The sequence below is a fragment of the uncultured Microbulbifer sp. genome (assembly GCF_947498635.1).
In the GTDB taxonomy this organism is placed as follows: Bacteria; Pseudomonadota; Gammaproteobacteria; order Pseudomonadales; family Cellvibrionaceae; genus Microbulbifer; species Microbulbifer echini.
Genome location: NZ_CANMKV010000002.1, coordinates 57,672 through 115,056 on the forward strand (window position 1 = coordinate 57,672; position 57,385 = coordinate 115,056).

Consider the following 57,385-nt stretch of genomic DNA (forward strand, 5'->3'; position numbering starts at 1 on the left):
TGCGGAAATCCAGCATTCTCTGCAGTGGGATCATCGCCTTGCGGCCCAATTCCGCGTCCACAAAGATTTCATTGTCGCCGCGCTCCAGCACAGCACAGAGATTCTCCAGGGAGTTCATCGCCATCCAGGGGCAGTTGGCGCAACTGCGACAGGTAGCGCCGGCTCCAGCGGTTGGGGCGACCATCAACTCTTTGTCCGGGCACTCCTGCTGCATCTTGTAGAAGATGCCCTGGTCGGTCGCCACGATAAAGCGTTTCTCGGGGCGGGTCTTGGCCGCATTGATAATCTGTGAGGTAGAACCCACCACATCGGCCAGAGCCACAACGGCAGCGGGAGACTCCGGATGCACCAGCACCACGGCATCCGGGTAGAGGGCCTTCAGATCCTCAACCCCTTTTGCCTTGAACTCCTCATGTACGATACAGGAGCCATCCCACAGCAGGACGTCCGCACCGGTTTCACGCTGCACATAGCCCCCCAGGTGTTTATCCGGAGCCCAAAGGATTTTCTCACCCTGGGCATCCAGGTGATCCACCACGTCCAGAGCGATACTCGAAGTTACCACCCAATCGGCACGGGCCTTCACCGCCGCCGAGGTGTTTGCATAGACAACCACCGTGCGATCGGAATGCTGGTCGCAAAACTCGGAAAATTCATCCGGAGGGCACCCCAGGTCCAGAGAGCAAGTCGCCTCCAGGGTTGGCATCAAAACACGCTTGTTTGGCGTTAGAATCTTGGCGGTTTCGCCCATAAATTTCACTCCGGCCACCACCAGAGTATCGGCGCTGTGCTCGGCGCCGAAGCGGGCCATTTCCAGCGAGTCAGAAACACAGCCACCAGTCTCTTCGGCCAGCGCCTGAATCAATGGATCAGTGTAATAGTGAGCCACTAGCACGGCATTCTGCTCGTTTAGCAGGCGCTTGATTCGATCGCGCCAGGCCTGCAGCTCCTCTTCACTGTACTGGGGCACAACCGGCTCCGCAAAGTGCGCCTGCACCAAAGAGCGGGAATCAACCGTTTCTGCAACAATGGACTTTTGGGTCATGGCTAACTACCACTAGCGAAAAAACGCGCAGTATAACGCATTGTTGCGCCATATCAGCGCACCTGAAATATCAACCACTACCTGTTTGACCCCGTCACTGGATGAGTCGCTCAGCAAACCCCACTCCGGCAAACCAGTACACTTAAAGAGTCTCTTTCCTGCAGCCGAATGGCCCCTCTATGGAAATGGTAGAGAGTATTGTAATTGGCGCCGGAGCTATCGGTCTCGCCAGCGCCTATGCCCTGGCCACCAGAGGCCATCGAGTGCTGGTTTTAGAGCAACACACTGCCATAGGCACCGAAATCAGCGCCCGCAGCAGCGAGGTAATCCACGCTGGCATCTATTACCCGACCAACAGCCTAAAAGCCCGGGCCTGTGTTGCGGGAAAAGCCAGTCTGTATCGCTTCTGCCGTGAACACGGTGTGCCACACAAACCCATCGGCAAACTGATCCTGGCCACCGATAAAGCCCAGTTACCCCAACTAAAAGCCCTAAAGGCACAGGGCGATGCTAATGGCGCGGGCAGCCTAATGCTACTGAACGGACAAGAAACCAGGGCGATGGAACCAGAGCTGCAATGTCACGGTGCCATTTATTCACCAAACACAGGCATTTTCGACAGCCATTCCCTACTACTGGCGCTGCAGGGCGCTCTTGAGGCCCTGGGCGGCCAGGTTGTACCAAACACAAAAGTAATCGCATTATTGCGGGGTAGTGACAACTACCAGCTGACCATGGAGGATGGATACTCCCTCGGTACGCCGCACTTAGTGGTAGCTGCCGGGCTCCACAGCCATGGATTGCTCAGCAATATCAACGACGTGAGCATACGCAAGGCAGTTCCGACTCAATACTTGGCAAAGGGCAATTACTTCTCCCTCGACCACAAGCCACCCTTCTCACACTTAATTTACCCACTTCCGGAGCCGGGTGGCCTGGGCATTCACCTCACGCTGGACCTGCAGGGGTATGCCCGTTTCGGGCCCGACGTGGAGTGGGTAAACGCGATTGATTACAGGGTGGATAGCCGTCGCAGGCATAAATTCTACCGCAGTATTCAACGTTACTGGCCCGCCCTTCCAGAGAGATCTCTGCGTACAGATTATGCCGGTATTCGCCCAAAGCTCGCTCCCATGGGGGCCCCACCACAGGACTTTAAGCTATTCCGAAGCGGCGGTGACGGGAAACCACAGTTAGTCGCTTTTTTTGGGATTGAATCCCCCGGCCTGACCAGCTGCCTTTCCCTGGGGGAAATGGCGGCGAATTTCATTAGCGGCCAATCCCACGCTTAAGCCAACCTGAAGAAATCCAGACATTGCTCTAGGAGAAACGCATTAAATATAAGAGACCGCTCACACGAAGAAGCGACAAGAAATAAGAGTGGGAAATTAAGAAGAAGTGGTGGGTCGTGCTGGATTCGAACCAGCGACCAATTGGTTAAAAGCCAACTGCTCTACCAACTGAGCTAACGACCCTATGGTGACTGGGAAAACTTGGTATGTCCCAGCTTAGGATGCCTTCACCCTCACGCAGAGGTGTAAAAGCTGTGGGTTTGCTGTGAGCATCCCCGGTGGAAAATGGTGGGTCGTGCTGGATTCGAACCAGCGACCAATTGGTTAAAAGCCAACTGCTCTACCAACTGAGCTAACGACCCTTTTCCGTGCCTCGATGTGAGGAGCTGCGTATCTTACGGATCTATTATGAAAAAACAATACCTAACTCGAAAAAAAATCTAACGAATTTAAGGAGTTAGGTATTTCCCTCAAAATTGACGCCAACTGACAATCAGCTGGCGTAAACCGTTGGGTCCGCAAGGCCTGCATCGGCGAATCCCGCAGCGCGCAGTCTACAGCTATCGCAGCGACCGCAGGCCGCACCATCTGGGCGCGCCTGATAACAGGATACCGTCAAGCTGTAATCAACCCCAAGGCGCGTCCCTTCAATCACGATATCGGCCTTGCTCATTTGCATCAACGGTGCCCGCACGGAGAGCTTGTGGCCCTCAACTCCGGCGCGAGTAGCCAGATTGGCCATTGTCTCATAGGCCTCGACATATTCCGGCCGGCAATCCGGGTAGCCGGAATAGTCCACCGCATTGACACCGACAAAAATATCCTGTGCTCCGAGGACCTCGGCCCACCCCAGGGCAATGGAGAGAAAAACCGTGTTGCGTGCCGGTACATAAGTCACCGGGATACCGCTGGTTTCCTCTTCCGGAACCTCAATCGTGTCATCGGTCAGGGCCGAACCGCCGATAGAGCGCAGGTCGAGCTTCACCACCTTGTGCTCTACCGCCCCAAGATCACTCGCCACACGTTTCGCCGCCAACAGTTCCGCTTCGTGACGCTGGCCATAATCGAAACCCAGAGCGTAACACTCGTACCCGTCTGCACGCGCCATGGCGAGCACTGTGGCCGAGTCGAGGCCACCGGACAGCAAAATTACCGCTTTCTTTGCAGTCATCTCTTCCTCAATTCATCAATACACAATCACCGGGCCAATCAGACACCCGGGATATCCCCCCACAGCAATTTATGCAGCTGCATCTGCATGCGGACCGGCAGACCATCCTGCAAGATCCACTCCGCCAGTTGCCGCGCCGGCAACTGCTCATAGCTGGGCGAGAAAAGCACCTCTCCCACTCGCTCCGGCAAGCGGTACTGGTCCAAGGTAAATCTGGCCCAGTCGTAATCACTGCGATCACAAATTACGAACTTGATCTGGTCCCGGCGAGTCAGCACCTGCATATTTTCCATGCGATTGCGGTGCTGCTCCCCGGAAGCCGGCGTCTTCAGGTCGACAACCCGTGAGACACGCGGATCCACATTTTCCACCGGCATGGCACCGCTGGTCTCCAAGGATACTGAATAGCCCGCATCGCACAGAGCCTCCAACAGCGGCAGACAATTGGGCTGGGCCAATGGCTCACCACCGGTCACACAGACATAGCGCGCCGGATAACTTTGCACCTGCTGCAATATCTGCTCCAGGGTCATGCGCTCGCCGCCATAAAAAGCGTACTCCGAGTCGCAATAAGTACAGCGCAGCGGGCACCCCGTTAGGCGCACGAACACCGTTGGTAGGCCGCATTCCCGCGCCTCCCCTTGGAGAGAGTAGAAAATTTCACTAATTCTGAGCGATTCTTTAGACAGACTGGTCATAAACACCCGACACAAAAACGCCCGGATGGCACATGCCATTCGGGCGCGGGATCATAGGCTTTTTCTGGTTAAAAAACCAGCGACGCAACTGGCTCAGCAGCGCCTATACGCGACTAGAAGTTATCCTGGAGATACTTCTTAGCCAGGTTGGATGCCCTGGCATCACTGCTCGCCACCTGCTCTAACAGGTTGCGAGCTTTCTGCTGGTCGCCCAGCTGGTGGTAAACGGTTCCCAGCTTGTAGCGGCCATCCCAAACCTTATTGGAGTTGGGGTAGCCATCGAGTAGCGCCACAAACCACCCTCGAGCCTCTTCAAGATTTCCTTGAACCAGGGCTATCTCTCCCAGCCAGTAGTTGGCATTGGGAGCATACTGGCCGTTGGGAAAGTCTTGCAGCAGACTCTTAAACTGAGCACTGGCACCGCCGTAATCACCGTTGCGAGCCAAGCCAAAACTGGCCTGGTAACGATCGCGCTCGCTCTTGCCGTCTTTCGGCCCCTGCGGCTTGGGTGGCATCGCCGATCCGCTCTGGACAGCGGCACCGCCTCCCCCTTTAACCGGCGGCTGGGCGGAGGGTTGTGCCGAGGGCTCAGTGCCGCTCAGGCGGGCAATCCGCCGATCCAGATCCATATAATCCTCAGTGCGCTGCTGCTTGAGACGCTTGATCTCGTGGCGCAGCTCTTCAACCGATCCACGCAATTCGCGCACTTCCTGCTGCAGCACCTGCATCTGGTAGTAGGCTTCGGCCTGGGGGTTGGTCTGAGCTCTGGGGCTGGGACTTGCGGCGCGGGCGAGGTGAATTTCCTCGACACCACGGCCACTCGTGGGGAGCGACTGCTCCTGACTACTGGCAGACAGGTCGACAATCGGGGCCTGGGAGAATACGGGCGATGCCGCAGCCATCATTGCTGCAGCGATCGCCAGTTTTCTAATCGTAAAAGCCATTGGCATCCATTTTGACGATTAGTTAATAACAACGCGACGGTTCATCGCACGGGCAGCTTCGTTAGAGCCCATCTGAGCCGGACGCTCTTCACCGTAGCTGATCACTTCCAGATTAGCTGCGTCTACGCCTTGCAGTACCAAAAAGTCGCGTACGGCATTTGCGCGGCGCTCACCCAGAGCCAGGTTGTACTCGCGAGTGCCCAGCTCATCGGCGTGACCTTCGAGGCGAACAGCAGAGGCTGCACCGCGCATGCGATCGGCGTGACGGATCAGCAGCTCACGGGTTTCCGGGTTCAGCAGGGACTGGTCGAAGTCGAAGTACACTACGTTTTCCAGAGGAGCCAGGGTTTCACTCTCCTCTACAACGCTGGTTTCAACCTGGGTATCCACCTCAGGCTGAGTGTATTCCTCACCGCTGGTATTGTCGCTGCTGGTGTTGCTACAACCGGCCATTACTGCCAAAACACAGGCCAGGCCCAGTCCCGTTTTTACTGATTTCAACATAAGCTACTCCGCTTTTAGTGTTATCGAAAATCCTGAAAGATTTTTTTTAAATTGGTCTTATAAATACCCTACGCTTCTGAGCGTTGGGCCCCCGCCTCAATCAAAGTATGGCGACCATGCCGGTTCACGGACATCGCCCCTCTGTGAGGGCAGGTTGTACTTCACCCCAGCATCTAGCGATACCGCAGCCAGAATGCCCTTGTCTCCGCGCTTGGTTGCGTACATCAGCATGGCCCCATTCGGCGCAATGCTGGGGGATTCGTCCAGGGTGGTCTCCGTGAGGACACGCATTCTGCCCGAATTAATATCCATCGTAGCGATGGTAAAAGTTCCCCGGTTGCGATGTACCATGACCAGCGTCTTCCCGTCAGGAGAAACACGCGGCCGCGCATTGTAGTCGCCATCGAAGGTTAAGCGGTCGACTTGACCAGTGGCAAGAGTCAATTGATAAATTTGTGGCTTCCCTCCCCTATCTGAGGTGAAAACCAGCGATTTACCATCCGGCATCCAGTTCGGCTCGGTATCAATAGAGAAGTGTCTGGTCATACGAGTGAACTTGCCGCTCGCTAAATCCAGGACATAGATCTCCGGGTTGCCGTCCTTGGAGAGCACCATAGCCAACTTGGTTCCATCGGGAGACCAGGTCGGTGAGCTGTTGATGCCCTTGAAGTTAGTCAGCTGCTTGCGCTCGCCGCTGCGCAGATTCTCGCGGAAAATCGCCGGGCGCCCGGTCTCAAAGGAAACGTAGGCCAGCTCCTGACCATTCGGCGACCACATAGGTGACATTACCGGCGCACTGAAGCGGCGCACCTGCTTAGCGCGCGCCCCGTCGATATCCGAGCGCATCAACACATAGCTGGGTTTACCTGCGCGTTTTTCCTCTTGCACATACACCATCTCGGTGGAGAAGGCGCCGCGTATACCGGTGATGGACTGGAAGATTTCGTCGGCGGCGCGGTGGGCGATATCCCGCAGCTGGGTCTGGCCACCTCGCACCTGCTTGGTAAACATCTTGTGCTGGCCGAAAACATTGACCAGATCAAAGGTCAGCAGATAACCGGAGGCTTGGGGCTCAATACGACCAGTCACTATGTACTCGGTACCGAGGATACGCCAATCGCGGAAAACCACGTCTTCCGGGGTCTTGGGGAAGGACAGCATGTCCTCCTTAGGCACTGGCGAAAACAGGCCGCTGCGGCGCAAGTCCGCGGAGATAATCCCGGAAACATCTTCCGCTAGCACCCCACCACCAGACCAACTGAATGGAGACACAGCAATCGGCGTAGGGTCATCAATACCGCTGGTGATATCCACCACCAGTTGGGCACGTACCCCTAAACTCACCGAGGCAATTGCAATAATGACGACGGTCTTCAGTAAACTTTTGATCATTGGCGCAAATCTTCGACTATAAAGTTCAAAATGGTTGTGCGGACTTCCCGCTCGAATATCGTCGGCTCTTCCCTCGCCAGCTCGGCCACTTCGGGGAAGACTTCCACCCGGCGAATCGCGGTGAGTACCGAACGGTCGAGTGCTGTGTTGCCACTGCCCTCGACGATATTAGTTGCCACCACCCGGCCAGTGGGGACAAAGTTAATTTTCACCTTGATGGTCATACCATTGCGGGCGCTGGGCGGACGACTCCAGACCGCTTCAATTTGCTGTCGAATCGCCTGGCCTACTGAGGCCATCGCCTGCTGCGCCTCATTGGCATCCAGCAAATCCTCTTCGTCTTCTAGTGCCTCGTCAAAGGAGCTCTGCCGCTCTTTCTCCAACTGCTCCTGAAGCTCTTTTTTCTTGCGTTCTTTCTCTTTTCGCTCGTTCTCGCGCTGCGCTTTCGCCTCCCGCGCCTTGCGCTCGGCCTCAACTTTGGCCTTGCGCGTTTTTTCGGCTTCGAGCTTTTTCTTGCGTTCCAGGGCGGCTCGACGCTTGCGCTCAACTTCCGCCTGGCGCTTTTGCTCGGCTTCGCGCTGGGCGCGCTGTTGTACTTTATCCACCTTCTTGGGCAGTTTCTTTTGAGGAGTCGCAGCCTCAATGGTCACCAGTTTGGCCTGCACAAACTTCGGCATCGGTTTGCGCTCGGGCATGCTGCTGGCTTCCCAACCATAGGTAATAGCGGTGATCAGCGCTCCGTGCAACAGGAGGCTGACTACAATCGCCAGTGCGTAAAAGCCTTTATTCACCGGCGCCCTACCCCTGTGGAGGCTCTGTCACCAGGCCGACACTCGGTGCCCCCGCCTGCTGCAGTTCGGTCATGGCATTAACGATCAGGCCGTAACGGGCCTCAGTATCGCCCCAGACCAGCACCGGGGTTTTCGGCTTCTGCCGCAATACCTTGGCCACCGTCTCCTTGATCTCAGCAAGGGGCTTAGCCACCTGCTCATCGGTGCCCAGGTTCAGGTAATAAGTGCCGTCGGCGCGCACCGAGATGATTAGCGGCTCCTCGTCGGTATCCTCCATCGGCGCCGAGGGCGCGTTTGGCAGGTCGACTTTGACCCCTTGCATCAATAATGGTGCCGTGACCATAAAGACAATTAGCAGCACCAGCATCACATCGATGTAGGGCACCACATTGATCTCGGAAACCAGCTTCTTTTTGTTTCCCTTGCGAAACACACTCATAGGGTTCGCCTACTCACTACTCAGCCGGAATGCACTTTGCGGTGCAAAATAGAGGAAAACTCCTCGGCGAAAGTCTCGTAACTGGATAGCAGCGACTCCGCCTTGGCCGAGTAGCGGTTGTAGGCCATCACCGCGGGAATTGCCGCGAACAGCCCCATCGCGGTAGCTACCAGCGCCTCACTAATACCGGGAGCCACCGTGGCGATCGTAGCCTGGTGCATGGTGGCGAGACCGCGGAAGGAATTCATAATGCCCCAGACCGTACCGAAGAGGCCTATATATGGACTCACAGAGCCAACCGTTGCCAGGAATGGCAGGTTCATTTCCACCTTTTCCTGCTCCCGCGACATAGCGACACGCATCGCGCGCTCGGTGCCCTCCATAACCGCTTCGGGGCCACTGCTACCCTGCTGACGCAGGCGGGTAAATTCGGTAAAGCCGGCGCGAAACAGGGATTCAACGCCATCGGTCTTACCTTTCTCGGCGCGCTCATTGCCCTCGCGGAACAGCTTATTGAGGTCCGCCCCGGACCAGAAACGGCGCTCGAAATTATTGAGGGAGCGCTTGGCCTGGGACAGGTAAAGCCCGCGCTGAATAATCATGACCCAGGAGACCACCGAGGCCAATAGCAGCAACAGCATAACCAGCTGTACCAGCAGGCTGGCGTTCTGGATTAGCCCCCAAAGAGAAAGTTGTTCACCGGCGTTCATCTTATTAAGTAACTGCCTTTAATGCTGAATGAATGGGTTCCGGCAGGGCACAGGGCCTGCGACTGTCGTCAGCGACGCAGGCCACTTTGACCACGCCTTCGCAAATTAGCTCATTGCCGCGCCAAATTTTTTGTTCAAAGGTCACCGCGGCCCGCCCCAGTTTGCCAACCACCGCAGTAGCGCGCAATGCGTCATCGAGCCAGGCGGAACGGCGGTACTGGACGTCGGCGGAATGCACCACCAGCAGTATCCCTTTCTGCGGCATCGCCGGCTTATCATACCCGAGGGAGCGCAACAGTTCTGTGCGCGCCCGCTCCATATACTTCAAATAATTCACGTAATACACGATGCCGGCTGCATCGGTATCCTCGATATAGACCCGCACAGGGATACCGAACTCTTCCCTCATCTATTCTCCCTCGTATCCACAGTTACACAGACCCGGCAGTGCCGGGCAAAAGGTTCTCAGCCAGTTCTATCCGGCTTGGCTAGGCCGAAGTGTTCGTAAGCGAGCCCAGTGGCCACCCGCCCGCGGGGCGTTCGGGCAATATAGCCCTGCTGGATGAGGTAGGGCTCCAGCACATCCTCCAGGGTGTCGCGCTCTTCGCTCACCGCGGCGGCGAGGCTATCTATCCCCACGGGACCGCCATCAAACTTCTCTATCATCGCCAGCAACATACGCCGATCGAGGGAATCAAACCCTTTTTCATCCACATTAAGCATATTCAGGGCGGCATCGGCGATAACCGGATCTACTGTGCCATCGCCTTTAACCTCCGCGTAATCACGCACACGGCGCAACAGACGATTGGCGATTCGGGGCGTACCACGGGCACGACGCGCCACTTGCAGAGCGCCGCCCTCATCCATTTCCACCCCCATCAAACCGGCTGAGCGGCACACGATACTGGTCAGGTCTTTTACGCTGTAGAACTCCAGGCGCTGCACAATGCCAAAGCGATCGCGCAGGGGGGAAGTCAGCAGCCCAGCCCTGGTTGTGGCACCGACCAAGGTAAAAGGCGGTAAGTCCAACTTGATCGAGCGCGCCGCCGGCCCTTCGCCGATCATGATATCCAGCTGGTAGTCCTCCATGGCCGGATACAGGACCTCCTCCACATGGGGGCTGAGGCGATGAATTTCATCGATAAACAGCACATCCCCCGGTTCCAGGTTGGTCATCAATGCAGCCAGATCACCGGCCTTCTCCAGCACAGGCCCCGAGGTGGTCTTAATCGCCACCCCCATCTCCGCGGCAATAATATTTGCCAGAGTGGTTTTGCCCAAGCCTGGTGGGCCGAATACCAGGGTATGGTCCAGGGCCTCTTTGCGCAGTTTGGCGGCCTGGATAAAGATTTCCATCTGCTCGCGCACCACCGGCTGGCCCACATAATCAGCCAGACTTTTGGGGCGCACGGCGCGGTCGTACTGCTCTTCCTGCCCAGAGGGCCCGGCGGGTTCTGGGGCCACCAAACGATCGGCTTCAATCATCACAACTACTCCAGGGCACTCGATTTAGGCGGGTGCCATGCCTTTCAGGGCCAGGCGAATCAGGGTTGCACTATCGGCATCAGCCTGCTCCTTGCCGGCGCGGGCCACCATTTTACTGGCCTCGGTAGGCTTATAGCCCAGAGCCACCAAGGCGCTCTCCGCCTCACCGGTATGGTCCACCTTGGGTACCGCGGCCGCGGCCATCAGCGGGATATCGTTGACGTCGCCAAAATCCGGGGTCAACTTATCGCGCAACTCGACAATCAGACGCTCTGCGGTTTTCTTGCCGACACCGGGTACTTTTACCAGGGCCGCCACATTATCCTCGGCCACGCAACGCGCCAAAGCGGCGCCGTCGAGGCCGGATAAAATAGCTAGCGCCATTTTTGGCCCCACACCACTAACTTTGATCAAGGTGCGAAACAGTTTGCGGTCAGAGTCGCGAACAAAGCCATAGAGCTGCTGGGCGGTTTCGGAAACCGCCAGGTGCGTGTGCAGCTGCACAGGCTGGCCCAGGGCGGGCAACTCAAAAATCGTGGTCATGGGCGCGAGTACTTCGTAGCCTACCCCCTGCACATCTATCAGCAATAAAGGGGGCTGTACCGCAGCCAAAGTGCCACTCAGTCTTCCAATCATGTGTTGTTCCAGGTTTGTCTATCGCTGCCCGTGTGAGGGGCTAACTTTTTAAGCGTGCGCTATACGCTGAGGCGGCCACGGCGGAAGCGACTGCGCGCACCGCCCGCGGTAAAGACCAGGGTCTGTTCCGTGTGCATATGGCACAGCGCCACAGCGAGGGCATCGGCAGCATCCTCCTGAGGTGTGCCCGGCAGAGACAGCAAGGTCTTGACCATATGCTGTACCTGTAGTTTGTCGGCAGCGCCGCTGCCCACCACCGCCTGTTTGACCTTGCGGGCCTCGTACTCAGCTACAGCGAGGCCACTATTGGCCCCGGCCACAATGGCCGCACCGCGCGCCTGTCCCAACTTCAAGGCGGAGCCCGCACTCTTCGACATAAATACGTTTTCAATTGCCATCTGCGCCGGCTGGTATTGCTGGGCAATCTGGCTTACCGCATCGAAAATCAATTTCAGGCGCTCCGGTAGGGGCCCCTCGGGGATACGAATCACACCACTGGCCACATAGCGCGCTTTACCCCGCTCTACATCAATAATTCCATAGCCCGTCTTGCGCGAGCCGGGGTCAATCCCCAGGATGCGGGTCAAGTGGCAACTCTCCAAATATCTGTATGTTTATATAGTGGCGGGAGTGTCCCAAGGTGGAAGCAGGGCGTCAAGGGAGAGGGTAAGCAGGATGCTCAAAGATTGCTGGCCGACAGTTTAATTAAAGCTATCCGTCTTCCCCTCCGTCACGGCCCTCGCCTTGTTAGCAGAGAAGCTTTTCGCGGCCAGTGCTCTGGCCCCCAGGCGATAAACCTCTTCGCATCCGGTTACCTCGCCAAACTCCGCCCTCACTGTCATACCTTCCAAGAAGGTCAAAATAACTTCTGTCTTAGCCTCTACCCCCGGCTCACCCGGCTCGAAAATTGAGTGCAGCAGCGACTTCAGCCAAGCCTTATGCACCATCGCCTGTTGTACCAGGATTTCATCGTGCCCCCGAAATTCAGCCAGGGCATGCATGAACATACAGCCTTTGAAGTCGGCGGCCCTAAACCAGGAAAAATGCCAATCCAGTATTGCCTCCAGCCGTTTATCCGGGTTTGCTGCTGCCGATATCACAGCGGTTAACTCCGCCTCTAAACATTGGTGCCGCCGGATCAGTACCGCCTCAATTAACTTATTTTTCGAGCCAAAATGTCGATACATCGATGTCTTGGAAACTTTCGCCTTATCCCGGATCAGGTCGACCCCCACGGCGGTGTAGCCAAGCGTATTAAATAGTGCTTCCGCCGTATCCAGAATCTGTTCTTTCTTATTCATCACGAATTTTTCTCAGCGAGCCTCTATAGCGATAGGAGATTGTGCCCATGTGTACAGATCTGTATCATAGCACCAAGCAGTATGTACAGATTTGTACACACTGCTTGGTGCGACTACTCATAAATACGCCTGGCGACCCGAAGGAAGTGACCGATGAAGAAGTTACGTGGCGGCGGTGCACTGCCACCCAAACCAAAACTTATCCAAATGATAAGAGGCTTTATCGGCGGTTTTACCAGTATTTTATTACTTGGCGCTTTGGGCCATCTCACCGGGACCCCCTGGCTGATGGCACCCTTCGGTGCGACATGTGTACTCTTATTTGCCGCCCCGGCCTCACCTCTGGCACAACCGCGCAATGTCATTGCTGGTCACCTCATCACTTCGACGGTGGGTCTGGTTGCGCTCTACGGCTTCGGTGATTCAATCCTGGTGATGTCACTGGCAGTCGGTGTATCCATCATGCAAATGCAGTACTTCCGCGCGGTACATCCACCCGCCGGAGCCAACCCATTAGTCATCATTCTTGCCGGCCAGGATGTTGTGGGGTTCGACTACCTGCTGGCACCGGTGCTGACCGGAAGTATCGCGTTAGTTGCGGTCGCCTCATTGATCAACAACTGTGGTGAAGAAACTAAATGGCCCGTGTACTGGCACGGTTTCAGCCGCCGGAAAGCGAAATAAGAATGGCGAAATTGGTTTTGATCTCTGTGCGCCATGACTGGATGAAATTATCAGATGGCTGACCACCGGGGGAAACCGGGCAGGATAATTCCTGCCCGCAAACAAACAGACCTCAGCCCAGCTCTTCCATAACCTCGGCGGGAATATCCGCATTGGTGAAGACATTTTGCACATCATCGAGATCTTCCAGCATCTCGACCAGGGCCAGGACTTTTTCCGCGCCCTCTCTATCCAATGGGATAGTGGTCGAGGGGATCATGGCAATTTCAGCATTATCCGGGGTGAAACCGGCTGCAACCAGGGCATCTTTCACCGTGAGGTAGTCTTGGAACTCGGTGGTAACCTCAACGCTGCCGTCGTCATTGGACTCGATATCTTCAGCACCCGCCTCCAGGGCCGCTTCCATCAATGCCTCTTCGTCTACACCCACTTCGTAGAACATCTGACCTTTGCGCGTAAACAGATAGCTCACGGAACCATCGGTACCCAGATTGCCACCGCGCTTGGAAAAAGCATGGCGCACTTCGGCTACCGTGCGGTTGCGATTGTCTGTGAGGCACTCCACCAGTACCGCTACACCACCGACACCGTACCCCTCGTAAACCACCGCCTCATAGCTGTCTCCATCGGCATTACCTGCCCCGCGGGCGATGGCCTTATCAATGGTGTCACGCTTCATGTTCGCGCCCAGAGCCTTGTCGATAGTGGTGCGCAGCGTCGGGTTATCGTCCGGGTTGCCCCCCCCCTTGGCGGCCACGGTCAACTCGCGAATAATTTTGGTGAAAATCTTGCCCCGCTTGGCATCCTGAGCCGCTTTGCGGTGCTTGATATTGGCCCATTTACTATGTCCGGCCATAGTCCGTCTCTCTTCAGTCAGTGCGAGGGATGGGCCCGTTAGCGAAGCGAATTGCCCATCTCCACGATTTGATGGGCTCGCTTCGCTCGACCCATCGGGGAAAAGTCAGCTGATTTTTTCTTCTTTTTGGCGCAGGCGAATACTCAGCTCACGCAACTGCTTGGCGTCCACTGCGCCCGGTGCATCGGTCATTACACAGGCGGCGCTCTGGGTTTTGGGGAAGGCGATAACATCGCGAATCGAATCGCTGCCGGTCATCAGCATCACCAAACGGTCCAGGCCGAAGGCCAGGCCGCCGTGGGGCGGAGCGCCGTATTTGAGGGCGTCCAGAAGGAAGCCAAATTTCTCCCGCTGCTCCTCTTCAGAGATGCCGAGGATACGGAAAACCGCCTGCTGCATAACCTGGTCGTGAATACGCACAGAACCACCGCCCAATTCGGTACCGTTCAGCACCATATCGTAAGCGCGGGACAGGGCTTCGAGTGGGTTTTGCTCCAGCGCCTCCGGGCTGCAGGATGGCGCGGTGAATGGGTGGTGCAGCGCGGTGAGGCTGCCGTCATCATTTTCCTCAAACATGGGGAAGGCCACCACCCACAGCGGTGCCCACTCACTGGTGTACAGGTTGAGATCTTCGCCCAGCTTGCAGCGCAGGGCGCCCAGGGCCTCGGAGACTACCTTGGCCGTATCCGCACCGAAGAAAATAATATCGCCAGTCTCCGCCTCCAGGCGATCGAGGATGGCCGCGCGGGTTTCGATGGGCAGGAACTTCACGATGGGCGACTGCAGACCATTCTCCAGGTCGGAGCGGTCGTTGACCTTCACATAGGCCAGGCCCTTGGCCCCATAGATACCGACAAACTTGCCATAATCGTCGATCTGCTTGCGGGTCAGCTTGCTGCATCCCCCGGTAACCTTGATCGCAGCCACGCGGCCCTTGGGATCATTGGCCGGACCGGAGAACACCTTGAAGTCCACCTCGGCCATCAGGTCTTTAATTTCTACCATTTCCAGAGGAATACGCAGGTCCGGCTTGTCGGAACCGTAACGCAACATGGCCTGGTAGTGGGTCATGCGCGGGAACTCACCCAGTTCAATCCCCTTCAACTCCTTGAACAACTTGCGCACCATGCCCTCAGTGATCGCCATAATCTCTTCCTCGTCAAGGAAAGAGGTTTCAATATCGATCTGGGTAAATTCCGGCTGGCGGTCGGCGCGTAGGTCTTCATCGCGGAAGCACTTGGCAATCTGGTAATAGCGGTCGAAACCGGACACCATCAGCAACTGTTTAAACAGCTGTGGGGACTGCGGCAGGGCGAAGAATTTGCCCTCGTGGGTACGGCTCGGCACCAGATAATCGCGCGCACCTTCCGGGGTGGCGCGCGTCAGAATTGGGGTCTCGATATCGAGAAAGCCGTGCTCATCCAAATAATTGCGGATCGCCGTGGTGAGCTTGGAACGGAAATACAGGTTGTTCTGCATTTCGTTACGGCGCAGATCAAGATAGCGATACTTAAGGCGCACATCCTCACCCACTGCCGTATGCTCGTCCAATTGGAAGGGCACTGTTTCAGCGGTATTGAGAATTTCCAACTCGGTGCCGTAGACCTCAACTTCACCGGTCACCATATTCGGATTGAGGGCCTCCGGGGCTCGGGCGCGTACACGGCCAGTCACCTTGAGTACATATTCGCTGCGCACGCGATCGGCCATCTCAAAATGCTCGGCGGCATCCGGATCGAAGACCACCTGCACGATACCCTCGCGGTCACGCAGGTCAATGAAGATCACTCCGCCGTGATCGCGGCGGCGATCGACCCAGCCACAGAGGGTTACTACACGGTCTATATCCGCGGAACGAAGGACGCCACAGTAGTCGCTGCGCATGGATGAAAATTCCCGTTATCGATAGGTAAAAAGGTTAAATAGAGAGTACACCGCACAAGCGGCTCCGCACAGCGGATTCAGGCCGTCTTCGCCGCCGCCTTTGCCGGCTGGCCACTCTTGGCCTTGGCACCATTCGCGGCATCGCCGGCCAGATTTTTCTTACTGCCGGTTTTGAAGTCTGTTTCGTACCAGCCGCCTCCCTTAAGGCGGAACCCCACTGCAGAAATCTTCTTGTGCAACTCGGCCTCATCACAAGCCGGGCAGTCTTTAAGGGGATCATCGCTCATGCGCTGCAGGGCCTCCATCTCGTGGCCGCAGGCATTGCACTGGTATTCATAGATCGGCATTACTCAGTACCTGATGCTGGAAAAAGGGGAACAGAGTATACATGAGCCCCCCAGATGGAAGAAGCAACCCCTCCCTTTTGACCTTTGTGGAAGGGGTTTGGGGTCTCAAATTAAGTAGGAAATAGGGAAAAAGCACTGTTTTTCTAGTATTTCCCCGTGCGACCAAACAAAAACTATATATACTTCCCCCCATCACCCGCTGAGGCGTCGTTTTGTGAATGCAGCGCAGCGGGAGACCGAACACACTTTTACCGGATACACACCGAACAACAAAGAAGGAAGTAAGCCATGGCTATCGCCAAAAAAGCTGCCAGCAAAACCGCTGCCGCCAAGAAGGCCCCAGCAAAGAAAGCCGCTCCAGTTAAGAAAGTAAAAGCAATCAAAGAGAAGTTCACCAAGACCCAGATGTTGAACCAGATTGCGGAAAGTACTGAACTGTCCCGCAAGCAGGTTCAATCTGTTCTGGACGAGCTGAGCGATATTATCGAAGGTCACATCAAGAAGCGCGCCGTCGGTGAGTTTTCCCTGCCGGGCCTGATGAAAATCACCACCGTGAAGAAGCCGGCCAAGAAAGCCCGCAAAGGTATCAACCCCTTCACCGGTGAAGAAACTGTATTCAAAGCCAAGCCGGCCAGCATTCAGGTGAAAGTTCGCCCACTGAAAAAGCTGAAGGAAATGGCGGAGTCCTAAGACTTCCCAGCCTTCATGCAAAAAGCCCCGCACTCGCGGGGTTTTTTATTGGCCCTGAATACTCATCAACGCTTACCATCGCCCCACGCTGTCATCGCTCCTCTCCGGCTCCGGTAAACTGCGGCAAGCGGTTTTCCGAAGAAGGCAACCAAGTCTTACCCGGCGAAGTTATTCCGCAATATTTATTAGCCGGTGAATAGCGTAAAATATCCAGCTTACCGATAATTGAACCCAGTTTATTCCTATGCGCGCATCCCGTTATCTCATCGCCACCCAGAAAGAAACCCCTAACGACGCGGTAGTAATCAGCCATCAGCTGATGCTGCGCGCGGGTATGATCCGCCGCCTCTCCTCCGGCCTCTACACCTGGCTGCCCACCGGTCTGCGTGTACTGCGCAAGGTGGAGCGTATTGTGCGTGAAGAGATGGACTGCGCCGGCTCCCTGGAAATGTTGATGCCGGTAGTGCAGCCTGCTGAACTGTGGGAAGAGTCCGGTCGCTGGCAGCAGTACGGCCCCGAATTACTGCGTATTAGTGATCGCCACAATAACGATTTCTGCCTGGGCCCCACTCACGAGGAGGTCATCACTGACCTGATCCGCAATGAAATCAAAAGCTACAAACAGCTGCCGGCCAATTTTTACCAGGTGCAGACCAAATTCCGCGATGAAATCCGCCCGCGTTTCGGGGTGATGCGCGCGCGCGAATTCACGATGAAAGACGCCTACTCCTTCCATGTGGACGCAGACTCCCTACAGGAAACCTACGACATCATGCACGGCGCCTACTGCCGTATTTTTGAGCGTATCGGCCTGGATTATCGCCCGGTACTAGCGGACACCGGTTCTATCGGTGGTTCCAGTTCCCACGAGTTCCACGTGCTCGCGCAAAGTGGCGAAGACGATATCGCTTTTTCCAGCAAATCCCGCTACGCCGCCAACGTAGAACTGGCCGAGGCGGTGGCCCCGACCGGCGAGCGCGCCGCGCCCAGCCAGGAAATGCAGGAGGTCCACACACCAAACCAGAAAACCATCGCTGCAGTGAGTGAGTTCCTGCAGAGCGATCCCGCCCACTCAGTAAAAACCCTGATTGTGCTGGGTGAATGTGAAGAGGGTGAAAGCGCACCACTGGTGGCACTGGTACTGCGTGGCGACCACGAGCTGAATGAACTGAAAGCGGAAAAGCTCAGCGGTATTGCCAGCCCGCTGCAATTCGCCCCGGAGCAGCGTATCGCCGAAGCGCTGGGTTGCCATATCGGGTCTCTAGGCCCGGTGGGTATGAAGGTCGAAACGATTGTGGATAGATCTGCAGCACACCTGGCAGACTTTATCTGCGGTGCCAACCGCGACGACTACCACTACACCGGCGTCAACTGGGGTCGCGATGTAGCACTCAGCCGCATAGAAGACCTGCGCAATGTAGTCGCCGGCGATATCAGCCCGGATGGCCAGGGCACCCTGGAAATCAAGCGCGGTATCGAAGTTGGCCATATTTTCCAGCTGGGTGAAAAGTACAGCCGCGCTATGAATGCGACGGTACTCGACGAGAACGGCAAAGAGCAGGTCATGCCTATGGGCTGTTACGGCATCGGCGTATCGCGCATTGTCGCCGCCGCTATCGAACAAAATTACGACGACTCCGGCATTATCTGGCCCGACGCCATTGCACCTTTCCAGCTCGCCATTGTGCCCATCAACATGCACAAGAGCGATTTGGTTCGCGAAAAATGCGAACACCTGTACGAATCCCTACGCGCTAAAGGTGTCGATGTACTGCTGATGGATGAGCCCAAAGCCCGCCTCGGTGCCATGCTCGCGGATGTCGAGCTGATCGGTATCCCCCACCGTATCGTGATCGGCGACCGCGGACTGGAAAAAGGCGTGGTGGAATATAAAGGACGCGCCGATGCCGAGAGCCAGGAGTTCGCCGTCTCCCAACTGGAAGACGTATTGCTGGAGAAGTTTGGCCATAATTAACCCGCCCAGCCGGCAGATGAATTTTCATCTGCCGGCTTCTCGCCCGTGAAATACCGGCATAGAGAGCAAATTTGCGGATATTTCACTCGCTGGCGCCGGTCCACCAGCGGCAGCAGCACACTTGCACTCCCTCGCCGCCCCAACTTCTTAGTGAATTTTGCGTAAAAGGTCCATAAAAGGCGCTACCCAATCGCCCTAGATCTCGTAAAATTCCCGGCATGATAAGAAAAGCCATTACCACACTGGGGTTCGGTCTGATTTGCTGCAGCGCCATCGCCCAGAACAGCGCGAAAGAAGTGGATCCTGAGCTACGCCTCGCCCTGCGTGAAGCCATTACTCAGGCGGATAGTTTTGCCGATCGCTTCGATGCGGAAGTGTGGTTGATGTCCAAGTCCCAGCCGCTATCCCGCTATATCAAAGACCCCAAAAGACGCATGCACGTACTCAAGGCGGTGCACCGCGAGGCGATCCGAGCGGAGCTGCGCCCGGAAATTGTCCTGGCGGTGATCCAGATTGAGAGTGCCTTCAACCCCTACGCGGTATCCCGTGTGGGCGCCCAGGGAATGATGCAAGTGATGCCATTTTGGAAAAATGAAATCGGCCGTCCCGATGACAACCTAATTGATATGGATACCAACCTGCGCTACGGCTGTACCATCCTCAAACACTACATCAAAAAGGCCAAGGGAAACCTCGCCAACGCGCTCGCCTACTACAACGGCAGCTACGGTCGCCACACTTATAGCAGCAAAGTCCTGGATGCCTGGGCCAGCCGCTGGAGATAGGCCATGACTTCCGGCTATTTGTTTTTTTCCGGCGGTGCCTGCGCACTGCTATTACTGGCCGCCACCAAAGTTTCCGTGCATCACCGGCAACTCGCTGCCGGGCGCTGGCTGATACTGGTGCTGCTTGGTGTTATTTGTTATCTGCTACTGCCCACGCTGCCGCCGTTTAGCGGCCTTGGCGGATTACTCCTTCACCTGCCGATCATTCTGGTACCCGCCGCTTTCTGGCTGTTTACCCACCTACTCTGTCGCGAGGAGGAACCGTTCCCCCCCTGGGGCTGGCTTCCCATCGTTCTCTCTATTGTCTTTAGCCTCGCCGCGAACCACGCACCAATCCCCCTGGGCAACAAAACAGAAGCAGCCTTTTTTAACTTGTCCCAATTTACCCGCCTGGGCCTGATCGGCCTGGGAATGTTCACTCTATTGGGTCAGTTTCACTCGGACTTGGTTGAAGAACGCCGCCGTTTGCGCGCCATTCTGCTAATTGCGGTGGGCACCTATATGTTGATTGTGATCGGCGCCGAGTCCCTATTTGCCTACAGGCCAGTTCCCGATGGTGTGCCAACCTTGCATGCACTACTCGCCAGCCTACTGTCCCTGGCTGCCTGTCTGTGGTTGCTGGCGCTCTCCCCCAGCGCGATAGGGGAATCCCTGTCACAACCTCTGGCAGAGGTTCCCTTAATAGAGGAAGTGCTACCTCCGCCCCCCCTGCCAAGCCTGGATGAACCGCAACAGGCGCAACTACTAAAGCTTCAGGAGCATATGGAAAATGGCGGCTACCGATACACAGGGCTGACCATACGGGAACTGGCTGACCAGCTGGGCACCCGCGAACACTTACTGCGTACTCTGATCAACCGCCACCTGGGATATCGCAATTTCAACGAATACTTGAATCACTTCCGAATTGACGAGGCCAGTGCCCGCCTGGCGGATCCAGGCCAGGCACACCTGCCAGTACTCTCGATCGCTCTGGATATCGGTTATCGATCCCTCAGCCCCTTCAATGCCGCCTTTAAGCGCCGCCACAACCAGACGCCCACGGAGTACCGCCGCGACAAGCTGCCCGCCTGAATGCAGAACCATTCGGAATTCGTCAGCATTTTTTCATTTTCCGCAAGCCACCCGCAGGAAACCTCCCCAGACTGAAGCCATCACGACAAGTGCTACCTGCGCAGCCAGAACCTCTGGGTGGCCGGGGACGCCGACCGCTCCACTAAGGCTGCGGCAAAGACTATGGATGGTGAGACTATGGATTTCCTCGCAGATGTGGCTCACTACGGAGCCATCCACTTCAAACTGACCCTATTTCGCTATGTGCTGGCGGCCTCGGTTATGAGTATCTGCGCGGGCTGGCTGTTTCGCGCCTGGATGAACCGGCGCCGTATTCAGAAACGCCGAGCAAGCTGGGGGGATATTCGAAGGGAGGTCAGCTACTCCATGCTCACCGTCTGTATTTTCACCCTGTTTGGTATCACCATTAACCTGTTGCAGGATATGGGTATCGCTAAACTCTACTGGAACTGGAGTGACTACCCTTTGTGGTGGGGCATTCTGAGCCTGCCGGTGGTACTTCTTCTCCATGATGCCTATTTCTACTGGACCCACCGGGCCATGCATCATCCGAAGGTGTTTAAGCACTTCCACCGCCTGCACCATATATCGCGAACCCCCACTCCCTGGACAGCCTACAGCTTTTCCGTGGGAGAAATTTTTATCAACGGTCTCTTCTCACCACTTATTGCACTAACCATCCCTCTGCACCCAAGTATCTGGCTCAGCTTTCTATTTATCATGATTTTCCGCAACGCCATGCTGCATACCGGGCGCGAGTTCCACCCGCGTGGCTGGGTCGATGGCGCACTGGATAATATGACCACCACAACCCACCACGATCTGCACCACCAGCGCTTTCAGGGCAATTACGGCTTTTACTTCACCTGGTGGGACCGATTAATGGGCACGGAATTTAAGGATTACAAAGAGGTATTCCGCCAAGCTGTGGATGGCAAATTACACGGGGAACAGCAGCCGCAGGAGGGGACGCTAGCCGGAGCGGCTGCCGATTCCGAGCCGGGAAAGATAACCGCTTAATCAAGAGGCTCCTCGCCTGAAGGCCTCTCATCGCGAAAGAACAGGGCTAGTGTCCGTGCTGCAGGGGCAACCAGCGGGATTCTCGATAGCAATAGAGCCCCCAAAGTACCATGACCACTTCCAGGGCAAAAAACAGTAGGTTGCGCTCATCAAAACTACTACTGGCAAACATGCCGAAAAGGCGACCGGCGGCAAAACCAATATACGCAATGGATAAAGAAGCATAGGCGGCGCGGCGATGGGGCCGCATGGCTAGCGCCACCAGTAGAATGACCGCGATGGCCAACATAAAGCCCGCATAAGTTGCCAGGAACTCGGGTACTGCAGTGGGAGCCGTAAAGGTAAACCCAATAGCCGCGGCAAAGGCCTCTGGATTAAATAAAGCTCCAAGGCCAATAGACGCAAACACCAATAGATTGAGAGTCAGGTAGACCCGTCCTAAATATTTCAACTGCCACTCCCCTGCACTGGCGGTAATTACCAGCCCCTGGCGAGCAGTTTCCCCAACCGCTATCGCCGCACAGAAGCCTGACTAAAGTATATATGAGGTTGCAACCGCCACTCTTCTAATTAGATCACTAACCTTGCATCAATTGTCAGGAAATAGAGGATTGCTCTCTTCGTATTGATACCGCGCAAGCAGGCTGTTCAACTCAACAGTGAACTGAGCCAGTTTGGCCTTGCACAAAACGCAACCGATACCAATGGCAGTATCAGCCAGAACAGCCCACACAACATTTGGCGAGCGATGCCAAGCCTCAAACTTAACACGCTTGTACAAGAACACGGGGTATACCGCAATGCAATTGCCATATTCAAAGCGCGGATTGAGCACCTTTTCGCAATCTTTACACTATTGAAAGACTCCGACATAAAGCGCGCAGCTTTAAAGCCATGCGATCGGGTATTGAGTAACGGACAGGGAATCTCGAGATGGGGCCGACAGGGCCAATGAAACCGCTGCCACACAGAGACCGCTACCGCATAAGCGGCTTGAAGCAGCAGCGGGCAGAGAAACAAGCTCACTGCCCACTGGAGCTTCTAATCCTGGAATAAAAGCGCCAGGGGGTAGCCGGTAAAAGGCTTGGTTTTTTCGATAACCAAATGCGAAGTCATACGGGAGATAGCCGCCTCCTCATTCGCCAGCAGCTGCTCGGAGACTTTATTGAAGTCCGCCGCATCCGGGCAGATAAAGCGCAACATGTAATCAAATTCACCGGACATCTTTACACAGGAAACGATCTGCGGGATATCGCTGATAATCCGGCGGAAGTTCTCGCTGGTGCGCGCATCCTGACGTTTCAGGGCCACATTCACATAGAACTCTGCATGTCGCACCTTATCCAGGTTGATCTCGGCGAGGAACTCACGGATATAGCGCTCGCTGGTGAGGCGTTTCACCCTGGCCAGGCAAGCACTCTCCGACAGTCCAATTTGTTCACTCAAATTCAGGTTACTAATACGGGCGTTGGTTTGCAGAGCCTGCAAAATACGCAAATTATGCCGGTCAATTTTCACGGAGCTGATTTCTTTTGAATCTGAAAGGGGGCAAGGATAGCGGTATTCGCCTGAGGCTGAAACATTACAGCCTCAGGCAACAACAAAGCCAGTACCTCAGCAAGGGAGGACTGTGTACTGGTGACCGCCGCTTGGGTTAACTAGCCTGGCGATTTGCACAGGTAACAAAGCGCTCAATTCGATCCAAAGCGCGTGATAACTCGGCCTCATCCGCCGCGAGGGTCAGGCGTACGTGATTCACCGCGCTCTCACCAAAGGGGGTTCCCGGCAGTACCGATACCCGCTCGGCCTCGAGCAGGGCCTCGGCAAACACCTGCCCAGAGCTGGCCACCTCGGACACATTCACCATCACGAACATACCGGCTTCCGGGCTGTAACAGCTGAGCCCTGGAATTCTGCCAATACGCTCCACAATCAGATTGCGGCGACGCTCATAGGCTTCGCGCATCTGCTTGACGAAGTAGGAATCGAACTCTAAAGCAAAAGCCGCCGCTTCCTGAATAAACTGCGGACAACCAAAGATAGTAGCGCCGGCAAACGCCACCAGGCGGTCCACTAAGGGCCCGCGCGCCACGGCCCAGCCAAGGCGCCAACCGCTCATGGCGTGGGACTTGGAGAGGCCATCAATCACCACAATATTGTCCAGCGACTCGGCTGCGGTGCGCAGGGAGGTATGGCGGCGCGCAAAAGTGATCATGGAGTACATCTCATCGCACACTAGCCAGATATTGCGCTCACGGCAAAAAGCCGACAGCTCACGCAGCTGCTCCGGGCTGGCCATAGCACCGGTAGGGTTAACCGGAGTGTTGATCATTACCACCCGGGTCTCATCACTTACTGCAGCCTTAATTGACTCTATGTCGAAAGCAAAATCCCGCTCTGCCGGGCAGGCCACCCGCTTTACTGAAAGCCTGAGGCTATCGCAAATGGGAACATAACCGATATACATCGGCTCGGGGATCACAATCTCCTCACCAGGGTTCAGCAGGCATGAAAGCACCCCGTAAATCGCATTGGTACCGCCGGGAAACACGACAACATCATCGGGATTGCAAGGGTGTGGTGACACCCTACTCTCTATATCGGCAATGGCACGGCGCAACACCGGCTCACCGGCAGCGGGTGAGTAGTGGGTGCGCCCCACGCCCAAACGCGCGCGGGCAAAGTCCAGGATTGGCTCGGGGGTATCGAAGTTCGGGTCTCCCACACAGAGGAAAATGACATCCTCTCCCTTGCTGGCAAGATGGTGGGCCCGGTCGCTGACGGCCCATACATTGGAATCCTCACAGTTCAGGGCCTCGCTCTGCAGGCTGAATCGGGGAGTAAAATCTGTCACGTTTTTCACTATTTATCTGCCATTTATGTCCGCTAAGGTAGCAATCATCAAAGTAATCTATGGCGCTATATCGGCGTATATTTCGCATTACCCAGAAGATTCCAAAGGGATTACCGCAGAAAATTCTGTGGACATTTTCCTTCAGTGAGTCTTCCTGTAGAGGGTCAAGAAAGGTGTGAGGAGGAACCTCATAAGGGTTTCGAAGGGATTTCGAAAGCGGCAAATCGAAACTCGCCTCTTCGGCACTAGAGTATGACTATTAAGTCAGTCTATTTTTGGAGACTCTGTCATCCAACAGGCCTATAAAGAGACATGCTAGGAGAGCGCCAACGCTACAGCCCCGATAACTTAAAATAACCACCTAAGGCTTGAGCCCAAGCATTAAAAGACTAATAAAAACGAGCTTAACAAACATGAAAAAATACTTGGCCATTCTCCCCCTGCTTATGCCAAGCCCCAGCTTCTCAACAACTTTTTCAGCAGAGCAAAAAAGACTCTGATTGATACCGTTGAGCGTGAGATTTCCAGACAATATATACTCCAGGAAAATATTCCCGCAATACATAAAAGCTTACAGAAAGCCTCACAATCCGAGGCCGTGGAGCAGGCAGAAACCCCCGAACTGGCTGCCAAAGTACTTTCAAAAGTACACGAGAAACATTTTGGTGTGCGGTGGTCTGCCCCAAATGCCTCTCACAACCAACCAAAACACGAAAACTGGTTCACCAAACTGGCCCGAAAAATTCTGGATTTACCCGTATTGAAACCCTTGAAGGTAATGTTGGCTATATTAATTTTTGGGGTTTCGATCAAGTTAATGATGCATCAAGAAAACGCGTTGAAGCCGCTATGGCTCTAATTGAAAACACTAATGCCAGCATTTTCGACCTAAGAAGTAATGGTGGCGGTGATAGCAATATGGGTCGCCTGATGAGTAGCTATCTCTTTGAGGAGCCAACCCATTTAAACAGCATTTACTGGAAAGCTACAGACAGCACTACTGAATTCTGGATTTTCGAAAAAATCAATGGCAAAAGAATGGCCGACACTCCAGTATGTATTTTAACCAGCGAAGATACCTTCTCCGCTGCTGAATCGTTTGCCTATTACTTAAAACATCTCAAGCGAGCCGCCATTATTGGTGAAACAACCAAAGGAGGCGCGAACACCTGGCAACTTTTCCAGTTAGACAACACATTCGGAGTGGTAATTCCAATTGCCAAGGCAATAAACCCTATAACCAAAAATCACTGGGAAGGCACAGGGGTTCAACCCGATATAAAAAGTTGCAGGGAGTCGCGTTTAATACGGCTTATCGATTATCACTTCAACAAATACAATTATCTGCGGTCAATTCTCAAAAAAATCAAGGAAATTAAAGAGCAATTAAAACCGCTGGAGCCCAACTAAGCTTCATAACGATAAAAGTTAATTCAATAAAAGAAAATTCAGCATCTCAGATGCATGTCAGTCGTAGTCACCGAAGAAAGGCATACAAGGACGTCTTTAAGACCCATCTTATAGCGAAGGCATTCTTAATTTTTCAGATGAATAGTGGAGTGAGTAAGTGAAGGATCCTAAACAGATAAAACATATCGGTATTGTTGGCTGCTCTGCAGAGGGAGCAGCCCTTTGCTACAAAACGATTTGTACAGAGAGTGGCAAGTATCTCGGTGAACATGCCCATCCCGAGATATCCATGCACACCCACTCCCTCGCTCGCTATGTGGAATATTTGGATTCCAGTGATTTTCAAGGTATTAGCGACTTAATGCTCTCATCCGCTGATAAGCTCAAATCCCAGGGCGCCGATTTTTTGATCTGTCCAGACAACACTATCCACCAGGCATACGAATATGTCGTAGAAAGATCACCCCTGCCATGGCTACATATTTCCGATGGTGTAATTGCTGCAGCAATCTCTAAGGGTTACAAAAAGCTGGGATTACTTGGTACCCACTGGCTGGTAGAGAGTGATGTCTATCCGGCAAAACTTTCAGACGCACACCTCAGCTGGTTGCGCCCACCACAGGAAACCATTACCAGGATTGGTTACCTGATTATGAATGAGCTCGTCAATGGCATTTATAGAGTGGAGAGTGTGAAATATTTTCAGGACACAATAAGAAGTTTGAAAGAAGCAGGGTGCGATGCTGTAATTCTTGGCTGTACAGAGATACCACTCATTATCAACGATAGCAATTCAGCACTCCCAACGCTAAACTCCACCCACCTATTAGCTCAAGCGGCGATATTTAAAGCAATATCCACGCTTAAATAATTCGCCTACAAGATGAACAAGTGTACCAAATCTTATTATTAAAGAGAGTTTCGAGCAGTGACTACTTATCTGTCGGCCATAGCAGCCCTTTTCCTATCACTAACCTCGTTCACTGCCATAGCCAATATCTATAAGTGGACAGATAAAAATGGCCAGGTACATTTTAGCGATCAGAAAATAGACAGTGTTCAACAGGAAGTCATAAAGCCCAAAAGCCATACGTCCTATTGGTCACGCCATGACATTTCTGTAGAGGCTGTCGACACCAATCTCAGCAAACAAGAGCTAAATAAGATTGTTGAAGATGTAAATCTTGTTTATGAATTTTATGATCGTGTTCTATTTTTTGATTTCTACAAGACAGTACCAGTAAAAGTTCTCGTTCTCAAAGATAAAAAAGCCTACTACGAACATTTAAGGGAAAGAATGGGGAAAGAGCCATCAAGCTCATATGGAGTTTATTTTCCTCAAGATAACCAGATCATAGTTTACATACAAAAAGAAAGGGCAAGGACCTTTCGCACCATCAAGCATGAAGTTAGCCACGCGATCACTGATACGGTAACCCCCTACTCACCATCCTGGCTCAATGAAGGATTGGCCGAGCAGATGGAAACTCTCTCAAGGTCAGGTGAACAGCTGCGTATCACCCGCCATATGGAAAATTACAGGTGGATTAATCCTCCCGAGTACAGGGAGCAACTTATGGATATAGCCACCTTCCTGAGCCTGCCCAGCAAAAACTGGAGGCACCAATTGAGAAGTGGTAAAGCAAGATTACAGCCACAAACCGGTCAATTTCTATACTTTCTGCTTTCAACACCGACAGGCAAAAGCTTTGTCATTCGGCTAATACATAAATTCGAACGTGGAGATCGCACCCTATCCTATTACCATGTAGACAAGGACTATATCGGCGGAATAAAAAGCCTTGAGATCAACTGGAGAAACTGGCTAAGTGGAGAAACCGAAAAACATATCAATTTTTAAAGTCTACATATAAAAATTCTTATTACGAACTCAATTTACCCGGTATTTAGAGGCACCCACCATCGAACTGTTTCCTAAAGGAATACCAATAATTTTATAACTTTCAGCGACGAGGATAATTCTTCCTGAAAAATCCACGAGTAAAATTCGAAAAATGCAATAATTCAACAGCTCAGATCGAAAAGCTTTCCCCTTAGAAAATTTCGATCTGGCATCATGTTTTTAGAAAGCTGATTAACATCAGCTCACTTGAGACTCCTGACTAGGAGCGGAAGATAAATAGCTTACAGTCCGCTGACCTTCTTCGTTATTAGTAAGTATTTCTCTTGTTGTGAAAATATAGATAAAAGTAAGAAAATGGAAATTCGAGAATATAGAGACAGCGATTGGAAAGATGTTTGGGAGATACTCAAATCGGTATTCCAGGCAGGAGATACTTTCCCCAATAGCCCAGAAACCAACGAACAGGAGGCTTGGGATTATTGGATTAAAAAACCAAAATATACATTTGTTGCTATTACTGATAAAAAGGTAGTTGGCAGCTACCACCTTAAGGATAATCAATCCGGCTTAGGCTCTCATGTCGGAAACGCAGGCTATGTTGTAAGCCCGACACATAGAGGTTTTGGTATAGGTCATAGCCTTGCTCAGCACTCTATAGACTTTGCGGTTGAGGCTGGCTACTTAGCCTTACAGTTCAATTTGGTTGTAGCCACAAACAAAGCTTCAATAGCACTTTGGAAGAAATTGGGCTTCCAAAAAATAGGCACATTACCCAAGGCATTCAATCATAAGAAAATAGGATTTGTAGATGCTTATGTTATGTTCAAGCCGCTAATTTAACACATGAATGAACACTACAACACTCACCATAACCTATGGCGCTCAATTTCATGCAAATATCAACTATTGAATACTGGATATCCCAAGGAGCAATAAGAACAATGGCGGTTTACATTTTCGAACACATCACAAATCATACGATTTTGAAATCACAAGCAATGAAAACCGCAGTTGCTTCACCCATAGATACCATTTGCGGCCTCAGATCACACACCGGCAATGACTAATGGCCATACTTAATAATTCACTAAGCACAGTAAAGCTGTGATCCATTGACTTCGCAACGAAACCAAGCGTTGGCAAGCCAAACATTTAATCGACAGCTGCGTATTCACCCTCTGTATTTTTCATTACACCATCAGTTTTTTGTAAATAACTTCGTCGAACCAAAAACCCTTCGACACACTCGATAGAGGAGCTTTCTACTTTTACAAAAAACAACCACTTTAGAATCAACTTTACGATAGATTAAAAGTCACCTGCATTAACTGACGCGCAGCAGCATATAACTTAAAACCATATAACGTAATAGCTTTCCCGCGGTCACCAAAATCAAAAACCACAACAAACGAATCCTTAAGACCCCTGCCATTACTGTTAATGGATCACCCACTAACGGCATCCAGGAAAAACATAATGATAATACCCCATACTTTGTAAAACGCCGCTCTGCCTGTACAAATTCACTTTCAGACATTCTCAGCCACTTTTTTATGACACTCAAGCTAGCCCAATACCCCAAAGCATAGTTAACCAGTGAACCTGCTACGTTACCAATGGTGGCAACTATCACTAATGTGGCTGGCGACAAGCCATTTAATAGTAAAGTGGTTAATACAACCTCTGAACTTAAAGGTAGAATCGTTGCCGCCAAGAACGCAGAAATGAAAAGACCAACTATCCCCCACTCGACAAAACTATCCATTAAAGAAACTTCCCCCAGCTAAGAATAGTCCTGTCAACCGTACTCATTAACACTAACACCTTATTAAAATTACACATATCAGGGGAATCATAGACCTCTTGTAACTCTTACTAAGCCTTAGAAAAACTTACATTGACTCAGCGGCCTAATGTCAAACCATCAAAAGAAAGCCAAGCTTTTCGTAGACTACCTAGCCCTAAAGCCATCTAGCTTACTGGCACACTCTTTGCAGGCACAGGGTAGAGTAATGGATATTAGGTATTTTTTAAATGGTTTACACATTCCAGTGTCAATACAACCAATGGGTAAAAAAAACCCATAACAAGCTAATAGCCATTGCTATTTTCACAATCACTTTTTGTCTCTCGCCTGTGTTGTCAAGCGCTCAGGAAGAGCAGCACAACAAAAATTCTACGACGGCAAGCACCGGCCAAACTGCTAGTGCAGCCAATCTTGATACACCGGCAAACGACACACCTCATACGCAACAGATAGATCAGCTCATTCAGCTTTTACAGAACCCTAACCACAGGTCAGCGCTCATCAGCAGTTTGGAGGAGTTACGACAAACGACTAAGGATAATACGGATCTACTCAAAATAAGCGATGTTTTAGTAGTGGATGAAATAGCTACCGAAGTGGTTGATGAATATACCGATCTGCTTAATGCATATGGATTAACAGCAAACCAGGCAGGATCATTATTACTTTTTGGTATTTCGATACTACTGATTTTAGTGGCTGTATTATCTAACAACCTTTTTGCACGCTTTATAGATAAAAAAATGTCGATTTTACGGAGTAAACTTGACCTGCACGGCAATCGATTTGCCCCCCTATTTCGCCTACAACGATGGCTTGGTTATCTCCTTGCCGCTCTTTTGGTGATTTATACCGCCTCCGAGCTTTTTCCGTCCACCGTTGGGCTTTTCATCTCACAAGATACGTTGATAAATTTTGCAGAAATCGTAGTGGTAACCTTCGCAGTACTGGCTATTTTTATCGGTATCTGGGAGCTGGTAAACGCAATCACAGAACATTACTTTAATAGGCACAGAGTCACCAGCAATGCGCGAATGCGTACACTCGTGCCCCTGGCCAAGAATATATTATTGTTTCTTCTCTCTGTAATGGCTGCACTCGTGTTGCTATCCGAGCTGGATATTAATGTAATCCCCTTGCTGGCAGGTGCCGGGGTATTTGGTATTGCTATTGGTTTTGGTGCCCAGGCACTGGTTAAAGATTTTTTAAACGGATTTACTGTGCTTTTAGAGGATCTTTTGCAAATTGGCGACATCGTAAAAGTTGGAGGTCGAACGGGTGAAGTGACCAATATTACCTTGCGCAAGGTAGAGCTGCGGGCATTGAACGGTACCGTCTATACAGTACCATTCAGCGATATTTCCGTGGTGGACAACCTGACAAAGCACTTCAGTTATTACATGTTTGAAATCAGTATTGCCTACCGCGAGAACACCGACGACGTTATTCACCACCTGCAAGAGGTGGATAAAGAAATGCGCGCAAGTGAAGAGTTTGGCCCTCTCATCTTGGAGCCCCTCGAGGTTCTGGGTGTAGATGCTTTTGCTGACAGCTCCGTCATCATTAAGGCCCGCACAAAAACCAAGGCGCATGAAAAATGGTATGTTGGCAGGGAATTTAACAGGCGCATTAAATTTTTATTTGATCAAAAAGGTATTGAGATACCTTTCCCCCACCAAACTATTTACTTTGGGGAAGACAAAAAAGGGAAAGCGCCCGCTGCCCGGGTAGAGGTTAAAGAAAAAGATACCGTCGATAAGGTATCCGGTGAACTGGCCTACGAAAACAGCTGTGCTGACGATGACTAGTATTTCCATACCAACCTGAACCATTCTATTGGGCGGGGAGCCGTGACTCTCCGGATAGGTGAATTAAGCTTATCCGGTGTCGCGGCCTTACTTGTCAGACAAATCCTGTTATCAACCACTGGAATAGATAATACTTCTACAATAGGGGACAGAACGAAAGCTCTTTAGCAATCACGAGCAATATGGGTTTTACCAAGAAAACAGAGACCAGGCAATAATGCGCCTCCTATCAAACGATCAAGCTCTGCGGCTAGAACCCTTACTCAAAACACAGCAGCAGGATGCACAGAAATCCTTTTTTGAGAGACTCCTTCCCGATTCCTTTTCTATAGCTACCCAGACTGTCATTTCTTCCGTCGAGCGTATCTGGAGTAGTTTCCTGGGTCATACCCCATATATCATCGCCAGTGTAATGGTATTGTTCATCACCTGGTTCGTCGCCCGTATGGTGCGACATTTCGGCGGGCGCCTATTCCGCCATACTACTTCCAGGGCATCGTTAAAGAGTCTATTTGTCCGATTACTAACCAGCGCTACCTGGCTCGTTGGTCTGCTTTTCGCAGCGATGGTGCTTTTCCCTGGCCTGACCCCCACAAAGGCCCTAGGTGCAGTTGGGCTCCTCTCTGTCGCTATTGGTCTGGCTTTTAAGGATATCTTTGAGAATTTTTTCGCTGGAATACTGATATTGTGGCGATTCCCCATCGAGCAAGGCGACTTTATTGAGTGTCAGGGTATTTGCGGACGGGTGGAGGTTGTTGAGGTGCGTAATACCAATATTCGCAAGGTTAGCGGTGAGCTCGTCGTAGTCCCTAATCTATTTCTATTCAAAAACCCCTGTGAAGTTATCACCAGTCGAGTCAAGCGCAGGGCGACAATTATGGTCGGTGTGGCCTATCACGAAAAGATTCCGAAAGCGGTATCCATTCTCGAGTCAGCCGTAACTTCTTGCCAGACGGTGCGTGATGAAGATCCTATTCAGATATTCCCAAAATCTTTTGGGGAGAGCAGTATTGATATCGAGGTTAGCTGGTGGACAGGATCAACGCCACTGCAAATTCGCCAATCCCGTGCAGAGGTAGTCACCGCTGTGAAAAGTGCTCTCGACCAAGCTGGCATAGAAATTCCCTTTCCCTATCGCACACTTACATTTAAGGAGCCTCTAAAGTTCGACTAACCACTATTTAAAAGTTAAACTCCGCATTAATACTTGTTGCAATTAACAGAATGAATAGCTTGTACAAAGAACAAAATAAAAAAGGTTGGAGAGGCTAGATAGCGGTGCACCAGGTCATTGAAGAATCCATTCTCTGCCCCTACTGTGGGGAATCTTTTAGCGCGTTAATCGATGGGTCTGTGCTGCCACAGGAATATACAGAAGACTGCCAAGTCTGTTGCCAACCTATCGTATTTCAGGTTTGTTCAGACCTATATGGTGATATCTCCATCAGAGTGTATAGAGAGGATGAGACATTCTAAGTGTCTGTGAGTACTGGGAAAATAGTTCGAGAGCGATTAATTAAATATGGGCGCCCCTCTCTCAAGTTACTTTCCAAACACGTCTATAGTCCCCCAGTCACGTTCTTCCATTTCAAAGTTCCGGGTATCATGCTCTTTCACCTTTGAGGCCTATTTCTAAATTCATTTATTTCAAATTGGAAAATACCTCTATCGCCCGCTTGCGCCCAGCGCCCACATCACAAATTACTGAGGAATAATTAGCCATACTCGGGGGATCATGAATTTCCTTGTTATTGAGGGAGTCCAGCTCCGGCACATACCTGCGGATAAAATCCCCATTGGGATCAAATCTTTGCGACTGGCTGTAGGGGTTAAACACGCGAAAATAAGGTGCGGCATCAGTGCCCGTCGAGGCCGTCCACTGCCAACCGCCATTGTTAGACGCAAAGTCACCATCAATCAGGTGCTGCATAAAATAGCGCTCACCCCAACGCCAATCGATCAACAGGTTCTTACTAAGGAACGATGCTACGACCATGCGTAAGCGATTATGCATCCAGGCAATTTCATTTAACTGGCGCATAGCGGCGTCGACAATAGGCACTCCTGTTTCACCGCGACTCCAACGACAAAACAGATCCTTATCATAGCGCCATGGAATTTGATCCGTTTCCGCCTTAAACGGCTGGCCCTTGCTGAGATGGGGGAAATCCACAAGTAGATGTGTATAAAAATCTCTCCAGATCAGCTCGCTAATCCAACAACTAATCCCCGCATTGCCGCTCTGCCAATGCCCCTGGTTCAGGTTCAGGGCCATATGCATACATTGACGAATAGAAATAGCCCCACAATTTAAATAGGGAGAGAGATGCGAGGTACTATCCAGAGCGGGGAAATCCCGTTCGGCCTGATAGCCTGAGATTCTTTCACTAAATAACTTCAGACGTTTTTGTGCCGCCTTTTCCCCACTTTTCCACCCCTTTACAATTCCAGATTTCGCAGTATCAATCGCAAAATGCGGGAGGTGTTCAGGTATTTTCTGGGTGAGTTTTTTGTTTTCCTCAAGTTCCAGTGCAAGCCACTTTGGCCAGTGTGCGCCCTCCTTAGGCAGGGGGTTCTTCCTCGGAACAGGCAGAGGCTTGATCTCACTCTCTGCGCACAACTGAATCAACGCCCGTTTGAAAGGCGTAAAAACCTTGTAGGGTTCACCCGCCCCTGTTCTTACGGCTCCAGGCGGTAACAGCGTGCGATCACTGTGGTATTCAGCCGCAACGCCATTTTCTCTCAATCTATCTCGCACCGCATGGTCTCGGCGCTGTTCATTCAAGGGGTACTCGGCATTGGCAAACACTGTTTCGATTTTTAGGCGCCGGGTAATTTGCTCGAGTGCCTGGGGTACCTGGGAGAACGTAGAAAGCTGGAGGAAATACAAGGGAATATTGCGAGTTTGCAGCTGGGTTTGCAGCTCATGCAGGCAGGCCATGCGAAATGCGACCAATGCATCGCCTTCATTATGGCTTTGCCAGCTGTCGGGACAAGCGATAAAAACTGCGGCCAATTGTTCGCAGCGCTTACCAGCGTGATACAGCGCCGAATTATCCTGAATACGCAGATCGTTGCGAAACCAGACTAGGCCGCGGCCCAAGGAGGTCGATCGGCTTCTCATTTCAGCTGCTCCCGAAGTTGTGTGATCACACAGCTTGTAGTGCCCTGGAGTATTGAAGAGGTTGGCTGTTTTTTCAGGTTATCCAAATCGGCATGCTGCATTTCTACACAATCTCCCGCCAGCCAGAGAGGCTTGCCAAGCCCTCGAGCCAAGCCTGGTAACTCCCTTGAAAGAAAAGGCTTTGGCAGTGCCCGGTGGCTATAGCAGAGCACCCCGCGTACTTCGAGCTTTTCTACAATATCCTCCAATCCCACCATGGCGGCGCGATAATCCAGAACCACAATGCCAATGCCCGCGGCCAAAAGTGCTGCCCCAAACAACTGAGTAAATGCCCGCTGGTCATCACCGGAAAAGCCCAGCAGTAGCAAACGGCCAGCACCCGACAGCTGGTCTTTGCGCAGGTTTTTGCGCGCAATACCATTTGCGAATAACAACTGTTCGTTTAATACCTGCCAAAAAAAACTCTGTGCGACTCCCTTTTCTGACTGGCGTGGCCGCGCCAGTTTGGCCTGCAGGGGCTTTAACCAGTGCTCCAGCAACAGCGGTGCTGGAAACGCAGCGATCCACTGATCCAGGCGTTGACGCAATTGTGGCTCGGCGAAGCTCTGCAGCAACACACAGGTTTCATCCAGCATCTCACCCCAATTGTTTTCAGTATCCGTAGCATTCTCTTTTCGTAGTGGAGAATCCGGGGCACGCTCCAGCAGTTCGCGCACCTGACCGATAGCTACGCCACGGGCAAGGCAATCAAGTACCTCCTCAATGCGTAACACTTCCTCCTCGGTATAGAGGCGATGGCCTTTATGGGTCCTGGCTGGAGTCAAGAGGCCGTATCGGCGCTCCCAGGCCCGCAACGTCACCGGGTGAACACCGGTGCGGCGCGCCACTTCGCGAATAGGCAGGTGGGCTTCTAGGGGGGATTCAATTTCAATCATGGCAGCGATCAGCGAAATTCACACAGTCCGAGCTCAGCGGGCTCTGCAGCGAGCAGTACCTGACTGTGAATAAAGTGGTGGGGACTGCGTGGCAAATAGTGACGCAGCATGGTAAGCACCGCCGAGAGGGGCTTATTACCCTGGCGATACTCATCAATCAAGCGAGCCAGTTCAGCCCGCTCTTCCTTGTTTAAATAACCTTTAAGATGTCCCTGGCTGTGCATCAGAGCATTGGTACGATCCTTCCGGCTGGCTTGATGATTGAGAATTTCCATCATTTTGCCCCGCACGCCATAGGCGAAGTCTTCCACCGACATTGTTCGGGAGTTGGAAACAAACTGGCCGAGGGCGCGAGTCAGCGGCTGGCTGTGGGCCAGTAAAAGGTATTTATAGGCGGTGTAAAACTCAATCACCCTGCCCGGGCGCAGATCGGTGGCCACATAGCGATGCCAGGCATCGTAGGCGAAAACACGGGTGAGAAAATTTTCACGGATATCGCTGGCATTCAGACGCCCCACCTCCTCCACCGGCAGATGTGGAAAGTGGTGACGCAGGCGCGCGGTAAACAGCCCTGAATCATGCGCCAGTACGCCTGTTCCATCCTCCTTGTAATGGGGTGTAGTGCGTATCCCGCAACTGGGTGATTTCTGCATCAGGATAAAACCGCGTAAATGTTCCACTTCAGGCACAACCTGATCCGCATACGCCTCTAATGCGTCGGTGACATCCATTGTGGGATCTTCACGCCCGACCGCTCGCAGGCGATCGCTCACAATCAGATGAATCGGTGGTCTTGGAACCCCCATGCCAATGGCAACCTCAGGGCAGTAAGAATGCAGCTCAAAGCAATTGCCCAGTAGTTGGGTACAGACTTTACTGTGCTTGTGGCTCGCGTTGTACCGCACAGGGTCACCCACCGCACAGCGGCTGATTCCCACCGGAATTTTTTGAGGCAAAAGTTGGATATGCATAGTTTTGCAGCACAGGGTAGCTTCGTGTTTCCTTTTTATAGCCTCCCTCGGCTAGTTGTACAAGAGCTTCTCTTGTACAACTTTTTACTTTCAACCACCCTTCTTCAGCGGCTTGCGCCCATTCGCACCACGGCTACAATGCAGGGCCGCATTTTTACCGCGCGGCAGTGCTGCGATACTGTATCTCACCACCTACCCCGGCATTTTGCGGTCCCCACCTCCCCGAAAGTACGGATTAGCTCATGATTCCAGCATTGCGCGAAGTCGACGAGGTTCAGGCGCTCTATTTGCAGTTTTTGCAGGAACTGGCGGACGCGGGTTTCCGCGGCGAGACCACGCCCAGTTACGCCAGCCGCACCGTTTTGGCAACGGACAACTCTATTTACCAGGTGCTGCCCCAGGCAGTGGTGTACCCCCGCAACAACCGCGACCTGCAGCTGCTGGCGGAACTGGCCCAGAGGGAGGAATTCCGCTCCGTAGTGCTCTCGCCCAGAGGCGGGGGTACCGGCACCAACGGTCAGTCCCTCACCGACGGCTTGGTGGTGGATATCTCCCGCCATATGAACCAGATTCTGGAGATCAACGCAGCAGAGCGGTGGGTGCGCGTACAGGCTGGCGTGGTCAAGGATCAGCTAAATGCCGCACTCAAACCCCACGGCCTGTTTTTTGCCCCGGAATTGTCCACCAGTAACCGCGCCACCATCGGCGGCATGATCAATACCGATGCCTCCGGTCAGGGCTCCTGCGTCTACGGCAAAACCCGCGACCATGTTCTGGAGCTCAACACCGTACTCCTGGGTGGCAAGCTGTGGCGCTCCTCTGCGATAGAGGAGACACAACTGCAGGATATCTGCACGGGAGACAGCCGTGTCGCCGAGGTACATAAAACCTGCGACCTTGTCGCGCGGGAAAAAGCCGAATTAATCGAACAGAAATTTCCCAAGCTGAATCGTTGCCTCACCGGTTACGATCTAGCCCATATTCGCCAGGGCGAGCACTTTAACCTCAATAGCGTACTGTGCGGCTCCGAGGGCACCCTGGGGTTTATTGCAGAAGCCAAACTCAGCCTGTTGCCCATTCCCAAATGCGTGGCCCTGATCAACCTGAAGTACGACCACTTCCAGGATGCACTGCGCGATGCCAAAGATTTAATGCTGGCGGGCCCCATGTCCATCGAAACGGTGGACAGCAAGGTCTTGCAGCTGGCCATGGAAGATATCGTGTGGCATAGCGTCAGCGAGTTTTTCCCCGCGGAAGACCGACCGGTAAAAGGCATCAATCTGGTGGAGTACGCCGCTGACTCCGCAGAGGAATTGGAGTGCGCGTTAGAAAAATTTATCGCACATATCGAGGCCACCATCGGCCAACCGGGTAAGAGCTTCGGCTACTCCATCGCCCGCGGCCACGCCGAAGTCAATCGGATTTGGGCCATGCGCAAGCGCGCAGTCGGCCTTCTGGGCAATGCCCTAGGGGAAAAGCGCCCGATCCCCTTTGTGGAAGATACCGCCGTACCGCCGGAAAACCTGGCGGACTTTATTGCCGAGTTCCGCGCAGTGCTGGATGAGGCCAATCTCGACTATGGTATGTTCGGCCATGTGGATGCCGGCGTGTTACATGTACGCCCAGCCATCGACATGAAAGATCCCCAGCAGGCGGCGCAAATACGCCCCATTACCGACCGGGTTGTGGCTCTCACACAGAAATATAACGGGCTACTCTGGGGTGAGCACGGCAAAGGGGTCCGGTCTGAATACGCTCCGGAGTTTTTCGGGGAACTCTACCCTGAGCTGCAAAAGATCAAAGCCGCCTTCGATCCATATAACCAGTTAAATCCCGGTAAAATTGCCACTCCCAGCGATAACGTCAGCCTGCTAAAAATTGACGCGGTGACCACCCGCGGTGAGCACGACCGGCAGATTCCCGCGCAGGTATGGGAGGGGTATGAGGAGGGAGTGCACTGTAACGGTAACGGTGCCTGCTTTAACTGGAACCCCGACGATGCCATGTGTCCCTCCTACAAGGCCACCCGCAACCGGATTCACTCGCCCAAGGGGCGTGCTTCACTGATGCGCGAGTGGCTGCGACTATTGAGCAAGCACGAGGTAGATGCGGTCGCCAGCGCACAAAAATACCGCGAGCGCTCCTTTTTTGTCGGCCTGCCCAAGCGCCTCGTCAATACCCTGGCGAAAACACGCGGCGAGTACGATTTTAACCATGAAGTGAACGAAGCCATGCAGGGCTGCCTAGCGTGTAAATCCTGTGTGGGACAATGTCCCATCCGGGTCGATGTACCGGAATTTCGCAGCAAATTCTTCGAACTCTATTACAGTCGCTATCTTCGCCCGTTAAAAGATTATGCCGTGGGCGGGTTGGAATTTTTGATGCCGCATCTGGCAAAACTGCCGCAGCTCTACAATTGGCCGCTCAAGCTGAAGCCCGTTTCTTTTCTCATGGAGCGTATCTTCGGCATGGTAGACAGCCCCCTATTGTCACGCAAAACGTTGCAAGCCAGTGTGCGCGAACTGGGAGTACCCACCGCCAGTCAAGCCTGTCTAGAGACCCTCGGACCCTCTCAGCGCAGCCGAGCGGTGATCATCGTCCAGGATGCCTTTACTAGCTATTTTGATGCCGAAGTGGTCGCAGATATTTTACGCCTGCTCAAACAATTAGATTTTGTGCCGATTCTCGCCCCCTACCGCGCCAATGGAAAACCTCTGCACGTACATGGGTTTTTACGCCAGTTCCAGCGGGTTGCCGAAGGCAACAGCGAGATGCTGAACACTCTGGCCGACAGCGGTATTCCCCTTGTCGGTATCGACCCATCCATGACCCTAACCTACCGCTCCGAATACAAGAAACTTCTGGGCGAGCGCGCACCAAAGGTGCAGCTGTTACAGGAATGGCTGGCACAGCAACAGGAACACTTGCAGCAGCAACGCGCGCGGGTACGCCCTGGCAGCTTCCAGTTGTTACCGCATTGCAGCGAACAAACGAATGCAACGGCCTCTTTGAAAGACTGGCAAAAGGTGTTCTCCGCATTGGGCCTGGAACTTCAAAATGAGAGCCTGGGTTGTTGCGGTATGGCTGGCACCTATGGCCACGAGGCGGCCCACAAAGAGACCTCCAGGGTGATTTTCCAACAATCCTGGGCGCCCAAGCTCAATGGCGGCGAGCACAACCAATTCGCCACCGGTTACTCCTGCCGCTGTCAGGCCAACCGATTTGCAGGTGTGAATCTGCGTCACCCGCTACAGGGACTGCTGGCACAACTCGACAACTAGGGATTTACTGACGTAAGGGGCCCATCGCTGCGGCCCCTTACAGTCCCCCGGGCCGAGCGCGGAAATTCCCTATGCCAAAACAACTGCCGAATTTACAAACCCTGTTTTATCTAATCCTCAGCCTAACTCTGCTGCTATCGGCTCTATTGATCACTTCGGTTGATCGACAAAACAACACACAGCCCCATAGCGCCAGCGCCCATGGTGATGATACTCAGGGCGCCATCGACTGGGTCAGTGAGGCAGAGGCTCTCGCCCGCAGAGGGGACTTTGGCGCTGCACTGCCCCTCTACGAAAAAGCCATTTCCGCCCTCGTATCCTATCCATCCCAACAGCACGCCCTGCGCTATCGCTACGGCATAGTCCTCAACGCGCTGGGGGCCAAATCAAGACCGGATCTCTACCCGCTGGCTCGGGCACAGTTCGAATCTGTTCTCCGCTACCTGGATTCCGGTGCCAAGCTTCCACACTCAAGCGCTAGGGTTCGCTCTGCCCTGGCACACACCTATCACCGCCAAGCCGCCAGCGAAGAGACGGCCACGCAACGCAAGCAACTGCTAAATACCGCCTACCTTCTCTATAAAAGCGCCGTGGAGGGACTGCTAAACCAGGGGGAGTGGCACAACTTGGCGATCACTTACTTCAACCTGGGCCAGGTCTGTGAATGGCAGGGAAACCTTGAGGAAGCCATTAACTGGCTGGAAAAAGCGGTACAACTGGACTTACAACACAAACTGCCCGACCTGGAAGAAGATAGTGACTATTTGGCCGCTCTTCGCCAACAGGTGGAGCCCGTCCAACAAAACCGGGAAACCACACTTTAGAGCGAGGATTTAACCCTTCTTTTTTCTCAAAAAGAGCAGTGACGAAGAAGTTTTCCCGACTTAAAGCGCTGTTTTTTGCAGAATCTGACATTTTTGGAGCTTCAGTCACAAATAGTTTTAGGGAAATTTTTTACTTTTTTTCTCCAGTATTAGAAAGCCAGTCCGCGTTGATTTGAGCCAGATGTAGAATGACATCGTTGTCAGTCCAATTTTTATCCGAAAAATGAATTGCTGATAAAGTCAGCTTATAAAGAATTTTTTGGCCAATAATTACTTTTTATAAAACTAAAAAACTGATTTTTTAGGCATTTTAGGGCTATTGATTTTCCCAACACACAATACCCGGCCATTGCCTGAGGGTACTTGTCGCCAAATAAGAAAAAGTTGCCTCCCCCTAATTCCCCAGTAATATAGCCAGCGTTGATTAAATATTGATCAGCTATTTCCAAAAACACTTGGAGATTTCACAAGCGCCTTTTGGCTTGTGACAATTTGATTCCTGGAGGTAATGGGACATCATGAAACAGACTCTGCGTAACACTGCTTTTTTCATCGCCGCCCTGCTCGCTATTGGTGTGAGTGTCAATGCATCAGCGGCACTTAAGAAAACCATGGTCGTCGACGCCACGGCCTACAACTCGGTACCTGGCCAGACGGATAGCGATCCCTGGGTAGCTGCCTGGAACAACCGCCTGCGCCCAGGTGACAAAATTATCGCCGTTTCCCGTGACTTGGAAAAACACGGTCTGACCAACGGTGCCAAAGTAAGAATTGAAGGTCTGCCCGGTACTTACACTGTGCGTGACCGTATGAATAAACGTTTCACAAACCGTATTGACGTGTGGATGGAAAAAGATATCCGTAAAGCTCGCGCTTGGGGCAAGAAAAAACTGAAAATAGTTTTTGAGCCGGTAAAGTAAAGCAGAACTGATTTCAACGACCCTTTTGGCCCCGCCCTCCAGCGGGGTTTTTTTATTGTTACAGGGGATAGGGAGCGGCCGGAAAAGCGAAGTCAGTGAATCACCACATCTAGACATAACCAATTTTATCTTCGCGATAGCCAGACGTTATTGAAAAACTCCTATTAGGGCTCCATTTCCGCAAAAATACCCGGCAACTCCTCACACTGGGCACGCTGCAGGTGAGCCAAACTCGGCTGCTGCCCCTCTACAAAGCGGTGCTTCAGCCCCCCGTCACCGAGTAAAACTAAGTATTCAGATTTAACCCACTTATCACCTGAGCGGTACTCGGTCAGCCATAGCAGTGAAGGCTGTCCCTCGTAGCAGTAGCCGTAAAACATCCGGGTTTTTTCCACCAGTTTCTTCGTCATATAGTCCACGTATTTACCCGGGTAGGTATAGCGATCGGAATCCCCCCTCTGCGGCGCACTGCCAGTGCTTTCCCCCGGACGAGCGATCCGCCGGATATATATCGCCAGATTTTCATCACAATCGATGCAGTGCCGCCCCGCGATTATTGCGAAACCATGCAGTTCGGCGACAAGGCGAACCTCTTTGAGGTTTGTAGAGATAACCTGCCGACCGGATGTGGTTAAGGCGTCAGCGAAGAGCGAGGCGGGGGAGGTCTGTAGACAGACCAGGATAAGAACACAGCGCAGTTTCATGGCGAAGGCAACCGCTGGTATAGATAGCACCGTCGGAGACAAAAGCTCCGCTGTTACCTCGCGACGGCGCTGTGATTGGGGTGTGCTGTCACACAGTCGCGATTCCCTTCACCATAACCATAGCAGTTACAATTGGGGCGGAAGGAGAGAAAACCCCCTCAATTGGGGATACCGAATAAGACGGCTCACTACACGCTGACCAACGAGATACCAGCGTTATTGGACCAAGGGAGCAGGGTACTATTCAGTCTGCCTATTGAGACATGGGCCAAGACAGGGTATTTCAAGCTGTCGCTTAAGCCGGGTAGCGGCCGCTGCCGCCCGCTCCCAACCTGGGGACTGCGGACTTACCAGCTGCCACCGGTTTCCTGAACAGGGCCAACGAAGGTGGAAATACCCTCTTCGCGCAGTGCGTCCAACGCTTCCTCGAGAGCTTCCTTTTCGGTCTCAAAGGTGTCTTCCCACACTGTGGAATTATTGTGCTGATCGACGATCTCGAGCAGCCAGCCGCCCTCGTCATCTTCGAAAATATCGATTTGCACAGACACATCGCCTTCGCGGTAGATCTGGCTCAATTCCGACTCTTTTGGTGCAAATTCTTCGCCCATGGGGTTCACCTCGTTATGACCCTGAAATTTCCGCCAGAACTTTGACAAGTTGCGGCCCCCCGGTCAACCAATATCGTGTGCCGAGGCAGCGCCGGGAGCGCTTGCTAAATGTACGACAAGCTGTTTTTTTTGCGATAAAATGCGCGGCGATTTTTTCTGCCCCGGATTTACGCTCCGGCCTGCATTTGAGGAAGTACCATGGATCCATATATTGTCTGCGCACTCTACAAGTTCGTCACCCTAGAGGACTTTGAGTCTCTGCGCACGCCCCTACTTGACGTTATGCTGGAAAATCAGGTGCGCGGCACCCTGTTACTGGCCCGCGAGGGCATTAACGGCACCGTTGCGGGCTCCCGCAACGGGATAGACGCGCTCCTGGCCCACTTAAAGTCCGATGAGCGCCTCGCCACCCTGGACTACAAAGAATCCTTTACCAGCGAAGCGCCCTTCCTGCGCAGCAAGGTCAAGCTGAAGAAAGAAATTGTCACCATGGGTGTAGAGGGCATTGATCCCCGCCGAGTAGTGGGCACCTACGTCAAACCCAAGGATTGGAACGCCCTGATCAGCGATCCGGAAGTGGTTGTGGTGGATACCCGTAACGACTATGAATTCCAAGTGGGTACCTTCAAAGATTCCATCAACCCTAACACCGAAACCTTCCGTGAATTTCCCCAGTACGTCAAAGAGAACCTGGACCCGACCAAGCACAAAAAGGTCGCCATGTTCTGCACCGGCGGTATTCGCTGCGAAAAGTCCACGGCCTACATGAAGGAACAGGGCTTTGATGAGGTTTACCACTTGCATGGCGGCATCCTCAAATACCTGGAAGAAGTGCCCAAAGACGAATCTCTGTGGGAGGGCGAGTGCTTTGTCTTCGATGAGCGCGTAACCGTCAACCACGACCTGGAACGGGGCCAGTACGATCAGTGCAACGCCTGTCGCATGCCCATCACAGAAGAGGACCAGCAGTCGGAACAATTCGAGCAGGGCGTCAGCTGCCCCCACTGTCACGACAAGGTGAGTGATGCGGATCGCCGCCGTTTCCGCGAGCGGGAAAAGCAGATCCAGCTGGCGACAAAACGCGGTGAAAAGCACATGGGCCAGGACGCTCGCGATATGACCGCCGCCAAACGACGGCAGAAAAAAGAAGAGCGCCGCCGCCAGGCAGAGGCCGAGCAGGCCAAAGCTCAGCAGGCATAAGCCCTTCAGACCAGTACAGGCCTGGAGGTGCTCTTAATCTGAGTGAGCCAGGCCTCCGCCTCAGCTTCGGCTACAAACTCCCGCGAACTGTGCCGGCACAGGCAGGTGCCATCGGTCGCCAACGGCGATGTGCAGCGGCCTCGAGGGTGTAAGACGGCAATATAGGCACGCCGCAGTACCGGATGCTCCGCAATAAAACTGGTGAACTGTCTCTGCTCCTCCAGGGTCACCCTGGAGCGCGCATAGCGCATGTCAAACAGCACCCGAAGGGGTACACGGTGGCGGTATTTTTCTACTAAGCGGGCGGCGGCTTCCATTTTTTCGGCAAACCCGATGGGTCCGTAAAATAATACCCGCGCTATGCCCCCTATCGGTCGATAGCTGATATGAAAATTCATGAATGAAAGCACTCGCGCTTTTGTCATTGTTATTTTTATCGACTACAGCTACTGCAATGCCTGTTGTGTTCCCCGCTGGGCCTAGCAGTAAAACTCGCTTTGGGAACGTTTGCACACTCCTGATTTTTACCACTCAGCGCAGAGAGTCTGTGCCGGACTACTGCACCTAATTCACGGATAACCGGAATGCCCCGGTGATTCCATTGGATGGCCACCACTGTTTTGAGTATTCGCACTGCATTATGCAAAAAATCAAAACCACAAAATTTAGGAAGCTTTGAATAAAAAAGCTAATTTCCACACGACTCAAGCCCCACTTATCGTAGAGCTTGCGAGAGAGCACGGAGTGATTCAAGGTATCCTTAAGTTAACGATCACCAAGGAAAATACAGCATAAATACTTAATTTTTCTTGCAACAATGGCAGAATCTGAACGGCCATGCAGGAAACTGCCATAACGTTTGCACCGTGTTGGCGACCTGCAAAACAATACTAAAAAACTAACGATTAATTTAGCACTGACTTAATAAAGACTATCAGGCACACCACCTCGAGCGAAGGCGCTGCAGATACGAAAATGCAATAAATAAAATATTTTAAAAGCCGTTTTACTGGCCACTGGGAAAAACACAATGGCCGGCGCTAAGCTCGACTTCTTGATGATAAGCACCCCTTGCAGAAAAGAAAATCCGCAAGGGGCGCCAAGAGAGGCCCAATATAGGGAGTTTTCACCCAGCAAAAAACTGTAAAAAATAAAAATTTAATGCTTTGTGATCGGTATCGCGATTGGGTTCAACTAATTTCGATTTCCGGTAACTCCTCATCGCTGCTGGCATTGAGCCAGACCTGGGCAGCGGCTTTGCGAGCAATATCCCGGTAGAAACCGGCAATCTCACCCTCAGGATCAGAGGCCACACTGGGATGACCGCTATCGATATCGGAGCGGATTTTTTGTGTCAGTGGCAACTCGCCAAGCAAGTGGGTGTTGTATTCCGTGGCAATACGCTCCCCGCCCCCTGAGCCAAAGATCGGCTCACTGTGGCCACATTTAGAGCAGGTGTGTAGAGCCATATTCTCAACAATACCGAGTACGGGCACCGATACTTTGCGGAACATTTCCACCCCTTTGATGGCATCCTTTAGCGCCAGGTCCTGGGGGGTAGTGACAATCACCGCTCCCGCCAACGTGGTTTTTTGCGCTAGAGTCAACTGGATATCTCCAGTGCCTGGGGGCATGTCCACAATCAGATAATCCAGCTCTTCCTTCGCATCGCACCAGAGTGTCTGTGTGAGGATTTGGTTGAGGGCGCCACTGGCCATCGGCCCGCGCCAGACCGCTGGCGTCTCCTCTGTCATCAGATATCCCAGGGACATGGTCTCAATGCCCAGGGCGTCTACCGGCACAAAGAATTTCTGCTCTTTGACGTGTGGCCTTACGCCTTCAGTACCGAGCATGGTCGGTAAGCTGGGACCGTAAATATCAGCATCTAACAGCCCCACACGAGCGCCTTCCGCCGCCAGGGCCAAGGCCAGGTTCACCGCAGTGGTAGACTTACCCACACCGCCCTTGCCTGAGGCCACAGCGACAATATTCTTCACCCCGCGCAGCGGCTCCGGGGCATTGGTCGAAGAGGTCGCAGGGATATCGCAGAAGAGTTCAAATTGCAGACCACTGCCATCCAGGGGGCCGCTCCTCAACAGGGGTTCACAGGCCTCTGTGACCCATTTGCGCCACAGTGCCTCCTGGCTCGCACAGGGATAGCCGAGGGTAATACCCACATAAACGGTTGCCTCCTCGTAGCCCACTTCTATATCTGCATCCAGTTCATCCAGCGGCAGACCACTGGCCGGGTCCTGCAACTGACCAAGGCTCTCTGCCAGACGCTCCAATTCGGTCTGTACTTCCTTTGATAGCTCTTCATGATCGTGGTGATGATCGCTCACGGTATCTCCCTCTCGGCGCTTCTTATCAGAAATGCATTGTGTCGGATGAAACGGCCCAGCGCCAGCGGCTGGATTAATCCAGCCGCTTTCTGTGCAGCCTGTTCCACACCTCCCCGGCATAGCACAAATCTGCTATATTTCGCCGTCTTTTGACGATCTCCGGCCACTCCAGCGGAGCCCCCGGCCGCAACCCACAGCGATGGAATAACCGATGCCCGATACGCGCAAAATCCTAGTCACCAGCGCACTCCCCTACGCCAATGGCTCCCTGCACCTGGGCCACATACTCGAATATATCCAGACCGACATCTGGGCGCGCTTTCAGCGCACCCGCGGTAACGACTGTCTGTATATCTGCGCCGACGATGCGCACGGCACTGCGATCATGCTCAAGGCCGAACAACTGGGCCTGACTCCGGAGCAGCATATCGCCAATATGCAGGCGGAACACGAGCGGGATTTCACCGACTTCCTCATCGGCGTGGACAACTATCACTCCACTCATTCGGAGGAGAACCGCGAGCTGTCGGCCATGATTTATCGCCGACTCAGCGATAACGGGCATATCGCTTCGCGCACCATCACCCAAGCTTTCGACCCGGAGAAACAACTGTTCCTGGCGGACCGCTATATCAAAGGCACCTGCCCGCGCTGTAGTACCCCGGACCAGTACGGCGACAACTGCGAGGCCTGTGGCGCCACTTATAGCCCCACAGAACTGATCGACCCGGTTTCCGCGATTTCCGGCGCGACTCCGGAAGAAAAAGACTCCGAACACTTTTTCTTCACCCTGCCCGCCTTTACCGAATTCCTGCGCAATTGGACCCGCTCCGGCACCCTGCAGGATGAAGTGGCGAACAAGCTGGCCGAGTGGCTTGAAGAGGGTCTGCAGGAGTGGGATATTTCCCGCGACGCACCCTACTTTGGCTTTGAAATCCCCGATGCACCGGGCAAGTATTTCTACGTGTGGCTGGACGCGCCCATCGGCTATATGGCCAGCCTGAAAAACTACTGCGATGAAAACGGTAGCAACTGGCTCGACTACTGGAAAAAAGACAGTGACGCCGAGGTCTACCACTTTATCGGCAAAGATATCGTCAATTTTCATGCCCTTTTCTGGCCGGCGATGCTCGACTCTGCAGACTTCCGCACCCCCAACAAGGTGTGCGTACACGGCTTCCTCACCGTAAACGGCAAAAAGATGTCCAAGTCCCGCGGTACCTTTATCAATGCCCGCAACTACCTGGACCACCTGAACCCGGAGTATTTACGCTACTACTTTGCCGCCAAGCTCACCGCCGGTGTGGACGATCTGGACCTAAACCTCGACGACTTTATCGCCAAGGTCAATTCCGACCTGGTCGGCAAAGTGGTCAACATCGCCTCGCGCACCGCCAAGTTTGTCGGCAAGTCCGGCGGCGTACTGGCTGCAGAACTGGCCGACGAGTCCCTGTGGAATCAGTTTGTCGAAGCCGCCCCGCGTATCGCCGATGGCTTTGAGCGGCGCGAATACGCCCGCGCCATGCGCGACATTATGGCCCTGGCCGATGCCGCCAATGCCTGGATTGCCGATAAGGCACCCTGGTCCCTGGCTAAACAGGAAGGCAGCGAGGCAGAAGTCCTCGCGATCTGCTCCCAGGGCGTGAATATGTTCCGCGCGCTGATGACCTGGCTGTCTCCGGTACTTCCCAACACCGCAGCAAAAGCCGCTGAATTTCTCAACAGCGCGCTGGACTGGAACAGCGCCACCATTCCGCTCGCAAGCCACGAGATCAAAAAGTTCAAACCCCTGCTGCAACGAGTGGAAAAAACCCAGGTAGATGCCGTTATGGAAGCGGCCCAGGAATCCCTGGCCCAGCTGCAGGCCGAGACCAAAGCGGCCACCGGCCCACTGGCCGACGATCCCATCGCCGAGCAGATTCAATTCGACGATTTTGCCAAGGTGGATCTGCGTATCGCGCTCATTGCCAAAGCCGAGCATGTCGAGGGCGCCGGCAAGCTGCTGCGTCTGACCCTCGATCTGGGCGGCGAGACCCGCCAGGTATTTGCCGGCATCAAAAGCGCCTATGCGCCGGAAGACCTGGAGGGCAAACACACCGTGATGGTCGCCAACCTGGCACCGCGCAAAATGCGTTTTGGCGTGAGTGAAGGAATGGTGCTGGCTGCCGGTCCCGGCGGCAAAGATCTGTGGATTCTGGAGCCCCACGAGGGTGCTAAACCTGGTATGCGCGTAATGTAATTGCCCGCCCTAGCGCAGGGATACCGCAATCAATCCGGCACACACCAGCCCCATCCCCAGTAATTGGGGCCTGTGTGCCGGCTCATTCAGCAGCCAGATCGCAAACCCCACCCCCAACGGGATACTGAGCTGGCGCAGGGCCACCACATAGCTCACATTGTCCGTCATAGTTATCGCCAAGAGCACCAGGCCATAGGTTGCCCCCATCATCAAGCCGGTCACAACCCCCAGCTTCAAATCCCCCAGGCTCTGCACCAACTGCGCGCGGCCTACTCGCCCCATACAACTGCATAGTAACCAGACCCCGCAGGCAAAAAACTGCAGCCCCAAATAGCCGTACGCCATAACCGGGGGGGCCACTGCTCCATCCAGCGCCACTTCCAAATAAAGCAACGCACCCTTGTCCGCCAGCGAATATCCCACGGTACCGAGAGCCGCCACCAGAGCCCAGGCGCAATCCGCTCTCCAATAAACCCGCCAGTGCCACTGACGGAAATACACCAACGGCACCAATAAGCAACCGATAGTCACCAATAGCATCCCCATCCAAGCAACCCAGGGTAAAACCTGCCCCAGCAACACCGTCGCCAACGCGACCAGAAGAACCGGCAGGGCCCGCGCGATGGGATACACCAGACCGATATCGGCGCGCTGGTAAGCCAAAGCCAGACCACCCATATACACCATCTGGGAAAAACCACTGCCCAGTAGCAACAGCCAGAAATTACCCGGTAGTGAATCCGCCTGAGACAGTACCCACAGGCAAAGAGGAAGCAGTAGCAAGCCCACACTGAGGGAGGCGATACAAAAAAAAGCTGGAGAGGGAGCGCGGGATTTTCCCAGTAAATTCCAACCCGCGTGAAGAAATGCTGAAATAAGAACCAGTGATGCTGCGGTTAACGATATTCCCATTAGGGCCCTCTTCATATGCGACAGAAAGGCCCGTCATCAAACCGTAGCCAACCATGCGTGACCTGCCGCCAGCCCCAGGAAAGCCATTGCATTCGGCACTCTCTGCCGTAGCATGCCGCTATCTCACACAGGAAATTAAGGAGATTCCATGCGCGGCGTATTTCTGGACGCAATGACAATGAAGCTGGGGGAGTTGGACACACAGGCCCTGATAAACAGTCTAGACCACTGGGATTTCTACGAAACGACTTCCGCTGCGCAGACCGCCGAACGCATCGCCGGTGCGGACGTGGTCATTACCAATAAAGTCGTTTTAAATCGCGCTCACATGGAGCGCGCCGGCTCACTAAAATTGATTTGTGCGTGCGCCACTGGCACCAATAATATTGACCTCGAAGCCGCACGGAACCTCGATATTTCCGTGCGAAATGTGCAGGGATACGCCGGTGCCTCGGTTCCGCAGCACACCCTGGCATTAATCCTCGCCCTCGCCTCCCGCTGGCACCAATACCATCAGGATGTGATGGCAGGCCGCTGGAGTCAGTCGGAAATTTTCTGTTTGCTAGACCACCCCGTGGTGGAGCTGGCCGGTAAAACACTCGGTATTATCGGCTATGGCGCGCTGGGGCAAAGGGTCGCCAAACTGGGGGAAGCCCTCGATATGCGAGTGCTGGTGGCAGAGTCTTTGCGTGGCATTAAGCGTGAAGACCGAAAGTGTGAAGGCAGGGTTCCACTGGCACAATTAAAAACGGAATCCGATGTTATCAGCCTGCACTGCCCTCTCAGCCCGCAGACCGAAAAATTTATTAACCGCGCTTTTCTCGACGCTATGAAGCCCGGCGCGCTGTTGATAAATACCGCCCGCGGCGGCCTGGTTGACGAAGAGGCTGTGGCCGACGCGCTGCGCAACGGAAAGCTCGGCGGTGCCGCACTGGATGTTCTGAGTGAAGAGCCACCACCGGCGAGCCACCCGCTGTTGAGTCGTGACATTCCCAACCTGATTATCACCCCCCACAATGCCTGGATCAGCCGTGAAAGCCGCCAGCGCCTACTGAATGGTGTGGCGAACAATATAAAAAACTGGAAGCGGGAACTCCACGTATAAAGTGCAAGATCACGCCATTAGTTAAGTCTGAAAACAGAGATATAACTAAAGCCAACAAAGAGTGCTCAGGTTATTTTTAATTGCCCTAAAAATAGGGCAATTGCCTCTGGGATTTGATCGCCGCGACTATAGAATTCTGCGGCAATCAACCCCTGAAAAGGAGCAACTCGATGGCAACTGCAAGATCTCCACACAACTCCAGCAGGGAAAAGCTGCAACAGGCCTATAATCTCGCAGGAGAGGCCGCTTCGGATGCTGCGGAAAATATCAGGCAGAAGGCTAAATCTTCTGTACAGCAACAGAGACAGCGCGCTACGGATGTAATGGAAAAGGCGGAGTCTTCTTTGCGGGAAAGACCGATCTTAGCGGTCGGCTGTGCTTTTGTGGTCGGCTGGGCAATCGCGAAGCTTTTCAAGTAAGACGTTTCCCGTTTTAACCGGTAAGGAAACCGCAGATGGGCAATGGAAAGAAAAGCCATGGACCCAGTGAGAATTCCGATCCGGCCGCGCAACAGCGCGGTCGGGACGGTTCCTCTGAGCCCCCCGAAGACCCCGGCGCAAGTGGCGGCCTGGAGGAAACCCTGGCGCGTGCCGAGGCCACTCTAACCTTACTGAGCGCATGGCTGAGAAATATTCAGCAGCTTTTTCAGCTGGAGTTAGAGAGAACCCTAGCCGCGGGCAAGCGGCTGATTTTCCTGCAGCTGATGTTGGTACCTCTGGGCACCGCTCTGCTCGTTAGCTTTTGCGGCGGCCTGGGGTTACTTATCTACTATTTCACCCAATCCGTATATATAGGTTTTGCCACCTTCCTGCTCATACAGATCAGTATTTTTATCAGTATATTATTTTACCAGCGCAAACTACGCGCACTGCTGGGCTTTGAAGAGACCAAACGACAGGTGAGAGAGGCTCTAAACGATGTCGCTGAGACAATTAAATAAGCAAATTGCACAGTGCCGACACGATGCCGAAAAACAGCGACGCAGCGCATTAATGCTGCTTGGCCAGCAACAGAAGCAAGTAAATCAACACCTGGGAAATGTGCCTCTGCCGGTCATCCTAGGCCTGGCCTTTGCCGCCGGCTTTATCCTCGAGAAAATCTGGCAGCTGCCGCGCACCTCACAGATGATTCAGTTGGCGCTCTCCCTGCGTACATTCTAGGGAGAGCAAATCAACCATCCGCTGACTCGCGCACCGGTATCAGATTTTCATTGCCGGACTACTCATCGCCCTGCCCCGTAATTTTATCCTGGGTTTTCTCTTCAAAATCACCGGCCTCGTGACGTTCGTGCAGCTGTTCACTGGGATCTCCCCAGGTGCGGTTGACCATTCGCCCACGCTGTACTGCCGGACGCTGCGCAATTTCATCAGACCAGCGCACCAAGTTTTTATAACTCTCGACCTGGAGAAATTCACCGGCATCGTAGGCTTCATTGCGTACCAGTGCTCCGTACCAGGGCCAGATGGCGATATCCGCAATAGTGAATTCCCGCCCGGCAATAAATGGGTGCTTGGCCAGCTGTCGATCCAATACATCCATCTGCCGCTTAACCTCCATGGTGAAGCGGTTGATTGGATACTCGAGCTTCTCTGGCGCGTAGGCATAAAAATGCCCAAAGCCACCCCCGAGGTAGGGCCCCGACCCCATTTGCCAAAACAGCCAGTTGAGGGTTTCCGTGCGCTGCTCCGGAGTATGTGGCAGGAAAGCTCCAAATTTTTCCCCCAAATAGAGAAGAATAGAGCCACTCTCAAATATCCGGATTGGCGGTGAGGTACTGTGGTCCACCAGGACCGGGATTTTTGAATTAGGATTGATCTCCACAAAGCCACTGGAAAATTGCTCGCCCTCAGTGATACGAATCAAGTGTGCATCGTACTCCGCGCCCTCAAACCCCAGTGCCAACAGCTCTTCCAGCATAATCGTGACCTTGACGCCATTGGGGGTCCCCAGCGAATACAGCTGCATCGGATGCTTGCCCTGTGGCAATACCTTTTCGTGAGTAGGGCCTGCTATCGGGCGATTAATCTTGGCGAAGTTCCCTCCACTTTCCGCCTCCCATTTCCAAACCTTCGGCGGGGTATAGGGTGAATCCGGCATTACAAAGCTCCAACGGGTGTTATGGGTTTATCCAATAGAGATAAGGCCATCTCTCTCGGGAGTAAAGGGCTGCGCCAAAAAATCTGTGTAAACCACCAACGGCTGCGTGAAAGTAACCGCGCCCCCGAAGCCATGCGCCAACTATTCTCAAATCCATAGCCCAAGCCGGCTGGGAACGCGCCACCCCGTCGCCATGGCCGTGGCGACGGGGTGCACTGAGGCCTTGGCTGCCAGAAGATATGTCGCCGAGTTGAAGGCCCCCAGCGACTCACCCATAATACCGGCCCTGCGCGACATTCGACGGAGCCCCAGGCCCAAAGCCCCTCACCGGGATACCAAGACTCCGCCTGGGTGCTCGCACTGTTTTGCCCAAGGGCTTCAACCGGACCTGTTATGACCGAATTTGCAGTCATCCTGCTCAGCACCATCCTGGTCAACAACTATGTGTTGGTGCAATTTCTCGGGCTGTGCCCGTTTATGGGCGTCTCCAACAAACTGGAGACCGCCGTAGGTATGGCCGGCGCCACGACCTTTGTGCTCACGCTGGCCTCGATCTGCTCCTACTTAGTGAATACCTATCTGCTTGAACCGTTTGGTATCGAGTACCTGCGCACCATTTCCTTTATTTTGGTGATTGCGGTCGTCGTGCAATTCGCCCGCATGTTTATTCAGAAAACCAGTCCATTGATGTACAAGGTGCTGGGCGTTTTCCTACCGCTGATCACCACCAACTGCGCGGTACTCGGTGTGGCCCTGCAAAACACCATGAAGGCCCACACCTTTATGCAATCCACCCTGTACGGCTTTGGCGCCGCCGTGGGTTTCTCGCTGGTATTGATTCTTTTTTCCTCCATGCGCGAACGCCTGTTTGCCGCAGATGTGCCCCTGCCTTTTCGCGGCGCGGCCATCGGTATGGTCACCGCCGGGCTGATGTCCCTGGCGTTTATGGGCTTTAGTGGTCTGGTATAGGGTTGCATAATGCTGGACTGGATTTCTGAAATTTCTTACCCCCTGCTGGTACTCGGCGGCATGGCTCTGGTATTTGGCGCCCTGTTGGGCTATGCCGCCATCCGTTTTAAAGTGGAGGGCGACCCCCTGGTAGAGCAGGTCGACGCCCTATTGCCGCAAACCCAATGCGGTCAGTGCGGCTACCCCGGCTGTCGCCCATACGCTGAAGCCATTGTCCATGGCGATGCCATCAATAAATGTCCGCCCGGCGGCCAGGCCACCATCAACGAATTGGCCAACCTGCTGGATATGGAGCCCACGCCCCTGGACGCAGAACACGGTATCGAAGATGTAAAAAGAGTGGCCTTTATCCGCGAGGCCGAGTGTATTGGTTGCACCAAGTGCATCCAGGCCTGCCCGGTAGATGCGATCGCCGGCGCGGCCAAATATATGCATACCGTAATATCCGATGAGTGCACCGGCTGTGACCTCTGTGTAGAGCCCTGCCCGGTGGATTGTATCGATATGGTGCCGGTGGAAATGCCTCTGCAGGGCTGGCACCCACACAAGCCCGAAGATGGCATCCAACTGATTGCCACCGATCGTCGCACCGCTCAAGCAGACAACCGGGGAGGTACCGTTTGAACCCCGAGAAAGAGACTTTGACCTCACAGCAGGAAAAAATCCGCCAACGTGAGGCTGTAGAGGAGCGTCGCGCCGCCCGCGAGGCGCAATTAATAGCCAGCGAAAAGGCGCGTGAATTGCGCCCCAACGATTTTCACGGCGGCGTTCACCCACCGGAAAACAAAAAACAAAGTACCAGCGAACCCATCGGCACTATCCCCTTAGCCGAGGACTTGATCGTGCCCCTGCTGCAACACAGCGGCGCCACGGCCCTACCTCTGGTCAAACTCGGCGACGATGTGCTGAAAGGCCAGAAAATTGCCGAAGCAGACGGACTGATCAGCTGTCCGGTACACGCCCCCAGCTCCGGAAAAGTCGTAGCCATCGAGCCCTGCGCCGTTCCCCACCCCTCGGGACTCGCCGAGGACTGCATTGTTATTCGCACCGACGGAGAGGAACGCTGGTGTGAGCTGGAGCCCTGTGATGACTATACCCAGCTCAACCGGGTAGAGTTGCTGGAAAAAATCCGCGACTGCGGCATCGCCGGGATGGGTGGGGCGGGTTTCCCCACAGCAGTAAAACTCGACCCCCACGGCGGCGCTGAAATCGACACATTGATTATCAATGGCACCGAGTGTGAACCCTACATTACCGCCGACGATATGCTAATGCGCGAGCGCGCCGAGGAGATTATCGCCGGGGTCACTATCCTCGCCTACATCCTCGACGAACCGGAACGGGTATTAATCGGAATCGAAGACAACAAGCCCCTAGCGATTACCGCTATGCGCGAGGCTGCCAAGGGCACACGTTTCAACATTGTGGTATTCCCGACCAAGTATCCCTCCGGTGGCGAAAAGCAACTGATCCAGATTCTTACCGGGCGCGAAGTACCCAACCAAGGCCTACCGGCCAATGTCGGTATTGTCTGCCAGAACGTGGGTACCGCCAGGGCTGTTTATCGCGCCGTACGATTCGGAGAGCCATTGATCAGCCGGGTCACCACCGTAGTCGGACAGGCTCTGCAGCGGCAACGCAACATCGAGGTGCCCATTGGTACCCCCATCCGCCATATCCTCCAACACCACGGCATTCACCGCGGGCTGATGCAGAAGGTAGTTATCGGCGGCCCCATGATGGGTTATACGATCGACGATGAAAGCGCACCGGTGGTTAAAACCACCAACTGCCTGTTGGTACCCACCAATAAAGAGCTACCACCGGCGCCAGTTGCCAACGCCTGCATTCGCTGCGGCTACTGCGCCGAAGCTTGCCCGGCTTCACTGTTACCCCAACAGTTGTACTGGTATGCGCGCGCCGATGAGCGCGAAAAGCTACAAGCTTATAACCTATTCGACTGTATCGAATGTGGCGCCTGTTCCTACGTCTGTCCCAGCACGATTCCCCTGGTGCAGTATTACCGCGCCGCCAAAGGGGCCATACGCCTGGCGGAAGAAGAAAAAGAGAGATCCGATCGCGCTCGCGACCGCTTCGAGTTTCGCAAACTTCGCCTGGAGAGGGCGGAGAAGGAAAAAGAAGCCAAGCGTGAAGCCCGCCGCAAAGCCGCTGAATTGGCGCGCCAACAGCGCGAGCAGAGTCCCGAATCGGAAGCGGCCAAAGAGAGCAAACAGCAGGCGGATATCGTCAGCGCCGCCCTGGCGCGAGTCAAATCCCGCCAGGAAGATCCTCAGCAGTTGCTCGCCCGCGCCCAACGCACCTTTTCCAGTGCCGAGAGCCGCGTCGAGCGCTTGAGCAGCAAGCTGGAAGGCGCCGACGAAAGTCAGCGCGCCCAACTGGAGGCCCAGCTCAAAGCTGCGCAATTGAAACGGCAGGAGGCCGAACACAAGCTCACCCTGGCCAAGCGGCGCGCCGACCGCGACCCCACTCGGGAGCCCCATAAAGAGGAAACCAGTGCCGCAGTGCGCGCCATCACCAAGGCGCGGGCCTCAGCCGAAGCCCGCGCACAAATGAGCGATGCGGATAAACTCGCCGCGGACATCGAGGCACTGCGTAAGCGGCTCGGCAAAGCTGAGGCACGCCTGCAAAAAGCCAGAGATGAAAATGATGCTAATTTGGCGGCCTTCGAAACCGCTTTGGAAAAGTTGCAGAAAAAATTGGAAGATAAGATGCGCGAGCAACAAGCCGCACAGGGTGGTCGTCACTAATGTCTCTGATGCGAGCCTCCTCCCCCCACGCCCTCTCCGGTGACCACACCGCCAAGGTCATGCTGCAGGTGGCCGCCGCCACCGCGCCCGGCGTATTGGCCATGGTGATTTATTTTGGCATCGGCGTGCTTATCAACATCGCGCTCGCCATTATTACCGCCCTGCTGTGTGAAGCCGCTGTCATGAAGCTGCGCAACCGGCCGGTGGCTTTTTATCTGCGGGATTACAGCGCACTGGTCACGGCTCTGCTACTGGGTATCGCACTGCCCCCTTACTGCGCCTGGTGGCTGCCGGTGGTGGGTAGTGCGGTGGCCATCGTATTGGCCAAACACCTGTATGGCGGTATGGGCTACAACCCGTTCAACCCGGCCATGGTGGGTTATGTCGTACTGCTGATCAGCTTTCCGGTGGACATGACCCGCTGGGTGGGTGCGGCGGATATAATCGGCGGCGCGCCGGATATCGGCGAGGCTTTCTCTCTGGTTTTTGGTAGCTATAACGTCGATGGCTTTACCCGCGCCACTCCCCTGGAGATCGTGCGCCTCAACGAGTCGGTCCTACTCTCACAACTGTATGAAATGGAGCCGGTATTCAATAAAGGCACCTTTGCCGGAGTCGGCTGGGAAACGATCAGTTTCGGATTCCTGCTGGGCGGGCTCTTCCTCTTATTTCGCGGCATCATCACCTGGCATGCGCCGGTGGCCATGCTCGTCTCGCTAACCGTGATATCCCTGTTTTTCTATGACAGTGGCAGCTCCCTTTCCGAGGGCTCGCCCCTGCTGCATCTCTTTTCCGGCGCCACCCTATTTGGGGCCTTTTTTATCATCACCGACCCAGTCAGTGGCTGTACCAGTAACAAAGGGCGCTTGATCTTTGGCGCCGGCGTGGGGCTGTTCACCTATATTATTCGCGCCTGG

57 protein-coding genes and 2 tRNA genes (2 of these 59 only partly in view) are annotated in these 57,385 nt (G+C 53.6%); 27 read left to right on the forward strand and 32 right to left on the reverse strand.

Features of this window, described 5'->3' with window-relative positions; genetic code table 11:
• Nucleotides 1–1,045, reverse strand: the 5' portion of a protein-coding gene (gene nadA / locus Q1A69_RS01435) for a quinolinate synthase NadA (RefSeq protein ID WP_299579990.1). Its footprint begins 8 nt before the window's first position; only the first 1,045 of its 1,053 coding nucleotides appear in the window; it begins with the start codon at nt 1,043–1,045; its stop codon lies off the left edge, out of view.
• Between the two features lie 179 nt (nt 1,046–1,224).
• On the opposite strand from nadA, the gene Q1A69_RS01440 reads away from it, so the two are divergent.
• Nucleotides 1,225–2,337: an NAD(P)/FAD-dependent oxidoreductase gene (locus Q1A69_RS01440; protein ID WP_299579993.1), complete on the forward strand. Its 1,113-nt coding sequence runs from the start codon at nt 1,225–1,227 to the stop codon at nt 2,335–2,337.
• A gap of 107 nt (nt 2,338–2,444) precedes the next feature.
• Here Q1A69_RS01440 and Q1A69_RS01445 read toward each other — a convergent pair.
• From Q1A69_RS01445 to Q1A69_RS01515, 15 genes are all read right to left on the reverse strand, one after another.
• A tRNA-Lys gene (locus Q1A69_RS01445) sits at nt 2,445–2,520 on the reverse strand.
• A gap of 103 nt (nt 2,521–2,623) precedes the next feature.
• A tRNA-Lys gene (locus tag Q1A69_RS01450) sits at nt 2,624–2,699 on the reverse strand.
• 131 nt (nt 2,700–2,830) lie between these two features.
• A complete protein-coding gene (queC, locus tag Q1A69_RS01455) occupies nt 2,831–3,508 on the reverse strand; it encodes a 7-cyano-7-deazaguanine synthase QueC (RefSeq protein WP_299579996.1) in 678 nt (225 codons plus the stop codon).
• Nucleotides 3,509–3,546: 38 nt separating this feature from the next.
• The gene (gene queE / locus Q1A69_RS01460) at nt 3,547–4,206 is read right to left on the reverse strand and encodes a 7-carboxy-7-deazaguanine synthase QueE (RefSeq protein WP_299579999.1); all 660 of its coding nucleotides are present in this window, start codon (nt 4,204–4,206) and stop codon (nt 3,547–3,549) included.
• Nucleotides 4,207–4,319: 113 nt separating this feature from the next.
• A complete protein-coding gene (locus tag Q1A69_RS01465) occupies nt 4,320–5,150 on the reverse strand; it encodes a YbgF trimerization domain-containing protein (protein WP_299580002.1) in 831 nt (276 codons plus the stop codon).
• A gap of 18 nt (nt 5,151–5,168) precedes the next feature.
• A complete protein-coding gene (locus tag Q1A69_RS01470) occupies nt 5,169–5,654 on the reverse strand; it encodes an OmpA family protein (RefSeq protein ID WP_299580005.1) in 486 nt (161 codons plus the stop codon).
• 96 nt (nt 5,655–5,750) lie between these two features.
• Complete coding sequence (gene tolB, locus Q1A69_RS01475) at nt 5,751–7,046, reverse strand: Tol-Pal system beta propeller repeat protein TolB (protein WP_299580008.1); 1,296 nt, start codon at nt 7,044–7,046, stop codon at nt 5,751–5,753.
• Nucleotides 7,043–7,837 (reverse strand): cell envelope integrity protein TolA, encoded by a 795-nt coding sequence (gene tolA, locus Q1A69_RS01480; RefSeq protein ID WP_299580011.1) that lies wholly within the window; start codon nt 7,835–7,837, stop codon nt 7,043–7,045. The genes tolB and tolA overlap by 4 nt, the downstream gene beginning before the upstream one ends.
• Nucleotides 7,838–7,844: 7 nt before the next feature.
• Nucleotides 7,845–8,276 carry a protein TolR gene (gene tolR / locus Q1A69_RS01485; RefSeq protein WP_299580013.1) on the reverse strand — a complete coding sequence of 144 codons (432 nt, stop codon included), beginning with the start codon at nt 8,274–8,276 and terminating at the stop codon, nt 7,845–7,847.
• A gap of 20 nt (nt 8,277–8,296) precedes the next feature.
• Nucleotides 8,297–8,986, reverse strand: a complete 690-nt coding sequence (tolQ, locus tag Q1A69_RS01490) for a protein TolQ (RefSeq protein ID WP_299580018.1) — start codon at nt 8,984–8,986, stop codon at nt 8,297–8,299.
• Between the two features lie 4 nt (nt 8,987–8,990).
• A complete protein-coding gene (gene ybgC, locus Q1A69_RS01495; RefSeq protein WP_299580021.1) occupies nt 8,991–9,395 on the reverse strand; it encodes a tol-pal system-associated acyl-CoA thioesterase in 405 nt (134 codons plus the stop codon).
• 56 nt (nt 9,396–9,451) lie between these two features.
• Nucleotides 9,452–10,474: a Holliday junction branch migration DNA helicase RuvB gene (gene ruvB / locus Q1A69_RS01500; RefSeq protein ID WP_299580024.1), complete on the reverse strand. Its 1,023-nt coding sequence runs from the start codon at nt 10,472–10,474 to the stop codon at nt 9,452–9,454.
• Nucleotides 10,475–10,498: 24 nt separating this feature from the next.
• Nucleotides 10,499–11,110 (reverse strand): Holliday junction branch migration protein RuvA, encoded by a 612-nt coding sequence (gene ruvA / locus Q1A69_RS01505; protein WP_299580027.1) that lies wholly within the window; start codon nt 11,108–11,110, stop codon nt 10,499–10,501.
• A gap of 59 nt (nt 11,111–11,169) precedes the next feature.
• Nucleotides 11,170–11,697, reverse strand: coding sequence for a crossover junction endodeoxyribonuclease RuvC (gene ruvC / locus Q1A69_RS01510; protein WP_299580030.1), 528 nt, complete (start codon nt 11,695–11,697; stop codon nt 11,170–11,172).
• 114 nt (nt 11,698–11,811) lie between these two features.
• Nucleotides 11,812–12,411, reverse strand: a complete 600-nt coding sequence (locus tag Q1A69_RS01515; protein ID WP_299580032.1) for a TetR/AcrR family transcriptional regulator — start codon at nt 12,409–12,411, stop codon at nt 11,812–11,814.
• A gap of 153 nt (nt 12,412–12,564) precedes the next feature.
• Between Q1A69_RS01515 and Q1A69_RS01520 the strand changes: the two genes are divergently transcribed.
• On the forward strand, nt 12,565–13,095 hold the full coding sequence (locus tag Q1A69_RS01520) for an HPP family protein (RefSeq protein WP_299580035.1): 531 nt from the start codon (nt 12,565–12,567) through the stop codon (nt 13,093–13,095).
• A gap of 112 nt (nt 13,096–13,207) precedes the next feature.
• On the opposite strand, the gene Q1A69_RS01525 is transcribed toward Q1A69_RS01520, so the two are convergent.
• The 3 genes from Q1A69_RS01525 to Q1A69_RS01535 form a co-directional block, all read right to left on the reverse strand.
• Nucleotides 13,208–13,951, reverse strand: a complete 744-nt coding sequence (locus tag Q1A69_RS01525; RefSeq protein WP_299580038.1) for a YebC/PmpR family DNA-binding transcriptional regulator — start codon at nt 13,949–13,951, stop codon at nt 13,208–13,210.
• 105 nt (nt 13,952–14,056) lie between these two features.
• On the reverse strand, nt 14,057–15,835 hold the full coding sequence (gene aspS / locus Q1A69_RS01530) for an aspartate--tRNA ligase (RefSeq protein WP_299580040.1): 1,779 nt from the start codon (nt 15,833–15,835) through the stop codon (nt 14,057–14,059).
• 77 nt (nt 15,836–15,912) lie between these two features.
• A complete protein-coding gene (locus Q1A69_RS01535; RefSeq protein WP_299580043.1) occupies nt 15,913–16,182 on the reverse strand; it encodes a zinc ribbon domain-containing protein in 270 nt (89 codons plus the stop codon).
• A 288-nt stretch (nt 16,183–16,470) separates the two neighbouring features.
• Between Q1A69_RS01535 and Q1A69_RS01540 the strand changes: the two genes are divergently transcribed.
• The 5 genes from Q1A69_RS01540 (at nt 16,471) to Q1A69_RS01560 (ending at nt 21,726) form a co-directional block, all read left to right on the forward strand.
• A complete protein-coding gene (locus tag Q1A69_RS01540; RefSeq protein ID WP_299580046.1) occupies nt 16,471–16,872 on the forward strand; it encodes an HU family DNA-binding protein in 402 nt (133 codons plus the stop codon).
• A 244-nt stretch (nt 16,873–17,116) separates the two neighbouring features.
• A complete protein-coding gene (locus Q1A69_RS01545) occupies nt 17,117–18,847 on the forward strand; it encodes a proline--tRNA ligase (protein ID WP_299580050.1) in 1,731 nt (576 codons plus the stop codon).
• 218 nt (nt 18,848–19,065) lie between these two features.
• Nucleotides 19,066–19,632 (forward strand): lytic transglycosylase domain-containing protein, encoded by a 567-nt coding sequence (locus Q1A69_RS01550; RefSeq protein ID WP_299580053.1) that lies wholly within the window; start codon nt 19,066–19,068, stop codon nt 19,630–19,632.
• A 3-nt stretch (nt 19,633–19,635) separates the two neighbouring features.
• On the forward strand, nt 19,636–20,706 hold the full coding sequence (locus Q1A69_RS01555; RefSeq protein WP_299580056.1) for a helix-turn-helix transcriptional regulator: 1,071 nt from the start codon (nt 19,636–19,638) through the stop codon (nt 20,704–20,706).
• 117 nt (nt 20,707–20,823) lie between these two features.
• Nucleotides 20,824–21,726: a sterol desaturase family protein gene (locus Q1A69_RS01560; protein WP_299580059.1), complete on the forward strand. Its 903-nt coding sequence runs from the start codon at nt 20,824–20,826 to the stop codon at nt 21,724–21,726.
• Nucleotides 21,727–21,772: 46 nt separating this feature from the next.
• On the opposite strand, the gene Q1A69_RS01565 is transcribed toward Q1A69_RS01560, so the two are convergent.
• From Q1A69_RS01565 to Q1A69_RS01575, 3 genes are all read right to left on the reverse strand, one after another.
• Nucleotides 21,773–22,177: a DUF4345 family protein gene (locus Q1A69_RS01565; protein WP_299580062.1), complete on the reverse strand. Its 405-nt coding sequence runs from the start codon at nt 22,175–22,177 to the stop codon at nt 21,773–21,775.
• Nucleotides 22,178–22,767: 590 nt separating this feature from the next.
• Nucleotides 22,768–23,244 (reverse strand): Lrp/AsnC family transcriptional regulator, encoded by a 477-nt coding sequence (locus Q1A69_RS01570; protein WP_299580065.1) that lies wholly within the window; start codon nt 23,242–23,244, stop codon nt 22,768–22,770.
• 136 nt (nt 23,245–23,380) lie between these two features.
• Entirely contained in the window at nt 23,381–24,589 is a 1,209-nt protein-coding gene (locus Q1A69_RS01575) for an aminotransferase class I/II-fold pyridoxal phosphate-dependent enzyme (RefSeq protein ID WP_299580068.1), read from the reverse strand.
• 663 nt (nt 24,590–25,252) lie between these two features.
• Here Q1A69_RS01575 and Q1A69_RS01580 point away from each other — a divergent pair.
• The 4 genes from Q1A69_RS01580 (at nt 25,253) to Q1A69_RS01595 (ending at nt 28,694) form a co-directional block, all read left to right on the forward strand.
• Nucleotides 25,253–25,990, forward strand: coding sequence for a S41 family peptidase (locus Q1A69_RS01580; protein WP_299580071.1), 738 nt, complete (start codon nt 25,253–25,255; stop codon nt 25,988–25,990).
• A 157-nt stretch (nt 25,991–26,147) separates the two neighbouring features.
• On the forward strand, nt 26,148–26,861 hold the full coding sequence (locus Q1A69_RS01585; RefSeq protein ID WP_299580074.1) for an amino acid racemase: 714 nt from the start codon (nt 26,148–26,150) through the stop codon (nt 26,859–26,861).
• Nucleotides 26,862–26,918: 57 nt separating this feature from the next.
• Nucleotides 26,919–27,851 carry a DUF4124 domain-containing protein gene (locus Q1A69_RS01590; protein ID WP_299580077.1) on the forward strand — a complete coding sequence of 311 codons (933 nt, stop codon included), beginning with the start codon at nt 26,919–26,921 and terminating at the stop codon, nt 27,849–27,851.
• 357 nt (nt 27,852–28,208) lie between these two features.
• Nucleotides 28,209–28,694 carry a GNAT family N-acetyltransferase gene (locus Q1A69_RS01595; protein ID WP_299580080.1) on the forward strand — a complete coding sequence of 162 codons (486 nt, stop codon included), beginning with the start codon at nt 28,209–28,211 and terminating at the stop codon, nt 28,692–28,694.
• 484 nt (nt 28,695–29,178) lie between these two features.
• Here the strand turns inward: Q1A69_RS01595 and Q1A69_RS01600 are convergent, their stop codons facing one another.
• Nucleotides 29,179–29,619 (reverse strand): YqaA family protein, encoded by a 441-nt coding sequence (locus Q1A69_RS01600; RefSeq protein ID WP_299580083.1) that lies wholly within the window; start codon nt 29,617–29,619, stop codon nt 29,179–29,181.
• Nucleotides 29,620–29,888: 269 nt separating this feature from the next.
• On the opposite strand from Q1A69_RS01600, the gene Q1A69_RS01605 reads away from it, so the two are divergent.
• From Q1A69_RS01605 to Q1A69_RS01615, 3 genes are all read left to right on the forward strand, one after another.
• Nucleotides 29,889–31,469 (forward strand): mechanosensitive ion channel family protein, encoded by a 1,581-nt coding sequence (locus Q1A69_RS01605; protein ID WP_299580086.1) that lies wholly within the window; start codon nt 29,889–29,891, stop codon nt 31,467–31,469.
• Between the two features lie 217 nt (nt 31,470–31,686).
• Nucleotides 31,687–32,643 (forward strand): mechanosensitive ion channel family protein, encoded by a 957-nt coding sequence (locus Q1A69_RS01610; RefSeq protein ID WP_299580089.1) that lies wholly within the window; start codon nt 31,687–31,689, stop codon nt 32,641–32,643.
• 104 nt (nt 32,644–32,747) lie between these two features.
• The gene (locus Q1A69_RS01615; protein WP_299580092.1) at nt 32,748–32,945 is read left to right on the forward strand and encodes a CPXCG motif-containing cysteine-rich protein; all 198 of its coding nucleotides are present in this window, start codon (nt 32,748–32,750) and stop codon (nt 32,943–32,945) included.
• Between the two features lie 166 nt (nt 32,946–33,111).
• On the opposite strand, the gene Q1A69_RS01620 is transcribed toward Q1A69_RS01615, so the two are convergent.
• The 3 genes from Q1A69_RS01620 to Q1A69_RS01630 are packed head-to-tail and all read right to left on the reverse strand — an operon-like array spanning nt 33,112 to nt 36,499.
• On the reverse strand, nt 33,112–34,593 hold the full coding sequence (locus Q1A69_RS01620; RefSeq protein WP_299580095.1) for an FAD-binding domain-containing protein: 1,482 nt from the start codon (nt 34,591–34,593) through the stop codon (nt 33,112–33,114).
• Nucleotides 34,590–35,528: a MerR family transcriptional regulator gene (locus tag Q1A69_RS01625; RefSeq protein ID WP_299580098.1), complete on the reverse strand. Its 939-nt coding sequence runs from the start codon at nt 35,526–35,528 to the stop codon at nt 34,590–34,592. Before Q1A69_RS01625 ends, Q1A69_RS01620 begins: the two co-directional genes overlap by 4 nt.
• Before the next feature lie 8 nt (nt 35,529–35,536).
• A complete protein-coding gene (locus tag Q1A69_RS01630; protein ID WP_299580101.1) occupies nt 35,537–36,499 on the reverse strand; it encodes a DUF523 and DUF1722 domain-containing protein in 963 nt (320 codons plus the stop codon).
• Nucleotides 36,500–36,741: 242 nt separating this feature from the next.
• On the opposite strand from Q1A69_RS01630, the gene Q1A69_RS01635 reads away from it, so the two are divergent.
• The 3 genes from Q1A69_RS01635 (at nt 36,742) to Q1A69_RS01645 (ending at nt 41,524) form a co-directional block, all read left to right on the forward strand.
• A complete protein-coding gene (locus tag Q1A69_RS01635; RefSeq protein WP_299580104.1) occupies nt 36,742–39,780 on the forward strand; it encodes an FAD-binding and (Fe-S)-binding domain-containing protein in 3,039 nt (1,012 codons plus the stop codon).
• A 71-nt stretch (nt 39,781–39,851) separates the two neighbouring features.
• Nucleotides 39,852–40,604: a tetratricopeptide repeat protein gene (locus Q1A69_RS01640; RefSeq protein ID WP_299580107.1), complete on the forward strand. Its 753-nt coding sequence runs from the start codon at nt 39,852–39,854 to the stop codon at nt 40,602–40,604.
• Between the two features lie 518 nt (nt 40,605–41,122).
• Nucleotides 41,123–41,524, forward strand: a complete 402-nt coding sequence (locus Q1A69_RS01645) for a hypothetical protein (protein WP_299580110.1) — start codon at nt 41,123–41,125, stop codon at nt 41,522–41,524.
• A gap of 164 nt (nt 41,525–41,688) precedes the next feature.
• On the opposite strand, the gene Q1A69_RS01650 is transcribed toward Q1A69_RS01645, so the two are convergent.
• Together Q1A69_RS01650 and Q1A69_RS01655 are read right to left on the reverse strand one after the other, a co-directional pair.
• Nucleotides 41,689–42,228 (reverse strand): hypothetical protein, encoded by a 540-nt coding sequence (locus Q1A69_RS01650; protein WP_299580113.1) that lies wholly within the window; start codon nt 42,226–42,228, stop codon nt 41,689–41,691.
• A 347-nt stretch (nt 42,229–42,575) separates the two neighbouring features.
• Complete coding sequence (locus Q1A69_RS01655; protein ID WP_299580116.1) at nt 42,576–42,884, reverse strand: baseplate wedge protein 53; 309 nt, start codon at nt 42,882–42,884, stop codon at nt 42,576–42,578.
• A 150-nt stretch (nt 42,885–43,034) separates the two neighbouring features.
• Between Q1A69_RS01655 and Q1A69_RS01660 the strand changes: the two genes are divergently transcribed.
• Complete coding sequence (locus Q1A69_RS01660; RefSeq protein ID WP_299580119.1) at nt 43,035–44,036, forward strand: rhodanese-related sulfurtransferase; 1,002 nt, start codon at nt 43,035–43,037, stop codon at nt 44,034–44,036.
• A 5-nt stretch (nt 44,037–44,041) separates the two neighbouring features.
• Here Q1A69_RS01660 and Q1A69_RS01665 read toward each other — a convergent pair whose 3' ends face one another.
• A complete protein-coding gene (locus tag Q1A69_RS01665) occupies nt 44,042–44,434 on the reverse strand; it encodes a hypothetical protein (RefSeq protein ID WP_299580122.1) in 393 nt (130 codons plus the stop codon).
• A gap of 792 nt (nt 44,435–45,226) precedes the next feature.
• The gene (gene apbC, locus Q1A69_RS01670) at nt 45,227–46,378 is read right to left on the reverse strand and encodes an iron-sulfur cluster carrier protein ApbC (protein ID WP_299580125.1); all 1,152 of its coding nucleotides are present in this window, start codon (nt 46,376–46,378) and stop codon (nt 45,227–45,229) included.
• 211 nt (nt 46,379–46,589) lie between these two features.
• Between apbC and metG the strand changes: the two genes are divergently transcribed.
• Nucleotides 46,590–48,617, forward strand: coding sequence for a methionine--tRNA ligase (metG, locus tag Q1A69_RS01675; RefSeq protein WP_299580128.1), 2,028 nt, complete (start codon nt 46,590–46,592; stop codon nt 48,615–48,617).
• Nucleotides 48,618–48,626: 9 nt separating this feature from the next.
• Here metG and Q1A69_RS01680 read toward each other — a convergent pair whose 3' ends face one another.
• A complete protein-coding gene (locus tag Q1A69_RS01680; protein ID WP_299580131.1) occupies nt 48,627–49,529 on the reverse strand; it encodes an EamA family transporter in 903 nt (300 codons plus the stop codon).
• Between the two features lie 148 nt (nt 49,530–49,677).
• On the opposite strand from Q1A69_RS01680, the gene Q1A69_RS01685 reads away from it, so the two are divergent.
• From Q1A69_RS01685 to Q1A69_RS01700, 4 genes are all read left to right on the forward strand, one after another.
• On the forward strand, nt 49,678–50,634 hold the full coding sequence (locus Q1A69_RS01685; RefSeq protein ID WP_299580134.1) for a D-2-hydroxyacid dehydrogenase: 957 nt from the start codon (nt 49,678–49,680) through the stop codon (nt 50,632–50,634).
• 170 nt (nt 50,635–50,804) lie between these two features.
• Complete coding sequence (locus Q1A69_RS01690; protein WP_299580137.1) at nt 50,805–51,053, forward strand: hypothetical protein; 249 nt, start codon at nt 50,805–50,807, stop codon at nt 51,051–51,053.
• A 35-nt stretch (nt 51,054–51,088) separates the two neighbouring features.
• Nucleotides 51,089–51,574, forward strand: a complete 486-nt coding sequence (locus tag Q1A69_RS01695) for a hypothetical protein (RefSeq protein WP_299580140.1) — start codon at nt 51,089–51,091, stop codon at nt 51,572–51,574.
• Nucleotides 51,552–51,794 carry a hypothetical protein gene (locus tag Q1A69_RS01700; RefSeq protein WP_299580143.1) on the forward strand — a complete coding sequence of 81 codons (243 nt, stop codon included), beginning with the start codon at nt 51,552–51,554 and terminating at the stop codon, nt 51,792–51,794. The genes Q1A69_RS01695 and Q1A69_RS01700 overlap by 23 nt, the downstream gene beginning before the upstream one ends.
• A 58-nt stretch (nt 51,795–51,852) precedes the next feature.
• Here the strand turns inward: Q1A69_RS01700 and yghU are convergent, their stop codons facing one another.
• Nucleotides 51,853–52,731, reverse strand: coding sequence for a glutathione-dependent disulfide-bond oxidoreductase (gene yghU / locus Q1A69_RS01705; protein WP_299580146.1), 879 nt, complete (start codon nt 52,729–52,731; stop codon nt 51,853–51,855).
• Nucleotides 52,732–53,124: 393 nt separating this feature from the next.
• On the opposite strand from yghU, the gene rsxA reads away from it, so the two are divergent.
• The 4 genes in view from rsxA to rsxD are tightly spaced (at most 9 nt apart) and all read left to right on the forward strand, a layout consistent with a single transcriptional unit that may run on beyond the window.
• Entirely contained in the window at nt 53,125–53,700 is a 576-nt protein-coding gene (rsxA, locus tag Q1A69_RS01710; protein WP_299580149.1) for an electron transport complex subunit RsxA, read from the forward strand.
• A 9-nt stretch (nt 53,701–53,709) separates the two neighbouring features.
• Nucleotides 53,710–54,324 carry an electron transport complex subunit RsxB gene (rsxB, locus tag Q1A69_RS01715; RefSeq protein WP_299580152.1) on the forward strand — a complete coding sequence of 205 codons (615 nt, stop codon included), beginning with the start codon at nt 53,710–53,712 and terminating at the stop codon, nt 54,322–54,324.
• Nucleotides 54,321–56,468 carry an electron transport complex subunit RsxC gene (gene rsxC / locus Q1A69_RS01720; protein WP_299580155.1) on the forward strand — a complete coding sequence of 716 codons (2,148 nt, stop codon included), beginning with the start codon at nt 54,321–54,323 and terminating at the stop codon, nt 56,466–56,468. The genes rsxB and rsxC overlap by 4 nt, the downstream gene beginning before the upstream one ends.
• On the forward strand, nt 56,468–57,385 hold the 5' portion of the coding sequence (gene rsxD, locus Q1A69_RS01725; protein ID WP_299580158.1) for an electron transport complex subunit RsxD. Its footprint extends 135 nt past the window's final position; the window shows 918 of its 1,053 coding nt (coding positions 1–918); the start codon lies at nt 56,468–56,470; the stop codon falls past the right edge of the window. The genes rsxC and rsxD overlap by 1 nt, the downstream gene beginning before the upstream one ends.

Coding starts and splice junctions, on each gene's coding strand:
- Q1A69_RS01440 (WP_299579993.1), top strand. CDS start 1,225: ATGGAAATGGTAGAGAGTATTGTAATTGGCGCCGGAGCTATCGGTCTC.
- queC (WP_299579996.1), bottom strand. CDS start 3,508: ATGACTGCAAAGAAAGCGGTAATTTTGCTGTCCGGTGGCCTCGACTCG.
- queE (WP_299579999.1), bottom strand. CDS start 4,206: ATGACCAGTCTGTCTAAAGAATCGCTCAGAATTAGTGAAATTTTCTAC.
- Q1A69_RS01465 (WP_299580002.1), bottom strand. CDS start 5,150: ATGGCTTTTACGATTAGAAAACTGGCGATCGCTGCAGCAATGATGGCT.
- Q1A69_RS01470 (WP_299580005.1), bottom strand. CDS start 5,654: ATGTTGAAATCAGTAAAAACGGGACTGGGCCTGGCCTGTGTTTTGGCA.
- tolB (WP_299580008.1), bottom strand. CDS start 7,046: ATGATCAAAAGTTTACTGAAGACCGTCGTCATTATTGCAATTGCCTCG.
- tolR (WP_299580013.1), bottom strand. CDS start 8,276: ATGAGTGTGTTTCGCAAGGGAAACAAAAAGAAGCTGGTTTCCGAGATC.
- tolQ (WP_299580018.1), bottom strand. CDS start 8,986: ATGAACGCCGGTGAACAACTTTCTCTTTGGGGGCTAATCCAGAACGCC.
- ybgC (WP_299580021.1), bottom strand. CDS start 9,395: ATGAGGGAAGAGTTCGGTATCCCTGTGCGGGTCTATATCGAGGATACC.
- ruvB (WP_299580024.1), bottom strand. CDS start 10,474: ATGATTGAAGCCGATCGTTTGGTGGCCCCAGAACCCGCCGGGCCCTCT.
- ruvA (WP_299580027.1), bottom strand. CDS start 11,110: ATGATTGGAAGACTGAGTGGCACTTTGGCTGCGGTACAGCCCCCTTTA.
- Q1A69_RS01515 (WP_299580032.1), bottom strand. CDS start 12,411: ATGAATAAGAAAGAACAGATTCTGGATACGGCGGAAGCACTATTTAAT.
- Q1A69_RS01520 (WP_299580035.1), top strand. CDS start 12,565: ATGAAGAAGTTACGTGGCGGCGGTGCACTGCCACCCAAACCAAAACTT.
- Q1A69_RS01525 (WP_299580038.1), bottom strand. CDS start 13,951: ATGGCCGGACATAGTAAATGGGCCAATATCAAGCACCGCAAAGCGGCT.
- aspS (WP_299580040.1), bottom strand. CDS start 15,835: ATGCGCAGCGACTACTGTGGCGTCCTTCGTTCCGCGGATATAGACCGT.
- Q1A69_RS01535 (WP_299580043.1), bottom strand. CDS start 16,182: ATGCCGATCTATGAATACCAGTGCAATGCCTGCGGCCACGAGATGGAG.
- Q1A69_RS01540 (WP_299580046.1), top strand. CDS start 16,471: ATGGCTATCGCCAAAAAAGCTGCCAGCAAAACCGCTGCCGCCAAGAAG.
- Q1A69_RS01545 (WP_299580050.1), top strand. CDS start 17,117: ATGCGCGCATCCCGTTATCTCATCGCCACCCAGAAAGAAACCCCTAAC.
- Q1A69_RS01550 (WP_299580053.1), top strand. CDS start 19,066: ATGATAAGAAAAGCCATTACCACACTGGGGTTCGGTCTGATTTGCTGC.
- Q1A69_RS01555 (WP_299580056.1), top strand. CDS start 19,636: ATGACTTCCGGCTATTTGTTTTTTTCCGGCGGTGCCTGCGCACTGCTA.
- Q1A69_RS01595 (WP_299580080.1), top strand. CDS start 28,209: ATGGAAATTCGAGAATATAGAGACAGCGATTGGAAAGATGTTTGGGAG.
- Q1A69_RS01600 (WP_299580083.1), bottom strand. CDS start 29,619: ATGGATAGTTTTGTCGAGTGGGGGATAGTTGGTCTTTTCATTTCTGCG.
- Q1A69_RS01605 (WP_299580086.1), top strand. CDS start 29,889: ATGGTTTACACATTCCAGTGTCAATACAACCAATGGGTAAAAAAAACC.
- Q1A69_RS01610 (WP_299580089.1), top strand. CDS start 31,687: ATGCGCCTCCTATCAAACGATCAAGCTCTGCGGCTAGAACCCTTACTC.
- Q1A69_RS01620 (WP_299580095.1), bottom strand. CDS start 34,593: ATGAGAAGCCGATCGACCTCCTTGGGCCGCGGCCTAGTCTGGTTTCGC.
- Q1A69_RS01625 (WP_299580098.1), bottom strand. CDS start 35,528: ATGATTGAAATTGAATCCCCCCTAGAAGCCCACCTGCCTATTCGCGAA.
- Q1A69_RS01630 (WP_299580101.1), bottom strand. CDS start 36,499: ATGCATATCCAACTTTTGCCTCAAAAAATTCCGGTGGGAATCAGCCGC.
- Q1A69_RS01635 (WP_299580104.1), top strand. CDS start 36,742: ATGATTCCAGCATTGCGCGAAGTCGACGAGGTTCAGGCGCTCTATTTG.
- Q1A69_RS01640 (WP_299580107.1), top strand. CDS start 39,852: ATGCCAAAACAACTGCCGAATTTACAAACCCTGTTTTATCTAATCCTC.
- Q1A69_RS01645 (WP_299580110.1), top strand. CDS start 41,123: ATGAAACAGACTCTGCGTAACACTGCTTTTTTCATCGCCGCCCTGCTC.
- Q1A69_RS01650 (WP_299580113.1), bottom strand. CDS start 42,228: ATGAAACTGCGCTGTGTTCTTATCCTGGTCTGTCTACAGACCTCCCCC.
- Q1A69_RS01660 (WP_299580119.1), top strand. CDS start 43,035: ATGGATCCATATATTGTCTGCGCACTCTACAAGTTCGTCACCCTAGAG.
- Q1A69_RS01665 (WP_299580122.1), bottom strand. CDS start 44,434: ATGAATTTTCATATCAGCTATCGACCGATAGGGGGCATAGCGCGGGTA.
- metG (WP_299580128.1), top strand. CDS start 46,590: ATGCCCGATACGCGCAAAATCCTAGTCACCAGCGCACTCCCCTACGCC.
- Q1A69_RS01680 (WP_299580131.1), bottom strand. CDS start 49,529: ATGGGAATATCGTTAACCGCAGCATCACTGGTTCTTATTTCAGCATTT.
- Q1A69_RS01685 (WP_299580134.1), top strand. CDS start 49,678: ATGCGCGGCGTATTTCTGGACGCAATGACAATGAAGCTGGGGGAGTTG.
- Q1A69_RS01690 (WP_299580137.1), top strand. CDS start 50,805: ATGGCAACTGCAAGATCTCCACACAACTCCAGCAGGGAAAAGCTGCAA.
- Q1A69_RS01695 (WP_299580140.1), top strand. CDS start 51,089: ATGGGCAATGGAAAGAAAAGCCATGGACCCAGTGAGAATTCCGATCCG.
- Q1A69_RS01700 (WP_299580143.1), top strand. CDS start 51,552: ATGTCGCTGAGACAATTAAATAAGCAAATTGCACAGTGCCGACACGAT.
- yghU (WP_299580146.1), bottom strand. CDS start 52,731: ATGCCGGATTCACCCTATACCCCGCCGAAGGTTTGGAAATGGGAGGCG.
- rsxA (WP_299580149.1), top strand. CDS start 53,125: ATGACCGAATTTGCAGTCATCCTGCTCAGCACCATCCTGGTCAACAAC.
- rsxB (WP_299580152.1), top strand. CDS start 53,710: ATGCTGGACTGGATTTCTGAAATTTCTTACCCCCTGCTGGTACTCGGC.